Genomic DNA, 57,407 nt, shown 5'->3' on the forward strand with positions numbered 1-57,407 from the left:
TGTCGGCTCTGGCGCGAATGTGCCGGGCCCACTCTTCGTCACTCATGCCATCGTGAAGGCCAAACAATTCCGATTGACGATAGCTCGCCAGCGCAGGTGCCTGCAGAATACTGCGGGTTATTTTCGCACCCTTGATGGTCAATTCCAGGTCGCCTTGATCAGATAGGTAATTCGGGTCGATAACTGGTTCAGCCATGGGGTCGGCGCTGCCAAGAAAAACACGCCCGCGGGATTTTGGCCGCAGGTTGCAAACGTGACAGCTGAAGCCGTGTCCCCAGTGCAACTTGCGAGCATGATCTTCAACAATAGATACCACGAAATGAAGTTGCAGGTCCGGCGTATCCAAACCCGGATCAGACTTCAGAAACGCCGCGCCCTCGGCAAAAGGTGACGACACCATGCCGGTACCATCCTTTCGCCATTGCAGGGAGTGGCCAAGCATATTCTTCATGCCTTTGAGGCTGAAACCAAAATTATCCGTATCATCGGTTCTGTAGGCCAGAATGAAATCCAGATGATCCTGCAGATTCTGCCCCACGCCGGGCAATTCGTGAATCATCGGGATTCCGTGAGGCGCAATATCCTCAGGACGGCCAACCCCTGACAGCTGGAGTAGCTGGGGCGATCCAAAAGCACCGCAGGCAACAATCACCTCACGATGAGCGAAAACATTCTGCGTTTGTCCCTTCAGGCGGTATTCAACACCCACGGCACGTTTACCATTGAAAACAACGCGGGTAGCCCGTGCGCCAGTCACAACTTTCAGATTGTTCCGCTGCTCCATGACTGGATGCAAATACGCCGCGGCTGTCGAGCAGCGCTGACCATTGCGCTCTTTGTCATGGAACTGGGTGACCTCATAAAGGCCGGCGCCCTCATTATCACCGGTATTAAAATCGTCAGTTAACGGATAGCCCCGCTCTTGAGCGGCTTCGACGAACGCTTCCGAAATAGGCCTAGGAGATCTCTGTTTGGCGACATGCAGAGGCCCCTCAGCGCCGTGACTCTCATTTGCGCCGTTTTCATGACACTCCGCCTTGCGGAAATAGGGCAACACCTCGTCCCAGCTCCAACCGCGACAGCCAAGCTCAGCCCAACCATCATAATCCGCCCTGTGACCACGAACATAAAGCATCGCGTTGATCAGGCTGGAACCGCCCAACCCGCGGCCTCGCGGCTGAAAGCCCCGACGACCATCAAGTTCAGGCTGTTGTTCGGTCTTCAATGCCCAGTTATTGATCTTTCCGTGACCCGGCATCAGCGCCACTACTCCGGCAGGGGCGCGGACCAGGAGGTGATCACCCTTACCGCCCGCCTCGAGCAGGCAGACGCTCACCTCAGGGTCCTCGCTCAGTCGTGCGGCCAACACCGCACCAGCCGATCCACCACCGACAATGACGTAATCAAAAATCATAAATTCCTCTTCTCTGGTTATTATTTGACGGAACGAGGTTTAACACCCGGGCGATTAATCGGTCGGCAAAAATTCCGGCTCGCCAACTCGCTCAAGATTCTTGACCCCCTTCACCGGCTCGCAGGCCAGGGGTGCGGGAATGTGGGTTTTTATGACGCCCTGGAATGACTCAACCTGATGAAAATCCGGATCCAGCCACCTATTAAAGTCATCAGGGCGCAGCATCAACGGTATGCTTTTAGGATGAATAGGCTGAACCCTGGGGGAGGCGTGAAAACCATACCACAGAGGCCGAAGCCGGGAGAGAACCATAAATCTTTTCGCTCGTAACATCTCATTACAGAGCAACGAGCACGGGAAAATGCCGGCTTGATGAGATTCATCTTCGCGATGACGCGAAACAGAGGCGGTCATCAGAGCCGAACACCGCCCTACGGTTGTGGGCAGGCTTTTTTCACCCGCCGGGCCCGGCTCAATTCATCCTTCATGTAGGCCCCGAGGGCCTTGAGGATACCCAGATCCGTATCAACCTCTTCGCCGTCTGCCAGCCGGAAGATCTGCTGGTAGAACCAGGCCTGGCCGCCAAGCACGTTAAGCACCTTTAGCGGCACCAGCGGACTTGCCGGAGAGAAAAAGCCTCGCTGGGCAAGCCTGATGTGATCCTCGTGGCAGGCAGTCTTGTCGATACGCCCTTCGAGCAGATCCTTGGGCGTATCCGGATCCGTACAGAGCGGCCGGCCCAGACCAATTACATCGGTTTCGCCACTGCCAACCACTTCTTCCATAAAAGTCCGTGTGCGGAAGCCGCCAGTAACCATCAGCGGACAATCGCAGACTTCGCGAATCTTCTGGGCATAATCCAGGAAATAGGCCTCCCGTTTGCGAGTGCTTTCCCGCAAGGCCGGCCCCTCGCTCGCGGTGTCCGAATCACCGCTGTAACCAAGCAGCCGGGGCTGCTCGTAGGTGCCTCCGGATACCTCCAGCAAATCAACTCCCTCATCATTGAGCCAGCGCACAACGCTCACACACTCATCCAGAGTAAACCCTCCTTTACGGAAATCGTCGGAATTGAGCTTTACCGCTACCGGAAACTCCCGGCCCACGGCCGCCCGAGTTGCCCTAACGGCCTCCAGCAGGAAACGGGCGCGATTCTCCAGAGACCCGCCCCAGCGATCAGTCCTCTGGTTGGTTACCGGAGACAGAAAAGAAGACAACAGATAGCCATGAGCCCCGTGCACCTGAACGCCGGTAAAACCCGCATCCTTGGCAACCCGGGCGACACTGGCAAAGCGCTGGATGAAGTCGAGGATTTCCCCATCCGTCAACGCCCGCGGGCGGGCATAATTACCCATCAGGGACAGTTGGACCGCCGAAGGGCCCAGTGGCTTAGTGGTGACGTATCGCGGCGACTGCCGGCCGGCATGGGAGATCTGCATCCACAGATGATTACCATTCCGGGTACCGGCATCGGCCCAGGCGCGCAGTTGAGCCATGCCCTCGGGCTCACCCTCCGCCGGCGCCGGGTCGATAGCCACATTGCCGGGCCGCTCCAGTACCCGGCGGTCAATCATCACGTTGCCGGTAATCAGCAATCCCGCTCCACCATCAGACCAGCGTCCGTACAGCGTTTCGTGGCGGTTGGTCGCATACAAATAATCGTCTGACAGACCTTCGGTCATCGCGGCCTTGGCGATACGGTTGGGCAGGACAGCGCCGCAGGGAAGTTTGAGGGGTTGGGACAGGGGCGATTGGGGCATGACATCATCCTGATAGTTGTTGATTCGTCGGCTTTCGAATCATGGCCTGCGTGTAGAATGCGTGCAATGGCGGTCGGGAACCTATTCCAGAAACTTGCCGATGGACCCAAATCCATCGCTTCAGCATTTGCTGCTGGCCACCTGCCCTGCGACGAGTATTCCCGTGCTCGAGCGCACCATCGGCTGGCGAGGCTACCCCCCTAAATTCCGTATGAATAACGATACCGAGCTCATCTCTGTTACGTTGGCGGATTGGGCTGAGCACCATGGCATTGCAATGGAGTTCATCAAACCAGGCACGCCTACCCAGGACTGTTATGTAGAGCGTTTCAATCGGGCTTACCGGGACAAGATTCTGAACATGTATGTCTTCCGGAATCTCACAGAAGCCCGGCAACGGACTGAATCCTGAATGACTGAATACAACGATGAACGTCCCCACGATTCACTCGAAGACCTGACGCCATCGGAATGCTTGGCGAAACACGGAGCCCACCATCATGACTCCATGGGTATGGGGTAGCAGCGCCCAAAAAGCCGGCAGTGGCCGAATGGAGCCCCTTTTCGTATGCTCTAACTTGTCGAGCTCAGCTTAAATATCACGCTCATTGGCGCGCTTCCCTCATGGCTTTGATACTCGACAGGGCCATGGTAGGTGAACGGAGCAGCCTTGCCGTTGCGCAACCTGTTTTCGCGGACAAACAGGTGTATTGAGAGCCCCAGTTTTTTGTGATCGATCAGCTCCTTTCCCCGCTTATTTTGCGGTGTGGTGGAGTTCTGGCTCTGCCAGTGAAATGTCGAATCATCAATCCAGTGATCAACGTAACGATGATCCGCACCTTTCCCCTGCTTGTTCAGTGTCACCAGCAGAATGTTGGCATTGGCGTCTTTCAAGAATACGTGACCGCTCTGCCAGTTACCGGGATTGAAGGTTTCACCGAATAATTCGGGAATTTCTTCTCTCGGTATCTCCTGCCCCAATACCATTTCCAGAGGGTCCACAACCCCATCCAGCCGGGCAAAAGTTCGAAACTGGTCGCTTAGTTCGGGAGTAACGACGATATCTTTGTAATCTGGGTTAGCAGCCTCAAGAATGTATTCGCCATCTGACGATTTCCGCACCGTCCTCAAGAGATACTGGGTGTCACCGGCCTCATCAAGCCGTTCAATAGCGAGCGTATTACCGGTAATAGATCCGGCCTGGTCCGGATTTATTTGCTCAAGCAATAAATAGTCGCCATCTTGAACTGGGTGTTTCCCTCCATTCATGGAATCGCCCGAAGCCCGGGCAATAAAATGGCGGTTTGGCTCTATTCGACCATGCCCCATTCCGATAGACCTGTATTCGGGCTCCTCCGCCTGACTATTTTTGAAGTGACCACATGCAATTCTAAGTGATGGAAAATACGGCAGCTCAGTTCCCATAGGCGTCATTGGCACTACATTTTCTGGAGGAGACTGGATTTCTTTGGCTGAGTGGCGCGCCTCATAGGAAGCCAGGCGATAATCAATCAGCTCCTGCACCATTTCCTCAAAGGTTTTAACCTGACCCGTGCCCAGTGAAATAACCGGTTTAAATTTATCACCTTCGATCCGGAAAATGGGGGGCGACTTGTTTATCCAATGATCGACGGGGTTTTTCTTCCAGTACCGCTGCCATTGCTGCGATGAACCATCAACGCCTTTTACCGAATCGGCGAGCTCCTGATACAACCTCGGTCTGCGTTTTAGTATTTGCCAAGATTCTTTCGCCAATTCCGGAAGCTTGGGCGCACTCCGCCAGCCACCCGACTGCTGGAACGCATCCAGCAAAATCATCTTGAATGACTTGGTCATGGAAGTGGTCTCAACTTCCATCAGGAAGCTTTCCTGGCTCGCCAGAAGTTCCGCCTCAATATCAGTGAGGTCATCCATGTCCCGCACGAGTCCGAACCAGCCACCATGCTGCTTTCGGGTTTTCGTGATACTAGCCCCAAAGTGGTAATACTCGGTGAGCGTTGGACGGCGACCAAGCGTGTCTTTTAAAGCTTGATAGTCTTTTTCAGCGCCGTTCTGGTCCAGCCCCTTCAGGAATTCGATGACTTCCAAGTCGTAATTGATAAAACAGCCATCCGGCAAGTTCAGCTGGTGCTTCTCAGCTTTACGGCCGAATTCCGCCAGTTGCCGGTGGTTCATCGCCTGGCCAATCAAAGCCTGGGGTTTATGCAGAAAGCTTTGGTGGTTGCCCACAAAATCCAGAATCACCAGCCTGTCTTTGCCCGTTGCCGTACTTTTCCGAAGACCCCGGCCGATTTGTTGGAGAAACAAAATCTTTGATTCTGTCGGGCGCAGCAGCAATACGGTATCGATGGCGGGTATATCGACACCCTCGTTGAACAGATCTACGGAGAAAACCACATCTAGCTGACCATCCTGCAAGCGTTCCAGCGCTTCACCGCGAGACATCTCAGATTCACCGTGGACAGCGGCAGCCCTGACTCCGTGTTTCGCAAACTGACTTGCCATGAAATCGGCATGTGCCCGTGACACACAAAATGCCAAGGTTCGGCTCTGCTTATGTTGTCGCCATATTCTCAATGCGTGCCGTGCACGCGCCAGCGTCGCCAGCTTATTGGCCAGCAGGTTGGGATCGAACTTTCCGTTACGCCAGGGAATCTCATAGTAATCGACGGTATCGTCATAAATTCCGTAGTAGTGAAACGGCACCAGAAAATTGCCCTTCACGCCGTCAAACAACGGATATTCAAACACCAGGTTGTCATCACATAACGAGAAGATATCGGAGCGGTCGGTACGATCAGGGGTCGCCGTTAACCCGAGCAGAAATTGCGGTGCGAAATAACTCAAAAGCTGGTGATAAACAGGCGCTGCGGCGTGATGAAATTCATCAACCACGACGTAATCGAAGTGCTGCGGGCTGAAGCGTCCCAGATGCATTTCTTTGCCAAGCGTTTGAACCGAAGCACAGAGGATATCTACCGTTCGGTCTCGCTGCTTACCCATGTAAAATCCGACACGGCTATCTGGCTTAATTCGCAAATAAGTCTCAGCCGCCTGATAGAGAATCTCCTCCCGATGCGCAACGAAAAGAATCCGCCTTGCGCCCATTTGCACGGCGTCAAAGGCGGACAGCCAGGTCTTACCCAGACCTGTTGCCAGTACAACCAAACCTCTGCAATAGCCGTCTTGGCGAGTCTGATCCAGGGCTTCCAACGCCTCCTTCTGAACATCATTCGGAGTCGGTACTTCCTGTTTCTCGTCGCTGCCTGGTTCCATTGACTGAGCCGGCGGTTTTCTGCGTTGCTCGTATTCATCAATCCATTGGTCAGTAAGTTGAGCAACATTTGAATGCCGAAAAAGTTCTTCAAACCGGCTGGCAGCCTCGAGGTATCCTGAGTCCGGAGGAAAATCGACCTGGTAATTCCACTCCAACCCGTCCTGAAGCGCCTGCCGACTGATATTACTGGAACCAATAAACGCCCTGCCCCACATTTGCCGATGTTCTGCATAACCGGCAAAAAGATAGGCTTTTAGATGAAAGCTACTGCCTTTGCTTTGATAGATACGCACCTGCGCACCATGGTCGCGCAACAGAAGAAGCTTTCGAAGCGCTTCGGTGTCGGTAATATCCAGATAATCACTGGTAAGGATGCGGAGGCGGGCTGGATCAGGTTTTCGCTGCAGAGCGCTCACCAAATCAGGAAAGAGAAGATTCAGACCAGTGGTTTTTACAAAGGCTACCGCCATATCAACCTGATCAGCAGCTTTAATCGACTGGCACAATTTGGGCAAAAAATGATGTTCTTTGCCGCCCGTGGTGAGCTTCTCGTGGGTCGCAGGTGCCTTGGTCAACAGAATGTTTAACCACTGCTCATTTCTATTCGGGCGCTGGTCATCAGTGCGCCACATACGACAAGCTTCCAACTCTGTGAGGCCCTGGATCCACTGCTGAGCAATCGATTCATCTGCATCTGTGAAATGCCGCCCTTTATCATTGCGCTCACCCTTTCCAACCTTAAAGCTCATGTAGAGGGCACCGTCCGGTTTTAAAGCACCCCACAACAGGGCAATAGCTTCCGGCACCTGATCAACAGGCAGGTGCAACAGGCTGGCACATGCCCATATTGCGTCGTAGGTATTGGTTTCGTTGATCTCTGCGAAAGATCGGTGCTGAATAGACAAACCAGTCTTTTGACGGGCAAGATCGACAACCGCGTTGGACCCATCAAATGCGGAAACACGATATCCTTTCTCTTTGAAGAACAACGCATCCCGGCCAGAGCCACAGCCGGCATCCAGAATATGGCCACCCTCGACAATTTGCGGAAGAAATTCTTGGTAAAGCTTGTCCATGCTGACCTCAAACGTCGATTCTACAAACGCATCGGCATTGCTGTTGTAATAGGCCAGCGTGTCCTTCATCAGGTAATTTCCCTACAACTTATTCTTGTTAGATAAGATTTTAGCCAGGCTACCAGGCGGGCGAGTCGACGCCAAGCAAGTACACTTTGAGTTGTCTCCGAAGGACTATGATTTAATGACGGATTCCGCATCCGATGCTGAAGAGTGTATTACTGGTGACCTGCCAAACCGCCATTTTCGACCTGAGCCCGGTGCTGCGTTACCCCATCAAGCTTTCTGTGAGCCGATGGGGTTTTGAGCGTCTGACCATTTAAGTGGTGGTTTGGTCAAACCCAGGCGGCGATTAATCAGCCGGCAAAAGTTCTGCCTCGCCAACTCGCTCAAGATTCTGGACCCCCTTCACAGGCTCGCAGACCAGGGGGGCGGGAATGTGAGTTTTCATGAGGCCCTGAAATGCCTCAACCTGGTGAAAATCCGGATCCAGCCACATATCAAAGTCACCGGAGCGCAGCATCAACGGGATGCTTTTAGGATGAATGTGGCTGAATCTTGGATGCGGCGGCAGTGTGATCACCGTGAAAGAATTGACGGTCTCATCTTCAAAATGCCAGGTCTGCCACAAACCGGCCAGCGCCGTAGCTTCGTTCTGCGGGTGAATATTGTAGACCTGTTTGCCCTTCCACTCATGGAAAGCACTGACCGGGATGATGCAGCGTTTGCCGGGATAGACTTTCTTCCAGAGCGGGCTGCTGGTAAGACGATCACTTCGGGCGTTGAAGGTCTGAAATTTGGGGTTGGGCCGGACTCCGTAGCCTTGAGGGCGAGGTTCTATCAGCAACGACCAGATACCCGGGAGCAGGTACCGATCACCGGCGGCTTCCATCACGAACTCACCGATGCCGCCAGGCGGAACATTATGCTGAGGCCGGGGTGTGACGCCAGGCAGACCGAGCTGCTCCATCAGCGTTTGGACTTCGGGTGAGTCTGTTACGTTGTAGCGACCGCACATAAACCTGCACCTCCTTCAAACATCTCGATAAACGCTGCGCTTCCAGATTACTCTCGGTACCCAAAGGTTACGAGTTTCAACGAACTTCGGGCAACTGGGACCAATTCGTGGTGTACGCCGGCGACAGGTGTTCCCTGCGCATGACATAGGCCGCTGGGCCAGCCTCCCGGGCCATACAGATCGTGGCCCGCGATTTGCGGTTGATCTCATCCATCACCGCCATCAGGCGTGCAGACCGTTCACCTTTACCGTCGTTAGCCGAAGACAGGTCAAACATATCTCGCTGAAGCCCGGTTTCGTCCACCAACTCACTGAGCATAATGCCCGCTTTGGCATAGTCGTAACCTGCACGATACATTGACCGAAGCTGGGTCAGCGCCTGCTGCACAATTACCCGGGAGTCCTGAGTAGCACTCACCAGCCGCACCGAGGCGCTTTTGGAATATTGGGGAACGTCCGCCCGAAACGGGTTGGTCCGGACGAACACCATCAGCTCACCTGCATACTGCCGGCCGCCCCGAAGTTTTCCAGTGGCTCTGTTAGCAAAGTGAGAAACAGCCTCTTCCAGATCCGATAAGGCTTGAAGAGGCTGACCAAACGACCGGGAGCACATGATTTGCTTCTTGGGTGGTGGCGCGTCATCCCAGGGAAGACATGGAACACCATTAAGCTCCCGAGCGGTTCGTTCCAATACCACAGAAAACCGCTTTCGCAGCGTAGCCAAATCCGTGTCGGCCAGTTGTAGTGCGGTGACAATGCCCAGAGCCTGGAGCTTGGCGGAGAGTTTGCGCCCCACGCCCCAGACTTCCTCGACCGGCACCCGTGCCAACAGTCTTCGCTGCCTGGCCGCGTCCGTCAGGTCAACTACACCGCCTGTCGCCCGGTATTTCTTGGCTGCGTAATTGGCGAGTTTGGCCAGTGTTCGGGTGGGCGCAATACCAACGCACACCGGCAAGCCTACGTTTTGGTAAACGATGTCCTTAATCTGCCGCCCGAAGTCTTCAAAGGCCACCACCCGGTCAATGCCGGTAAGATCTAGAAAGGCTTCATCAATGGAATAAATATCCACTCTGGGGGCCAGGGATTCCAGTGTGACCATCACCCGTCGGCTCATATCGCCATACAGCGTGTAGTTCGAAGAAAATACTTCGATGCCGTATTGGTGGATTTCCGTTGTTATATGATGCACGGGTACACCCATTTTAATGCCCAGCGCTTTGGCTTCCTTCGAGCGTGCGACCACGCAACCGTCGTTGTTGGAGAGCACAACGACCGGCGTTTCCCGCAGATCCGGACGAAATAACTTCTCGCAGGAAGCGTAGAAATTATTGCAGTCAACGAGCGCATAAACCTGCTTCACCCGGCTTGATCCTGTTCCCGATAACTGTCGGTTGCCGACAGTTTTCCTGTCATGAGCTCACTCCCCGCTTGAGCGAACGCACGACATTGGTCACGACACCAAACACTTCCAGCACCATATCAGCGTCAATGATCATCGGCTGATAGGCCGGGTTTCTGGGTAAAAGCCGGACTGGTGGTGGCGTCAGGTGAAGCTGCTTCACTGTCATTTCCGATTCCAGGCTGGCGATGATGATATCCCCGTGTTTGGCCCTGAGAGACCGATCCACCACCAGCACATCCTCCGGCAGGATGCCGGCCTCCACCATCGACTCGCCCTGCACTCGCACGAAAAACGTCGAGGCGGGGTGTTGAATACACAGCTCGTTCAGATCGAGGGTTTTTTCGACGTAATCCTCCGCCGGCGAAGGAAAGCCAGCCGAAACCCGCTCCAGAAACAGCGGTATGTTCAGTCGTGAGAAGGACGCGTAGTCACCAAGAAGAATGCAGGGCATGCTTTACACCGAATACTGGTTGAATATACAGTATTTTGGAGAGCAAACTCCGTCGGGTCAACCCGGGGACGAGAACCATCATCTATACTCAGCGTAATGCAGACTGCCAGGATTGGCAGAAGGGGGCTGTATGAAAAGTGTGTTACTCATGTTTATCGGTGGACTGATGGGCGGCATGATCGGACCAGTGGCAGCGTTGGTCGGTGCCACTGGAGGGTTTCTGATTGGGAGCTTAAGTTGCGCCTCAATCGACACGCCTGGTCAGCAACATGATCCCGAATAAGCTCCAAAGCCTCATCCATAAGTGGCATGGTCACACAGTTGCGCGGCTGCGGTTGGCTTGACCTTGACCCCGTTTCAGTACCGCTCATTATCAGAAAAATCCGGCGTGTCTGGTGGGCTTGAGCGTCCGCCTCTCAAGCAATCATTTTCTTGTTCGAAATTTGGGCTGGGCCTACTATTGAATTAATGGCGATCAATCGACATCCCTCGGGCAGACATGCACCGGGCGGGCGGTCCTGTTGATTAACAGGGATACGTAAAAACCTAAATTCATGCCAGGACACAAAACCCATGAACACAACAACTTCATCCTACGCATCAGTATTTGAAGCGCCCGGCCCAGGATCATGGACCGTTGACGCGGCCCACTTCCCGCGACCTGTCTCTCGTTTTCAGGCCGAGATCCACCCGCAAGGCATCACCAAGGGTTTTCTACACTGCGCGCGCCGCTACGGGTTGCTGATCGATACTCTCGACTACCGGTTTGTAAATGGTTTTGCCTACTCAACCGTCGTACCGGCGCCCGAGGCAGAAATTCCGGCGCGCTTCAAAGCCGCCGAAGATGTGTTTCCCAAAAAAATCTGGAGAGAGGATCTGGAGCGCTGGGACCGCGATGTGAAACCCGCCTCGATCAGAACGCATAAAGAGCTGCTTGCCGTGGACCCGCTGGCTTTGTCCGAGGATGAGTTGATCGCTTATATCGAACAATGCCGGGATAACCTGGAACGGATGATTCATCAACATCACAGTTTCAATCTGGCAGCGATTCTTCCAGTCGGTGATTTCATGGCCCATGTCGGCGCATGGACGAACGCTCCCATCGGCGAGTTTCTGGCCCTGACGCGGGGATCGGCACCGGAATCCGCCGGGACCTTCCCAGAGCTGGATCGACTGGCCGAGGAGATACGCAACAGCCCGGATGCCCGTCAAACCCTGGCATCCGGAAAGGCGAGTGCGGATATCCTTGCCCAGCTTCGCAGTGCCTCGGGGCCTCTGGGTGACGCAACCAGGGATTATCTCGGCGTGGTCGGTGACCGACTGCTTAACAGTCTTGATACCGGCGAGCCCTCGGCTATCGAAGTGCCCGACGCGCTCGTCGCCCGGATCAGGATGGCTGTCGAACAGAGCGCGCCTCAGGCTGAGGCTGTTGCCGAAGCAGACGTGTCCAGATTGCGGGAAAAGATTCCAACAGAACACCGTGCCGATTTCGATGATCTTCTTGACGAGGTGCGTTTGGTGTCGCGGCTGCGTGACGAGCGCGGATTTTACAGCGACGTCTGGGCGGGAGGTGTCATGCGCCGTGCGCTGCTTTCCGCCGGAGCGAGGCTTGCCGCAGAGGGCCTGATCGAGGAGGCAGCACATCTTATCGAGGCAAGTTACGAAGAGATCCAGGCCCTTCTCGGCCGACAGGGTGGCCCGAGCGGGGCCGAGCTTGCCGCGCGCGCCTCCTATCGCAAAGGACATCGCGTCGACACTGCGCCTGCGGAACTTGGCGATCCCGCTTCGCCACCCCCTCCGATGGACGGCTTGCCATCCCACGTAAGAAGGGTGATGACCGCCCTGGTGACGGCCATTCAATCCCTCGGGGCCGACGTTCAAAGTCATCGCGACAGCGCCGTCATCAGGGGAATTGGCGCAAGCCCCGGAACCTACAGCGGCATCGCGCGGGTCATCGACGGGCCGGATGACCTGGGCCGTCTGGAACGTGGTGACGTGCTGGTCACGGCAGCGACCACAGATTCCTTCAACATAGTGCTTCCTCTGCTGGGGGCCATCGTAACGAATGCGGGTGGCTTGCTGTCACACGCCGCCATCGTGGGACGCGAATACGGCATTCCCTCCGTCGTCGGGACTCGTAACGCCACAGCGCAGATCGCAGACGGAACCCGTGTGACAGTGGACGGAACGAGAGGCGAAGTCCGGATCGACTCACCGTGAAACCGGGTCCGTTGGCCTCGCTCTGCGATGAGTCTTTGTATGGCGGAAAAGCCACGCAACTCGGTGCAGCGCTCCGCGCCGGACTGCCTGTGCCCGGGGGTTTCGCGCTCGATACCGCGTTCGTCGATGCAATCGCGGCAGGCGACGCCAGTGCGCGGACGGAGCTCGCCAGAATATGTGCGCAGATGCCCGGACCGGTGGCTGTCAGATCGTCGGCCATCGGCGAAGACTCGGTGGGTGCGAGCTTCGCCGGACAACATGCAACTGTTCTCAACCTCATGGGTTTCGGGGCGGTTTTGGACGCGATTCTGGTCGTCTGGGAATCCGCGCGGACGGAGTCTGCACGGGCGTATCGAGACCGCGTGGGGGCGGACACGGCCATACGCATGGGCGTGGTCATCCAGAGTCTTGTGGCCGCTGATGTGGCCGGCGTGTTATTCACCTGCAACCCCGTGACCGGTCAAGACGAACTTGTCGTCGAGGCATCGTGGGGCCTGGGTGAGGCCGTTGTGCAGGGCTTGGTCATCCCCGACAGCTATCGCATGGATCGCGCAGGACGTCTCCTGGAAAGCCGCGCGGGTTTCAAGGACGTCAGCGTGCAGCGTGTGCCCGGAGGCCTGACCCGCACCGAAACTGTCGCCGCGCATCTTGTCGAGCAACTCTGCCTTGATGCGAAAAAACTGGCTGCGCTACAAACGCTTGTGACGCAGTGCGAGGAAGTTTTCGGTACCGGACCCCATGACATCGAATGGGCATTCGAAGGCGAGACCCTTTACCTGCTGCAATTACGCCCAGTGACGAAATCGACTGTGGCCTGACGATAACATCGGGACAACACTTTGAGCGCCAACAACGCTGCCATCCGAATGAGTACCGCGAGTACGGCGGGCCTGCTGATGGCGTCGGCCCAGGCGCCGCTGGGTTCGACACTGATCGCCGTGGCGCTGCCGTCCATCAGCCTCGGAATCAGTGCGGATCTCGTTTTGATCACGAGCCTGCTGGTCACCGGTTATCTGGTCGTTAACGTGATTTGCCTGGGGCCGGCGGGAAAGATCAGCGATGTCGTCGGGCATTCGCGCATCCTGTGGACAGGTATTGGCCTTTATTTGATCGGCGCGGCTTTCGGGGTTCTGGCGCAGGGTGTCAGCTTCCTGTTTCTGTCGCGCTGCCTGATGGCCGTAGCCGGTGCCCTGGTGGTTCCGGCAACCCTCGCCCTGTTGCGTCTGCATGTGCCTCCAGGGCGACGTGGCCGTATCTTTGGCCTGTTTGGTGCTACGATGGCAATCGCGGCAGCCTGCGGGCCCGTCCTGGGCGGTGAGATCGTGAGCCTTTTTGGCTGGCGTGCTGTTTTTGTTGCCAATGTGCCATTTCTGGCCGTCTCGGCGCTTCTGCTGCATCGCTATCCCCTGCCTGCAGAAAACACAGCGACACAGCGCCCGCTGAGAAAGCTGACAAGATCGCTGGATTTTATGGGCATCGGGCTGCTGGCGCTGTCACTGACGTTGCTGATCGTGGCCAGCAAACTTGAAGGCGCGATGTTCATGGCCGTGGTTCTGGCGGCGGCCATCGCCGGAGTCGCCTTCGTCAAATGGGAGGCGAAAACCCCGGCACCAGTCTTTGATCCGCACCTGTTTTCCCTGCCCCCCTTTGCCGCAGGAACATTTATAATCGCTCTGCAGAACTTTGCGATGTATGGATTGCTTTTTCAGTTGCCGCAATTCTTTTCCGTATTCCGCGTGACGGAGCCACGCGACATTGGCTACATGCTCTTCGTCATGATGATCGGCATGGTGTTTGCGGCGCCATTGGGTGGACAACTGACCGACCGGATCGGCGCACGAAGTGCGGCGCTTTTGGGCAGTGTGTTGCTGTTGTCAGGCGTTGGTCAGCTATGGGGCATAGATTCGTTTGAGTCCCCGCAGGGCGCGATGCCAGCCCTGCTGATGTCAGGGTTGGGCCTTGGCTTGTGCAACGCGCCTGCACAGTCAGCCTCGATGAGCGCCGCAGAGCCCGGACAGGCTGGAATGGCCGCCGGCGTCAGTTCCACGATGCGTTATCTGGGCGGCATCCTGAGTATTCTGGTGCTCGGTATGGTTCTGGGAGACGACCAAATCGTCAGCGTGGCGCGCCACACCGTCATGATCCAGCTGTTTACAATTGCCATTGGGCTATCCGCACTCATGAGCCTGTGGCTCCCCGGCGCGTCTGTTGCCACCGCAAAATCCCCCTGAAGGCGGTATCCGGGCTAGATATCAGCTAAACACCGCACCGAGGGCCATCCTGAAGAAGATTTAACCGCGAGTAACGAGACCAAATAAATAGCGCAAAATTGAAAGATACGAATGTTCGCTTTGTTTAAAAAGCTTGGATTTATACTGGTGCCCTTGCCACTCCTAGCCTATGAGTGAACCTACCTCGGTTCAGATTCCCCTCACTGGCTCATCTCGTCGCGGTAAAAAGTCCGCTTTCCAATGAAAGCGTGGCCAGAACCCCGACGTATGTCGCCATAATGTGGCAACTGAGCTAGACTAGAACGTCAAGAACACACTCAGACTTGCAGCGTAGACGACGACTCTCACCGGAAGAACAAAAACTGACTGACGGTCATTTTCCACCTGGCCGCAGATCGAACCGTCACAAGCCTTGGCACATATTTGTCACATATACGTCACAGGGGATTTTGGCCGGCCCAAACGCAAAAAAGGCAGACCAGTAAGTAACTGATCTGCCTTTCTTAAATATGGTAGCGGGGGCAGGATTCGAACCTACGACCTTCGGGTTATGAGCCCGACGAGCTACCAGACTGCTCCACCCCGCATCAACGCTTTTGACTTCTAAACTGGTTGTTTACCGGGCCAGGCCCGATCAACGTGCGCGTATACTAATGATTCGATCGCGGCCTGTCAATCGATATTTTCAAAGAGGTCAGAAGGGTATGGAAGCTCATCCACTGCACCGGCGCTGAACATGCCGACGCCCTCAATCGCTTCCTGTACCGGCCGGAATGAGCGCCGGTGATGGGTTGTGGCGCCCAGCCTGCCGAGCGCTTCCAGGTGCATGGGCGTGGGGTAGCCTTTATGGCTGGCGAATCCATAGTCAGGATAGGCTTCGTGGAGCACCGCCATCTCGCGGTCGCGGGTTACCTTCGCAAGTATGGAAGCGGCACTGATGGCTTCTACCCGGCTATCGCCCTTCACGACCGGCTCCGATGGCCAGTGCCAGTCAGGACAGCGGTTGCCATCCACCAGCACATATTCGGGCCGCGTAGGCAGCCCGGCTACCGCCCGCTCCATGGCCACCATCGTGGCGCGGTAGATATTCAGGCGATCAATCTCGTCGGCCTCGCAGCGGCCCAGGCTCCAGGCAACGGCACGCTCTATAATCTGTTCGTACAGTGCCTCGCGGCGCTTCTCAGTCAGCTTTTTCGAATCCGTCAGGCCGGGTATCGGTTTCTCCGGGTCCAGAATTACTGCCGCCGTCACCACGGCGCCCACCAGTGGTCCACGACCGACCTCATCAACGCCGGCCAGTAGCCGGCCCTGATAGCAACACTCGAAAGCTGGTAGCGGGCTTTTGTTCACGACAGCCTACCTTCAATGAGTTCAGACAGCGCAGCCGCAGCCTGCTCGTCCGCATTCTGCCGTAACTGTTCGTGTAAACGGGAGAAAGCTTCGGTCAGCCGGGCGCGCTCCGTTTCGTTTTCAAGGCGCTCGAGAACGGCTTCGCCCAAGGTCTCTGGCGTGGCGTCATCCTGCAGCAGCTCCGGCACCAGTAACTCACGGGCAAGCAGGTTGGGTAGCGCAACGTGGGGCACCTTTACCAGCCTCGAAACCAGCGCATAACTGAAACCGCTCAGGCGATACCCAACCACCATCGGCTTTTTCAGCAGCATGGCTTCCAGGGTCGCGGTTCCGGACGCCAACAGGACTACATCCGACGAGGCCATCACTTCCCGCGAGCGCCCGCGCACAATGGTTACCTCAAGCTTCACATCCAACGCCTCCACCAGCGCACGAACCTGCAGCTCCCGTTCGCGATTGACGCATGGTATCACCAGCTGCAGATCCGGACGCCTGCCCTGGATCCAGCGCGCAGCCTCGAGAAACAGTGTGCCAAGGCGCTCCACTTCTCCGCCCCGGCTTCCCGGCAGTATGGCCAGCACCGGTGCATCTTCGCGCAGACCGAATGCTTTGCGGGCTCCGGCGGTGTCCGGAACCATCGGAATACGGTCTGCCAGGGGGTGGCCAACAAAGGCAACGGGAATATTATGCTCTTCGTAAAACCGCGCTTCAAAGGGAAACAGGGTCAGCATGAGGTTGACGGATTTGGCAATCTTGAAGATACGCTTCTGGCGCCAGGCCCAGACCGACGGGCTGACATAATGAGCGGTAAGCATGCCGGCGTCACGGCAGCGCCGCTCAATGCCCAGGGTAAAATCCGGGGAATCGATACCGATTACCACGTCCGGCGGGGTTGCCAACAGGTAGTCCATCAACCGGGCACGAATGCTGAACAGCTCGCCGAGGCGACCAAGTACTTCCACCAGTCCCATAACGGAAAGCCGCTCCATGGGCACCAGCGAATGAAAGCCTTCAGCGACCATTTCCTCGCCGCCAATGCCTACAAAACGGGCGTTGGGATATCGGCTGCGTAGCGAGCGGATCAGGCCCGCGCCGAGGATATCGCCAGAGGCTTCTCCGGCCACGATGGCAAAGGTTACTTTGCGGGTACTGATAACAGGATGATCGGTAGGGTCCGTCACCGGGATGGCTGCCCCCTGGCTAGCGGATAATGCCGCGGTCTGCACCGCGAAGGGAGTCAATCAGCGGCTGCACTTCGGGAATATCCGGATAGGCTTTTTCCAGCTCCACAACCGCCTGTTCGGTTGTCAGACCCTGGCGGTAGATAATCTTGTAGGCACGGCGAAGCACCAGCAGAACTTCCTTGCTGAACCCACGGCGCCGCAGGCCCTCCACGTTCATGCCAAATGGCTGGGCCGATTGCCCGCTGGCCATTACGTAGGCGGGAATGTCTTTGAGCACGATACTGCCGCCGGCACTCATACTGTGGGTACCGATGTGGCAGAACTGATGGACCATGGTTCCGCCACCCAGAATGGCAAAGTCACCCACGGCTACGTGCCCCGCCAGCGTGGCACAATTGGCCAGTATGGTGTTGTCACCGATGACGCAGTCATGGGCGACGTGGACATAGGCCATCAGCAGGTTGCCATTACCAATGCTGGTTTCGCCGCGGTCCTGTACCGTGCCCCGGTGGATGGTGCAGTTTTCGCGGATAGTGTTGTCGTTGCCAATAACGAGCCTGGTGGGCTCACCCGCGTACTTCTTGTCCTGACATTCCTCACCCACACTGGAGAACTGGAAGATGCGGTTATTGCGGCCAATGGTGGTGGGGCCCTTGATCACCACATGGGACATGACTTCGGTGCCTTCACCGATCTCCACATCCGGGCCAATGTAGCTCCAGGGACCGACAATGACGTTATCAGCCAGCCTGGCAGACGGATCCACGATCGCCTGAGGATGGACTCCCGACCATTCTTTTGTCGCCATCAGCTTTCTCTCTCAGCGGTCAGTATTTCTGCCACACAGACGACTTCGTCATCAACCAGTGCGCGGCATTCGAACTTGTAGATTCCACGCTTGCCGGAGATCATTCGGGACTCCAGGCACAGCCGGTCACCCGGAACAACCGGGCGCTTGAAGCGGGCCTTGCTGGACCCGGCGAGATATTGTACCACGCCATCAGACGGCTTACGGCCAACGGTCAGGAAACCGAGAATCCCCGAAATCTGGGCCATGGCTTCGATAATCAGAACGCCCGGCATAATGGGATTGTTGGGAAAGTGGCCGTTAAAAAACGGCTCATTCAGGGAAATGTTCTTGTAGCCCTTGATGAACTCACCCTTTTCCGACTCAGTCACCCGATCAACCAGCAAGAACGGGTAGCGGTGTGGCAGGTATTCCATGATTTCTTTGATGTTCATTATCATCAGTAACGGCCTCAGCCTTCTATTTTCTTTTCCAGTTCTTTTAGCCGACGCGCCATGGCATCAAGCTGGCGAAAACGCACGGCATTCTTGCGCCATTGCCGGTTAGTGTCGGCGCTGGTTCCCGATGAATACACGCCAGCCTCCCGAATATCACCAGTAACAAGGGTCATGCCGGTCAGATGCACCTGATCGGCAATAGTCAGGTGGCCCGCCACGCCTGAAGCACCCCCAAAAACGCAATGGCTGCCAATGCGGGTACTGCCGGCAATACCCACCATTGCCGCCATGGCGCTGTGATCACCGATGCTGACGTTGTGGGCTATCTGAATGAGATTGTCGAGCTTTACACCGTTGCCAATCATCGTGTCATCAAGCGCACCGCGATCGATGGTGGTGTTCGCACCCACTTCCACGTCATCGCCCAGGACTACACGGCCCAATTGTGCAATCCGGTGCCAGGCGCCTTTCTCGTTGGCAAAGCCGAAGCCGTCCGAGCCGATAACCGCGCCGCTCAGAATATGGCAGCGCCTGCCCAGAACAATGTCGTGAGCCAGGGTCACCCGGGGGCGCAGCACTGACTGCTCACCAATATTGCACCGGGCACCAATGATACAGCCGGCACCTATCACCACGTTGTCACCAATAACCGCCTCAGCCTCGACAACCGCCTGAGGTCCGATGCTGGCACTGGGTGAGACCTGCGCCGATGGGTCCACTATCGCAGAGGCATGAACGCCCGGCTGAGATACGGGCGCAGGATCAAACCAGTGGCTCAGGCGAGCGTAACCGAGATAGGGGTTGTCCAGTAACAGGACGTCGGCAGGGCACTGATCCGCAATGGAGGCAGAGATGATGACCGCAGACGCCCGGGTATCTGCAAGATAGCGGGCGTAGGAGGGGTTGGCCAGAAATGCTACCTGGCCGGGCACGGCCGCCTGAAGAGTCGCCAACCCATCGATTTCGGTATCGGGATTGCCCCGTAGCTCCGCCCCAAGCTCTGAGGCAATATCGCCCAGCCGGTATGAACGCTTTGTCATTATCAGCTCCACAAGATGTTTCCCGGGCTGGCCTTTATCCGGCCCGCCATTATCAGCGGTCCAACTTCTCCAGGAGCTCGTCCGTCAGGTTCATCTCGGGCTTGACGTAGACAACAGCCTCGCTTGGCAGAATCAGGTCAAGGTCATGTTCGTCCAGTAACTCTTTAACGGCTGCATCCACTTCCGGGCGGGCACTTTCCAGAAACTGCTGCTTGCGGTTTGCCACCGCAGAATCCAGGCGCTGCTTGAGAAAGTTGAACTCCTTGACCTTCTCCTGGAATTCAGCAGTCATTTTATTGCGCTCGGACTCATTCATCATCGCGCCGTCTTTCTCGAGACGCTCTTTCAGATTGCGAGCGGCTTCCTGGGCTTCCCGGACCTTTGCTTCTTCACCGGCGAATTCCTGCTGCATATTCTCACTGAACACCCTCGCATCATTTGACGAGAATAGCGCCTGACGCAAATCAACCACGCCGACCCGGGTTTCAGCCAAAACCGAAGTGGAGGCCATCAGCGCCGCCAAAAATACTGCCATGGACAATCGGAACATCTTGTTTCTCCTGTGTTTCAATTTTTACGGCGTTTCCGCCCGATCTCTGATCAGAAGGTCTGACCCAGGGAGAACTGGAATACCTGGGTATCGTCGCCACTCTTGTCGTTGAGAGGCCTGGCAAGGCTGAATGCCAGCGGGCCAACCGCGGTGATCCACTGAAAGCCGATACCCGCTGACAGCCGGACTTCATCCAGTGCCGGATCAAAATTCCGATCGGCGTCAAACACCTGGCCCGCATCCAAAAAGAACGCCGTTCTCATCGAACGGGTATCGCCGGCGAATGGTGTGGGGAAGATCAGCTCAAGGCTGCCCTCTGTCAACAGGCTGCCGCCAAAGGGGTCTTCATCTGAAAAGTCGCCCTCCGCAAGTTCGGCTCGTGGCCCCAGAGAGTTTGCCTCATACCCGCGCACCGAACCATAACCGCCCGCGTAGAAGTGCTCATAAAACGGCATCACGCTGCGCCCACTATACCCGTCACCGTAGCCGATTTCCGAACGCGCCCGGAACACCCAGGTGTGGTTCTCATTGAACGGCTGGTAGAAATCCGTTTTCTGGCTCACCTTATAGAACGTCAGATCACTGCCGGGCACAGCAATATCACTGGACAGGGATACACTGTAACCGTCGGTAGGCAGAATGCCCCGGTTCAACGTGCTGCGGCGCCAGGAACCGAACAGGAAGTAATTATTGAAACTATCACCCTCCTCAGTAATAAAATCGGTAACGTCGGGAGAAGTAAATCTGCCGGTTTTTATTTTCGACAGCGTATAGCCAAGACCAAAATTCAGCCGGGTTATGTTGTCCGTCGGATACCCGAAGGTCATCCGACCGCCGTATTCGTCAAGCAGGTAGGATGAAATATCCTGCTCCTCAAAATCCGTCTCGCGGGCGAACACGCTGAAGCCGCGGCTTACGCCATCCACCGTGTAATAAGGGTCCTGGTAGGAGAAGTTGGCGCTCTTGATGGAATCACTGACGTTGACGCCGAAGGACACCCGCTTTCCGGTGCCAAAGAAGTTATTCTCAGACACGTTGGCACCCAGAATAACGCCAGATGCCTGGGAGAAACCGACAGAGGCAGAGAGGCTGCCGGTCGCCTGCTCTCTCACCGCGTAGTTTACGTCGACCAGATCATCGGTGCCGGGAACCGGGACGGTCTCCACGTCCACGGTTTCGAAGAAGCCGAGCCGCTCCAGGCGGGTTTTCGAGAACTCGATCCGGTCCGTTGAGGCAACGCCACCTTCCATCTGGGTCATTTCCTGGCGCAGCACGTCGTCTCGTGTGGAAACGTTGCCGTCGAAATTGATGCGCCTGACATAGGCCCGCTTGCCAGGCTCCACGAAGAAGGTCACCGATGCGGTATCGCCTTCACCCGGCTCAGGTACGGCGTTGACGTTGGCAAAGGCATAACCCTCCCGCCCAAGACGCCGGGACAGGGATTCGGAAATGGCCGTCATGCGAGAGCGGGAGAACACGTCGCCTTCTTCGATGGGGATAAGCTCTCGCAGCTCCTCTTCGTCAACGATGAGCTCGCCACGCAGATTGACATCGGAAACCGTGTACTGGGCGCCCTCGTTCAGCGAGATGGCAATGAATACCTGTTTCTTGTCTGGCGAAATCGACACCTGGCTGGATTCGACATTGAAGTCGATATAGCCCCGGTCAAGGTAGAAGGAGCGCAGGGATTCCAGATCGCCACTCAGGCGTTCACGGGCATACTTGTCGGAATTGGTGATGGAGTTCCACCAGCTGGAGGTTCTCAGCTCGAACAGGTCCAGCAGGGTTTCATCGTCAAAAGCTTCATTGCCGACAATATTGAGGTGCTGGATGGCTGCCACCGTGCCTTCATTGATATCCAGGCGGATAGCAACCCGGTTCCGCGGAAGATCCTCGGCGGTTGCCTTTACCCGGGCGTTGTAACGTCCCTGGCTGATGTAAGACCGGAGAATTTCCAGCTCAAGCCGCTCCAGGGTGGCGCGACGGAACACCTGTCCTTCCTGCAGGCCGGCACTTGCAAGCGCATCCATCAGCATGTCGGTTTCAATATTCTTGTTACCCTCAATGTCGATGGAGGTAATCGATGGCCGTTCCTTGACGGTCAGAATCAACACGCCGGCGTCCCGACTGGCCTCAATATCGGTGAACAGGCCAGTGCGAAACAGATCCTTGATGGCCGAGGCCAGCTCGACTTCATCAACCGGTTCGCCGATTGACACCGGGAAAGCGGAAAATACGGTTCCTGCGGATACCCGCTGAAGGCCCTCTACCTCAATATCGGATACGGTGAATTCGTCAGCCAGAGCCGGTCTCATGGCGGAAGAGGCTAATGCCAAACCTACAGCTAAACCCAGAAAAGAACGTCTCATTCAATAATTTCGCCTGTTGATGCGCGTAAGGGGTTCGCAATTCTCACAACCGCATCAGGTCGTTGTAAAGTGCAAACACCATTAATGTGAGGATCATTGCCATACCAATACGTAATCCAAAAGCCTGCGCCTGCTCGGAAAGCGGCTTTTTGCGAATGGCTTCGATGGTGTAATAGACAATGTGCCCACCATCCAGAACCGGTACCGGCAACAGATTCAGCACCCCGAGGCTGACACTGAGGTAGGCAAGAAAACGTACAAAATCTTCAAAGCCGGAACTTACACTGGCTTCGGCTATCCTTGCAATGGTAATCGGACCACTAAGGTTAGTGGGAGAAAGCAGCCCCGTCACCATTTTCTTGATGGCCACCAGGGTCAGCCTGGTGTCGCCCCAGGTTTCAGACATGGCATTGGGAATCGCTGCCAGGGGCCCGTAACTGACATCCCGCAGTACCTCGTCCGGCCAGGTCACTTCACTGACACCGGCCCCTACAAGGCCGGTGACTGTGCCGTCATCCGCCCTGTTTTCCGCGGGCGTCACTTCGATACGCTGGGTGCTGCCGTCACGCTCCACCGTGAGCTCAAGGGGTTTTCCGGGGGCGTCACGAATAAACGAGACCAGCTCGAACCAGTCAGACACCGGTTCGCCATCAACGGCAACCACGCGGTCTCCGGACTCCAGGCCTGCGGCCTCAGCCCTTCCCCCGGCCACAATCTCGCCCAGTACCGGGGGCACATCCGGCCTCCAGGGAGTGACACCGAATTCACTCAAAGGATTGGGATTCTCATCATTGATGCGCCAACCCTCGAGGGACCCGGCCAGGGTGCCGCGACTGCCATCCCGGGAGACATCGATGGTTATTTCACCCACCTCACCGGTGCGCTCGAGAAGGCGCATATTCACATCACGCCAGGAGGTTACCCGACGACCGTCAACTTCGTGGATTTCCATGCCCGAAGCGAGACCGACACGATCAGCAACACTGCCTTCGCTGACCTCCCCAACAATGGGCGCTACCGTAGTGAATCCGACAACGCTGAGCAACCAGTAGGCGAAAATGGCAAACAGAAAGTTGGCTGCCGGCCCGGCTGCGGCAATGGCGATACGCTTTGAGGGCGGCTTGGAATTGAAGGCCAGGTGCTTCTGGTCCTCAGGGACCGGCCCTTCCCGCTCGTCCAGCATCTTTACATAGCCACCAAGCGGGATCGCCGCCACCGCAAACTCCGTGCCCTGGCGGTCATACCAGGAATACAGGGGCTTGCCAAAACCCACCGAAAAGCGCAGCACCTTCACGCCACAACGACGGGCGACCCAGAAGTGACCGAATTCATGGAGGGTTACCAGAATGCCCAGCGTCAATATCAGCGCCAGGATGGTTTCAACTATCTGCATAGTGTTCTCTGTTTGTGTTGATCAGCCCGCCGATCGAGCCCGCCCGTATCAGACAACCAGCCCGAGGATCTGTTCCCGGGCCCGGGAGCGCGCTTCTGCATCTTTCGCGAAAATAGTATCGAAACTGTCTGCTGGCACAACCTCCGTCGCAGCCAGAGTCTGCTCAATGATAGAGGGAATATCAGCAAAACCCAGCCTGCCGGCAAGAAATGCTGCTACCGCTTCCTCGTTGGCGGCATTCAGCACCGCCGGCGCGGTTCCACCCTGTTTGAAGGCGTCCGCGGCCAGCCGGAGACAGGGAAAGCGGTCGAGATCTGGCCGCTCGAAATTAAACTGCCCGACACGAAAAAGGTCCAGCGGCGCAACTCCGGCGTCTATCCGCTCGGGCCAGGCCAGGCCATTGGCAATCGGGGTGCGCATGTCGGGGCTGCCAAGCTGCGCCAGCACAGAGCCATCGGCATACTCCACCATGGAATGAATGATACTCTCCGGGTGTACATGCACTTCGATCATTTCCGGCGTGGTATTGAACAGCCAGCAGGCCTCAATCAGCTCCAGCCCCTTGTTCATCAACGTTGCAGAGTCAACCGAGATTTTCTGGCCCATGGACCAGTTGGGGTGAGCGCATGCCTCTGCCGGCAATACATGGCGGAGCGCTTCGGCAGAATGGGTGCGAAAAGGACCACCCGAGGCCGTCAGCAGAATGCGTGTGATGCCCGCACCGACGGTATTCCGGATCTTGTCGGGGGGCATGCACTGGAAAATGGCATTGTGCTCGCTGTCGATCGGCAACACTTCCGCACCGGACTCGGCAACGGCATCCATGAACAGCTTGCCGGACATCACCAGCGCTTCTTTGTTAGCCAGCAACACACGCTTGCCGGCCCGCACAGCTGCCAGGGTGGGCGGCAAGCCCGCAGCGCCAACAATGGCAGCCATTACCGTGTCGGCTTCGGCATCCGCAGCCACCTGGCCGAGCGCCTCAGCGCCACTGAGAACGGTTACTGATGGCAGATTGGCAAGGGCCAGGGTCAGCGCCTGGGCGGCCTTGGCATCCGCCATTACCGCATAGCGTGGCCGGAATTCGTGGCACAATTCTGCCATGCTTTCAACGCTGGAACTGGCGGTGAGCGCATGTACTGAAAAACGATCCGGGTGCCTGCGGACGACGTCGAGCGTACTCAGGCCTATTGAGCCGGTTGCCCCCAATATCGTTATGCAGCGCTTCAAAGAGGTCACCATTGCCCTGCAGTCAGCCAGCCCAGGAGGGTAACGACCAGCGCAAACACCGGAATCGCCGCCGTCAGGCTATCTATTCTGTCCATGATGCCACCATGACCAGGCAACAGTTGACTGCTGTCCTTGATGCCGCGAAAGCGCTTGAGCATGCTTTCCAGCAAGTCACCCAGCACTGACACGGCGCCGGTGATCAGGCTGGCAATGACCAACAGCAGGGACTGTATCATCGTAGCCGAGGCCAGGGTGCTGATAATAAGCGCGAACACGGCCACCGCCACCAGGCCGCCCCATACCCCTGCCCAGGATTTGCCGGGGCTGACCCGTGGCGCAAGCTTGGCTTTGCCGAATGCGCGGCCCGCGAAGTAGGCACCAATATCGGCGACCCACACCACGCAGAAGACGTAGAGAATAAGCAGGAGGTTATTGTCACTGTCCCCAAACTCGAAGCCGCCGGTACGGATATGGTTCAGCCCGACCCAGGCGGGAACCAGCACCAGCAACCCCATTATCGCACGAGCCGGCATACTGCCCCAGCGTTCAGCGCCGGCCGGATAGCTTCGCACCATCAGAAAACAGAGAATCCACCAGACAAGGGCCAGCCATAGCACCGCCAAAGCCGGAACATTCAGCAGGCCGTAGAGTATGCCTGCAACGACCAGAGCGTAGGCCAGCCGGGCCGCCGCGGCAGTCATGCCTGACATGTTGGCCCACTCCCAGGCACCAATGGTAATAACGGCACCGGTAAAAAGGGCAAAGCCAAGCGGCGGCAGGAAGAATATGCCGCCAAGGGCAATCGGTGCCAATATAAGCGCGGTAATAATACGGGTTTTAAGCACGGTATCGTTCGCTATTTTGTCGTTATTGTTCCGACGAAACACCGGCGATCTGATCATCCGTCTGACCAAACCGGCGTTTGCGGCCCGCATACGCCTGTAACGCCTGGCTCATTTCCTGATCCCGAAAATCCGGCCAGTAAACAGGAGAAAAGTACAATTCGGTGTAAGCCAGGTGCCAGAGCATGAAGTTACTGATGCGTTGTTCACCCGCCGTCCGGATCATCAGGTCCGGCATGGGCAGGTCGCCGATGGAAAGGTGCTGCTGTATCAGGTCATCGGTGATGTCCGAAGGCGCCAGCTCGCCGCTACGCACCTTCTCGGCCACTTTACGGGTGGCCTGAGTGATATCCCAGTGACCGCCGTAATTTGCAGCTATAACAAGGGTCATGCGGGTGTTGTCGCGGGTCAGCTCTTCAGCGCGGCCCATGTGCTCCTGAAGGTTCGCACTGAACGCTGAGCGATCACCGATAATGCGCAGGCAGATATCATTGCGATGAAGCTTTTTTACTTCCCGCTCCAGGGCAAACAGGAACAGCCGCATCAGCGCCGACACTTCATCTTCCGGCCGCCGCCAGTTCTCACTGGAGAACGCAAAGAGTGTCAGCACCTCTACCCCTTCCCGGGCACAGGTTTCCACCACTGATCTGACCGCCTTCACACCCGCCTTGTGGCCGGCCACACCTTTCAACCGCCTGGCCTTGGCCCAGCGATTGTTCCCATCCATGATAATGGCCACATGCCGGGGCCGGCTGCCAGCCGACACCGGAATCTCTGCGGATACACTTTCCGTCATGCAATCCCCTGTTCAGCCAATAGCCGGAAAACTCGCCGGCATTGGCTGATCGCGTTGCTGAAGTTGACCGGCTGTTCAGACAGCCATCAGGTCCTCTTCCTTGGCCTTTAGCTGCTTCTCGATCTCGGCAATATAACGGTCGGTCAACTTCTGGATCTCTTCCTCGCCGAAACGCTCTTCGTCTTCGTTGATGTCCTTATCTTTCAGCAGCTCTTTGAGTGTGCTATTGGCATCACGCCGGGCGTTGCGGATGGAAACCTTGGCGTGTTCCGCGTCGGCTCTGGCCTGCTTGACCATTTCCTTACGGGTTTCTTCAGTCAACATCGGCATGGGAATACGGATGACTTCGCCGTTGTTGGAAGGGTTCAGCCCCAGATCCGCCATCATGATCGCTTTTTCGATCTTGGTTAATAACGGCTTCTCCCAGGGCGAAACCGCCAGGGTACGGTTGTCTTCCACGTTAACACTGGCCACCTGCTTCAGTGGTGTCTCCTGCCCGTAATAATCTACGGTTACGCTATCCAGAATGGAGGGATGCGCGCGCCCGGTACGGATCTTGTTGAAAGCCCAGTTCAGTGACTCCAGGCTTTTCTTCATCTTCTTTTCAGTATCGGCTTTAATATCGTCAATCACTGCAGCGTCCTCGGATTCGTTGTTCAAAATGTCTCGATCAGATTACTCGATTAATGTGCCTTCCGATTCCCCGGTCACGATCCGGGTCAGTGCACCAGGCCGGTTCATGTCAAAGACCCGCAGGGGCATGCCATGGTCCCGGGCCAGACAGATCGCAGTCAGGTCCATCACTCCCAGTTTCTTGTCCAGCACCTCATCATAGGTCAGATGCTCGTACTTCTCCGCCGTCGGATCCTTGTAGGGATCGGCTGAGTAAACACCATCCACCTTCGTGGCTTTCAGCACGGCATCGGCCTCAATCTCGATACCCCGAAGACAGGCAGCGGAATCGGTGGTGAAAAACGGATTTCCCGTACCCGCGCAGAAGATCACCACATCGCCGTCTTTCAGATCTCGCACCGCACGGCGGCGGTCGTAATGTTCAACAATACCACTCATAGGGATTGCAGACATAACGCGGGTACGGATATTGGAGCGTTCAAGGGCATCACGCATAGCCAGTCCGTTCATCACCGTCGCCAGCATTCCCATATGGTCGCCAGTCACCCTGTCCATGCCAGCCGCGTTCAGAGCAGCGCCGCGAAACAGGTTTCCACCACCAATCACCAGCCCCACCTGGACACCAATGCCGATCAGGGAGCCAATATCCAACGCCATCCGGTCAAGCACCTTGGGATCAATACCAAAACCGTGGTCACCCACCAGGGCTTCGCCGCTGAGTTTGAGAAGAACACGCTTGTATCTGGGCTGGGTATTGGACGATTTCGGCATGGGGATCTCCTTCTTTAGGTCTGGCTTGGTGTCTGGCAGGACAAGCTTGTCAGGCTTGTATTTGACATACTCCTCAAAAAAGGGGTATCTCAGATACAAGCCCGCCACGAGAGCCGGACTACTCCAGCCAACGTGGCAGACTCGAACGATGCGTCAGCGCATGCTTCAGCACCTGTCAGAAGGATCAGGACTTACCGGTGCCCGCTGCAGCAGCGACCTCGGCGGCGAAGTCCACTTCTTCCCTCTCGATACCTTCGCCAACTTCCAGACGAACAAAGCTGGCCAGATCGGCACCGTTTTCCTTGATCAGCTGACCGACGGTCTGGTCAGGATTCTTGACGAACGGTTGCTCGACCAGGCTGTTTTCCGCCAGGAACTTCTTGATGCGGCCGCCCATCATCTTCTCGACGATTTCGGCAGGCTTGCCTTCCATGTCAGGCTGGGCCTTGATAACGGCCTTTTCTTTCTCGAGCTCGTCGGCCGGCATGTCTTCCGGCTTGCCAACCCGCGGGTTGACAGCGGCAACGTGCATGGCAACGTCCCGTGCAACTTCCGGATCACCGGCGCTCAGGGCGACAACCGCAGCAATCTTGTTGGTGCTGTGAACGTAGGCACCGACAACCGGTCCTTCAACACGAACGATGCGACGAACGGTAATGTTCTCACCAATCTTCTGCACCAGTGCTTCACGCTTGGCTTCGAGCTCACCTTCCATCAGCCTGGCAACGTCGGTTTCGCCTTTCTCAAAAGCAACGTTCAGAACGTCGTTGGCGAAATTCATGAAGTTGTCATCACGGGCAACGAAGTCGGTCTCGGAGTTCACTTCCAGGATGTAGGCGACAGTATTGTCGTCAGACACCTTGATCAGGGAAACACCTTCAGCGGCAGTACGACCCGCTTTCTTGGCAGCCTTCAGGCCTGAAGACTTGCGCAGTTCTTCAATAGCCGCATCAACGCTTCCCTCAGCCTCTACCAGTGCCTTCTTGCACTCCATCATGCCAAGGCCGGTGCGCTCGCGGAGCTCTTTGACCATTGCGGCAGTAATTGCAGCCATGTTCATTCCTCTTAACTTTTCCAATCCGAATTCTGTACCGGTGTGCCCGGCGCTTGATTAATCACGGGCACACCCTACAAACCATTTACGAAGAAACCATTACTCCGCAGCGGGAGCAGCACCTTCCGCGCTTTCGCTGACTTCAACAAATTCGTCAGCACCGCCGGCACCAGCCTGGGACGCTTCAATGCAGGTATCAGCAATGGCCTGCACGTAGATCTGGATCGCGCGGATGGCATCGTCGTTGCCCGGGATCACGTAATCAACGCCGTCAGGGTCGCTGTTGGTATCGACTACACCAATCACAGGAATACCCAGCTTGTTGGCTTCCTTGATCGCGATACGCTCGTGGTCCACGTCGATCACGAACATGGCATCCGGGAGGCCGCCCATGTCCTTGATACCGCCGATGGAACGCTCAAGACGATCCATTTCGCGGGTGCGATCCAGTGCTTCTTTCTTGGTCAGCTTGTCGAAGGTACCGTCCTGGCTCTGGGCTTCCAGGTCACGGTAGCGACGGATCGACTGACGGATGGTCTTGTAGTTGGTCAGCATGCCGCCGAGCCAGCGATGGTTTACATAGGGCTGGTTGGAGCGGAGTGCTTCTTCCTTGATGATCTTGGCCGCCGCACGCTTGGTGCCAACGAACAGGATCTTGTTCTTGTTGCCTGCGAGGTTGTGAACGAAGTTCAACGCCTCGTTCATGGCAGGAACAGTCTGTTCAAGGTTGATGATATGAATCTTGTTACGGGCGCCGAAGATGAACTTCGACATTTTCGGGTTCCAGTAACGGGTCTGGTGACCGAAGTGGGCGCCTGCTTTGAGCAGGTCACGCATATTTACCTGAGCCATGATAATTACCTTTTTAGCTTCGGGTTAGTCCTCCACACGTCCGATTGACCCAACCTGGCTTCGTTACTTTCTATAAGAACAACGGAAGCAGGCACCCTGGGACAACGTGCCGACGTGTGTGCGAATTTGCCGGATTTGTTTCCAGCGGGCGCGTTTATACCATAAATCGGCCGTCGAATTCCATTAATTTGTCGCCCAGATGCCGGGCCGGCAACTGCCTCTTCCTTGTACCGGGCCACACTCCCCCTTAAAATGCTTGTTTGATCCAAATCAACGGGAAACCCAATGCAGGTATCGATCAAGACTCCGGAAGAAATCGAAAAGATGCGTGTCGCCGGCCGCCTCGCCGCTGACGTTCTCGAGATGATTGGCGAACACATCAAACCCGGCGTAACCACCGAGGAACTGGATAACATCTGCCACGACTATATGGTGAACGAGCAGCAGACTATTCCGGCACCGCTGAACTACAAGGGTTTCCCGAAGTCGGTCTGCACCTCGGTGAACCATGTGGTCTGCCACGGTATCCCGTCCGAAAAGAAGGTGTTAAAGGATGGTGACATCCTCAACATTGATGTCACCGTCATCAAGGATGGCTGGCACGGCGACACCAGCAAGATGTTTATTGTTGGCAAACCCAAACCCGGTACCGAGCGCCTGATCCAGATTACCCAGGAATGCCTATATAAAGGTATTGAGCTGGTAAAACCGGGCGCGCGCCTCGGTGACATCGGGCATGTCATCCAGCAGCACGCGGAAAAGCACCGCTACTCGGTGGTCCGGGATTACTGCGGCCACGGTATCGGCCAGGTATTCCATGAAGACCCGCAGGTGATGCATTACGGCAAACCGGGAACGGGTATGGAGCTGCAGGAAGGCATGACTTTTACCATTGAACCGATGATCAACCAGGGCAAGTACCACACCAAGCTGCTACCCGACGGCTGGACGGTTGTCACCAAGGACCACAAGCTCTCGGCTCAGTGGGAGCACACCATCCTGGTGACTGCCGATGGTCACGAGGTACTGACCAGGCGCACGGAAGAGTCATTCTAGGTGGATTTCAGCGACCTTGAAGCCAGGATCAGTGGCGATGCATCCCCCATCAGGGCAGCACGGCAATTATTAAAAGACCGTTATGAGGCTGATGCAGAGGCGTTTCGCCAGGGTGCCGATGTCCGCGCCCTGGTTCATTCCCGCTCGGGGACACTGGACACGGTTCTGGCGCTTATCTGGAACCGTTATGCTTTTTCCGCCTCTGAGGATATCTCTCTGGTTGCGGTGGGTGGCTATGGTCGGGGGGAGCTGCACCCCCACTCGGACATCGACCTGCTGATTCTCACCCGCAACGGCATCGAGGAAAGCTGGCAGGACGATCTGGGCGCTTTCGTTACTCTGCTATGGGATCTGAAGCTGGACATTGGCCACAGTGTCCGCAGCATAGACGAAAGCCTGAACGCGGCCCGGCAAGACGTCACCATACTGACCAATCTGCTGGAAACCCGCACCATTGCAGGCCCTGACGAGCTGCGCGATAAGCTCAGCCACCAGGTGTATTCCGACGCCATCAGCTCTGACCGCGACTACTTCATCGCCAAGCGCGAGGAGCAGAAGCGCCGGCACGCAAAATACGGGGACACCGAGTACAACCTGGAACCCAATGTCAAAGGCTCTCCAGGCGCACTGCGGGACATACAGACCATTGGCTGGATTACCAAGCGGCACTTTGGCCTGCAGAACATTGCTGACCTGACGCGCTTCAGCATCCTGACCGAGGAAGAGCACCAGATTCTGCTGCAGGGTGAAACCTTTCTCTGGCGGCTGAGGTACGGCCTGCAACTGATTGCCGACCGCAACGAAAACCGTCTGCTGTTCGATCATCAGCGAGCTCTGGCCGAGATGCTGGGATACCGGGATGAAGGCAAACGCCTAGGTGTCGAGCTGATGATGCAGTCCTATTACCGCACCGTGCTGGCCCTGGCCGAGCTGACCGATGTCATCCTGCAGTACTACGACGAGGCGATCCTGGGTTCGGGCACCGAAGATGCCATTCTGCCCCTGAACAAGCGCTTCCAGATCCGCAACTACTACATCGAGGCGGTCAACAACCAGGTCTTTGCCTACGCCCCCTACGCCATCATGGAAATCTTCGTGCTGATGGCCCAGCATCCGGAGATCAAGGGCATACGGGCCACCACTATCCGTTCCCTCCGCGCCCACCGGCACCTGATCGATGACGCCTTCCGCGCGGACCTGGCTGTTACCTCCCTGTTCATGGAGTTGCTGCGCACCCCGCACGCCCTTGACCAGACACTGTCGGCGATGAAGAAGTACAACGTACTTGGCCGCTACCTGCCGGAATTTGGCCAGATCATCGGCCAGATGCAGCACGACCTCTTCCACATCTACACGGTGGACGCCCACACCATGCGGGTGATTCGCAACATGGTGCGCCTGGACAGCGCCGAGGCACGTAATGACTACCCTCTGGCCTCAAGGCTGATCCATCGATTGCCAAAACTGGAAACACTGTACATTGCCGGGCTGTATCACGATGTGGCCAAGGGCCGCGGGGGTGATCACTCCGAGCTGGGCGCCATTGATGTGGAAAATTTCTGCCAGCGTCACCATCTGAGCGAACGGGACACTCAGCTGGCCTCCTGGCTGGTGGAGAATCACCTGCTGATGTCAATGACGGCCCAGCGCAAAGACATCTCGGACCCGGACATCATTCATGGCTTTGCCCAGTCGGTCCCCAGCCAGATTCACCTGGATTATCTTTACGTGCTGACAGTGTGCGACATCAGCGCCACCAACCCGAAGCTCTGGAATACTTGGCGGGCGTCGCTGCTGCGCCAGCTTTACATTGAAACCAAGCGGGCACTCAGGCGCGGCTCGGAAACGCCGGTCGACCGCCAGGAATGGGTACGAGCCACGCAATCCGAGGCGCGGGAAATTCTTCACGCCCAGAACATGACCGACGAGCAGATCGACGGCATCTGGGACACCCTGGATGAAGACTATTTCCTGCAGGATTCCACGGTGGACATCGCCTGGCAGACCGCTGCCATCATCCGCCATGGCAACGACCCGGACCCACTGGTGCTGATCCGCGACACCCGCGGCGGGCCCACGGACGGCTACTCCCAGATCATCATTTACATGAGCGACCGCGTTGACCTGTTCGCCGCCACCACGGCGGTGCTGGAACAGCTCAACCTCAATATCGTGGATGCCCGCATCAGCTCCAGCGAGGGCCCATTCTCGATCAGTTCCTACATTGTACTGGACGAGAGAGGCAAGCCTCTGGGTACCGATCCTGCCCGCAAGGACCGGGTTCGCAGCCGCCTGATCGAGGAGCTGGATGACCCGGAGGATTACCCGGACATTATCCATCGCCGCACCCCCAGGCAGCTTAAGCACTTCGCATTCCCCACCGAGGTGACGTTCTCCAACGATACCGTCAACCAGCGCACGGTCATAGAAGTCGTTACCCCTGACCGCCCGGGGTTGCTGGCGCGGGTCGGACAGGTGCTGCTGGAGCACCGCGTGCGCCTGACCAACGCCAAGATTGCCACCCTCGGAGAGCGCGTGGAAGACGTATTTTTTGTAACCGATGAGCATGGCGAGCAGATCCGCGATCCTGCTGTCTGCCAGGCTCTGCAGCGCGACCTTCGCCAAATGCTGGACGACACCCAATGAACCCGGACCTGGACAGACTCCACCCCTATCCGTTTGAAAAGCTGACCAAACTGAAAGCCGGCATCAGTGTTCCACAAAACCTGAGCCCGATTTCCCTGGGCATTGGCGAGCCCAAGCACCCGTCCCCCGGCTTCGTCAAACAGGTAATTGCCGATAACCTGGACAAACTTGCCAACTATCCCACCACCAAAGGCACCGATGAATTGCGTCAGGCCATCGCACACTGGGCCACGCGGCGCTTTGGGCTGGCACCCGGGTCGCTGACGCCGGAACATCACATCGTTCCGGTAAACGGTACCAGGGAAGGCATCTTCTCGCTGGTTCAGTCCGTGGTGGATGCCAGCCGGCCGGCAACAGTTGTGAGTCCTAACCCGTTTTACCAGGTCTACGAGGGTGCCGCCTTCCTCGCCGGCGCAACACCGCACTACCTCGCCTGCGACGGCGGCAATAATTTCATCCCGGATTTCGAGCGGGTGCCCGATTCGGTGTGGAAAGACTGCCAGATTCTGTTCCTGTGCTCCCCCGGCAACCCCAGCGGCTCGGTGATGCCCAGAGAAACCCTTACCCGGGTCATCGAACTGGCGGACCAACACGATTTCATCGTTGCATCCGACGAGTGCTATTCCGAACTCTACCCTGATGAAACCCGGCCACCGGAGGGGCTGCTGCAGACCTGCGCCGCCATCGGCCGCGACGATTTTGCCCGCTGCATTGTGTTTCACAGCCTGTCCAAGCGCAGCAACCTTCCCGGCCTGCGCTCCGGGTTCGTGGCCGGCGATGCGGAGATCCTCAGGGGCTACCTCAAGTACCGCACCTATCACGGCTGCGCCATGCCGATCCACAACCAGCTGGCCAGCATCGCCGCCTGGGGCGACGAAGACCATGTGCGTGAAAACCGGGCCGCTTACCGGGCCAAGTTCGAAGCCGTGGTGCCCATCCTGCGGGAAGTGATGGAGGTGGACTTTCCCGACGCCGGTTTCTATTTATGGCCGAAAACCCCAATGGACGATGAAACTTTCGCACGGGAGTTGTCGGCCCAGCAGAACGTGCACGTACTCCCCGGCCGTTACCTGTCGCGCACGGTGGATGGCCATAATCCGGGGGAGAACCGGGTACGCATGGCACTTGTGGCCCCGGTGGAGGAATGCGTTGAGGCTGCAAAACGCATCGTTACTTTTGTGAAAGAGAACAAAGCATGAAACTGTACGGCATCAGGAATTGTGACACCGTCAAGAAAGCCCGGAAATGGCTGGACGACGCCGGGATCGACTACGAATTCCACGACTTCAAGAAGGACGGTCTGGATGCCGACCGGCTCAGCCAATGGGAACAGGCTACCGGCTGGGAAGTGTTGCTGAACCGTCGGGGCACCACCTGGCGCAAACTTCCGGACCAGGTTCGTGATAATATTAGCGCCCAATCCGCCCATCGCCTGATGCTCGACAACCCGTCCATCATCAAGCGGCCCGTCGTTGAGCATGACAACACCGTCAGCGTCGGCTTTAATGCCGGCGAATGGGCCGAACGATTCAAACACTGAGAACCAGGAGCACATCAATGAGTTTTGCATTCGGAATTGGTATCGGCACCCAGAACAACCAGGGCGAGTGGCTGGAAGTGTTTTACCAGCAGCCGGTCATCACCCCCGATAACGGCCTCATCGAAGTGGCTCGTAACGTGCTGGACTACCAGGGTGGCAACCAGGCGGTATCGGTAACACCGGAGCAGTTGAAGTCACTTTCCGACGGCCTGCGCCAGCTTGGCCAGATGGAACAGGCAGCATTGGCCGGCAAGGCAGCTGACAGCCGTCGCCCGGTTGTGGTTACCTTGCTGGAGACCGACGACACTGCCTCCAGCACCCCGGAGGTCTATCTCAAGCTGCACCTGATCTCCAGCCGCCAGGCCCGACCCCATGAACTGAAACTGGACGGCATCTTCGGATTGCTACCCAACCTGGCCTGGACCAGCGAAGGCGCCGTTGACCTCAGCGAACTGCCGGACCGCCAGCTCCAGGCACGCCTTGAGGGCCGCACCCTGGAAGTGAAGTCCGTCGACAAGTTCCCGCAGATGACCGACTACGTGGTGCCCAAGGGCGTGCGCATCGCTGACACTGCCCGCGTTCGACTGGGAGCCTACGTTGGCGAAGGCACCACCGTGATGCACGAGGGCTTTATCAACTTCAATGCCGGCACCGAAGGCACCAGCATGATCGAGGGCCGCATCTCCGCCGGCGTAATGATCGGCAAGGGCTCTGACCTGGGCGGTGGCTGCTCCACCATGGGCACCCTCTCCGGAGGTGGCAATATCATTATTTCGGTGGGCGAGAACTGCCTGATTGGTGCCAACGCCGGCATTGGTATCCCTCTGGGAGACCGCTGCAAGGTGGAAGCCGGTCTGTACATCACGGCTGGCACCAAGGTGGCCCTGCTGGACGACAACAACAAGCTCGTTGAGATCATCAAGGCCCGGGACCTGGCCGCCAAACCGGACCTGCTGTTCCGCCGTAACAGCCAGTCTGGCGCCGTTGAGTGCAAAACCAACAAGACTGCCATCGAGCTGAACGAAGAGCTGCATGCAAACAACTAATTCCTCCACGCTCTCGCCGACCCTTGCTTTGGCCATTGACCTGATCCGGCGGCCGTCCGTCACCCCTGACGACGCCGGATGCCAGGACCTGATGATGTCGCGGCTTTCAGCCCTTGGCTTCAAGGGCGAAGCCCTCCGCTTCGGTGAGACCGACAATCTCTGGGCCCGCAAGGGCTCGGAGGGTCCTCTGCTGGCGTTTGCCGGCCACACGGACGTTGTCCCGACGGGCCCGGAGAAAAACTGGCGCCATCCGCCCTTCGATGCGGTGATTGACGATGGCTACCTCCACGGCCGGGGCGCCGCCGACATGAAAGGCAGCCTGGCGGCATTCATAACCGCCTGCGAGCGTTTTGTGGGCAGGTATCCGGACCACCGGGGCTCCATTGCATTGTTGATTACCAGCGACGAGGAGGGCCCTGCTCAGGACGGCACGGTCAAAGTGGTCCAGACCCTGGAAGCCAGGAACGAGAAGATCGACTGGTGCCTGATTGGTGAGCCGTCCAGCACCCATGAGGTAGGCGATGTCATCAAGAACGGTCGCCGGGGCTCGCTCCACGGCTACCTGACGGTGCACGGCACCCAGGGCCATGTGGCCTACCCTCATCTGGCGGAGAATCCGGTGCACACTGTTGCCCCGGCGCTGGATGCCCTAGCAAAGGAATTCTGGGATAACGGCAATGATTTCTTTCCGCCCACCACTTTCCAGATCACCAGAATCGAGGCCGGCACCGGCAGCAACGTCATTCCCGGTGAATGCCTGGTGCACTTCAACTTCCGCTACTGCACCGAGAACACGGCAGAAAGCCTCGAAGAACGGGTGGTTGCCGTTCTGGACCGCCACGGACTGAAGTACGATCTGCAATGGCACCTCAGCGGCCGCCCGTTCCTGACTGATCGGGGCGCACTGGTCTCTGCTGCGCAGAGCGCCATCCGCACCGTCACTGGCCGCGAAGCCGAGCTGTCCACTTCAGGCGGCACATCGGACGGCCGATTTATCGCCCCGACGGGCGCCCAGGTTCTGGAGCTTGGTCCCCTTAACGCCACCATCCACAAGGTGAACGAGTGCGTCAAAGCGGCGGACCTGGATACCCTGTCAGACATTTATGAGCAGGTTCTGATCGAACTGCTGGCCTGATCAGTAGTGGGGAGGCGGTGCTTCGTCTTCCTCCTTTCTGATGTTTGATGACGACACCTCCTTGAGCTGCGTGTTCAGGTGTTTCTTCGCTTCCCAGAGCTCCCGTATATCCAGCTCCTGTCGCGCCACCTGCTCGCTCAGGGTCTGGATGACATCGTCCTGGAACGCCAGTCTTGTTTCCAGCTCATCCAGCCTGGTCTGTAGATCTTTATTGCTCATGTGCTCATGCCGCTTGGTCAGCGCTCCCTGTTATCTGGTATCATGCCGCTTTTGCCCGCCAGCGGATTTCCAGGGCATTTTGTGTCCTGGGGAATCCTGGCGGTTTTCACCGACCGGAGACCCGATTTTACCCGATATCCGGTTCTTTATCGTTAGCGTTTGATTATTAATGGAGAAACCTAAGTCCATGCAAAACCCAGCAAAAGCGATCGTTCTTGCTCTCCTGGTCGCCATTCCGTCACCCTTTATCCTCGGCTTTCTGTTGGTGACTTTCACCCCGGAGCTCTTCCAGATTCTGTCGCAGTCCCGCACCAGTGAGCTGGCAACCAATACAACCTTTGTATTGGGCAGTGCACAGGGCATTGCCGCTTATATCATCGCGGTTGTTCTTTTCGGCCTGGCAGGCTTCGTGACCGTGGCCCTGGCCGCCAAGAAGCCATCAGAACTGAAGCAACAAGCCCCCCGCGCCAGCACAGCACCGCGCCAGGCTGCTCCGCGTCAGCAGTCCCAGCCGGATGATGGCGAGGATGATGACTACGATGACACCACCCCTGAGGGTAATGAAGAGGGCACCGTCAAGTGGTTCAACGTCAAGAAAGGCTTCGGCTTTATTGTTCGTGACAGCGGCGATGAAGTCTTCGTTCACTTCCGTGCCATTCGTGGCCGGGGCCGCCGCGTTCTGCGCCAGGGTCAACTGGTCCGGTTCAGTGTGGTGGAGGCCGATAAGGGCCTGCAGGCAGACAACGTGTCTATCCTGAGCGACGACTGAACCGCAAGGCAACATGGTTCGGAAAAGGGGTGGCCGATGGCTACCCCTTTTTTGTCCGATCAGTTCCAGACCGCCAGCTGCTCTCCCCGATGATCCAGACGCCACCAGCGCTCGTCCTCCACCGGCTCCCCTTCTTTCCAGTCGCCGGGGCTGCAGCGAATCTCGGTGTTCATGGCACGCCAGGCACTGCGGGCACAGTCCAGGTCCGAGGCCCAGGGCAGATCATCCCCTTCCAGGATGACCGAAGTGAAGCGTTTGCCACCGGCACCCGGATACAGAGTAACCCGCACACCGTGTCCCCGGTACCAGGCAGTGCCTTTCACTGCGCGCTCCGCCAACGCCTCGTCCCGCAGTTCAACCTCATCAAGATGGCTGGCCAGCCAATCTGATACGGCTGACGACTCAAGGTCACGAATATAGATTTCGAGATCCTGCACCCTCTGTTTCTCCTGCCGGTTGATCACAATGGACAACATAGTGAACCGGCCCGGGGCGCGCTGCAACCCAGCGCTCCAGTTCATCGCGGAGGTCTTCCACCTTTAATGTGCGAAGGGTGCCTTCAGCCTTACGCTCATGCCATGCGACTTCTGCCGCAGTCCGCTCCAGGGCGACATTTTCCAGGGACTGTTCCAGCTCTTTCAGCGGCTGCTGGCGCGCTATCGCCACCAGGGCCTGACGCCGGAGGGTGTCCGTCATCCCCGCCAGCGCCAGACCTTCAACGGAGCCGTATTCGGCAAACAGGTTAAGCCGGGCGGCCGCACGCCTCACCCACTGCAGCATACCGCCCGGAGATCCCACCAGCCGGCATCTGCTTGACGCCGCGTAGTGGACAAGCATTGGGGAAAACTCTACGTTCCAGTGGCGCTCTATGGCGGGCTGATGGGCCGCAAGAATGGCGGATTTTTGCCCGCCACTGGTGCCCGGCATATCAAAAATATCGAAGTCCCTGCCAAGGCAGCACTCCAGCTTGTCAATGGCTTCACCGGCGCCAGGCGAATCGGGGCCGAGCATGAGCACCGGTCCCGGATACCCGGTTACCAGCTCCCTGGCCAGACTTTTTTCGGCCGCCATCATGGAGGCCAGGTCCGCCGGGGAAATGTTGTCAAGGACCAGAGTCGGACAGCCTCTTCGGGCACTGCCATGGGTCGCGATCGCCGGGCTGTCACTGGCCATCACTTCCGCCTCGTTGCGAAGGTCGAGCCCGACAAACCCGGATTCCAGAAACGGCAACACTGCCTGCAACCAACTGGTTTTTCCGCTGCCTCTTGCTCCCCTGACCCATATCAGGGCACCCGGAACCGAGGCCAGGGTTACGGCCACATCCTCAGCCAGAGCCAACCAACCGGGATCCGTAATGACAACCGGCGCATCTGCGGGCCCGGCCAGGCCGGCAATCTGGTGCAGGCTTTCATCGGCCGCAGGCCAGCGGCTCACCAGTTCCAGCACTGCGACGTAGGCTTTTTCCCGCAGCCGCTCGGTGTTGTGTGTCAGCACCGATAACAGCACCGGCCAGTCCAGCCAGGGGGCATCGCTCAGTTCACGGGCTGATGAAAACCAGTACATCAGCTGCGACGACATCAGGCCTTCACAGCCGACGTCGGTAATGATGGGCTGTTCACACTGGATGGTGCGGGTCAGTTCATCAAGGTCGACGCCACGGCTGCGCAGGAACTCGCAAATGGCAGGCTCGCCATCCAGCAGTGCCAGTAGAAAATCCTCGACGGTAATGGCGTGGCCGCCACGCTGGGCGACGCTGTCGCGGGCGCGTTGCAGTGCCGTTTGACAGAGGGGGCTCAGGCATCCTTGCCAGTCTTCCATTCACTTCTCCTTGTGGTAGTGTCGACATCCTCCTGATGTCGCGTTGTGAAAACCGGTCAGACCCGGTTATAGGTATCCTGAAAGCGTACAATGTCATCTTCGCCCAGGTAACTGCCGGTCTGGACTTCAATCAGCTCCAGCGGAATCACTCCGGGATTGGTCAGCCGATGGGTAACGCCCAGCGGGATGTAGGTGGACTGATCTTCGGTCAGCAGCAGCACATCGTCGCCCCGATTGACCGTTGCCGTTCCCTTCACCACAACCCAGTGCTCGGCGCGATGGTGGTGTTTCTGCAGTGACAGGGAGGCGCCGGGCTTGACGGTAATGCGCTTGACCTGGAAGCGCTCGCCCATGGCGATGCCTTCGTAGGTGCCCCAGGGGCGGTGAACCTTCTTGTGAAACCGGTGCTCGTCGCGGCCCTGAGCCTTGACCTGAGCCACCAGCTTCTTCACGTCCTGGACCCGGTTACGGTCCGCCACCAGTACCACATCATCGGTTTCGACAATGACATGATCGGTAATGCCCAGTGCCGCGATCAGGCGGCCCTCGGAATGAATGTAGGAGCCGGATACATCTTCTGTAATCACATCCCCGCGGCACACGTTGTCGTTCTCATCGTGGGGTTGGATATCCCACAGCGCAGACCAGGAGCCAACGTCCGACCAGCCGGCATCCAGGGGCACCACCACCGCGTCCCGGGTTTTCTCCATGACCGCGTAGTCAATGGAATCGTCCGGGCAGGCCTTGAAGGCATCGCTGCCCACGCGGGTGAAATCCATGTCGGCATTGCGCTCTTCCCAGGCAGTCCGACAGGCCCTGATCATCTCGGGTTGCTGGCTTTCCAGCTCCGCCAGGTATCGGTCGGCCCGGAACAGGAACATGCCACTGTTCCAGAAGTAATCGCCTTCCTCCAGGTAGCGGCGTGCAGTTTTCTCATCCGGCTTTTCCACAAAAGCCGCCACATCGTTATACCCCTCATGGGATTCGCCCGCCCTGATATAGCCGTAACCGGTGTGCGGGGCGTTGGGCACAATGCCGAAAGTGACCAGTTTCCCGGCCCGGGCCGCTTCCGCACCCTGCCTGACCGCCTGACCGAAGGCATCAGGATTTTTCAGAACGTGGTCCGAAGGCATGACCAGCAATAGTTCTTCCGGATTTTCCTCGGCCGCCGCCAGGGCTGCCAGGGCAATCGCCGGAGCGGTGTTCCGGCCTACCGGCTCCAGGATGATACCGGCGGTGCGCTCCGGTGCCTGAGCCTGAAGATGAGCCGCCACCACGAATCGATGCTCCTCGTTGGTGATTGCCATGACCCTGGCCTTGCCGTCCAGGGCCAGCCCGCGGTCAATGGTCTCTGCCAGCAGGGTATCGTCGGACACTACCGGCAGAAACTGCTTGGGGTAGGCTTCGCGGGATAGCGGCCAGAGACGGGTGCCAGAACCACCAGAAAGAATCACTGCGAGCATGGGTCGTCCTTGTCTTGAATTTTCGCGAAGTTTACCCCAATCGCCGCCGGATTGTCCCGCCGGCGGCGATTAAACCAATTTCACCATACGACTGACCAGGCACCGGCTTACCAGGTACCGGTATTCTCCATGCTGGCCCAGGGCTCTCTGGCGGGCAGCGATTCGCCTTTCTGGAGCAGCTCAATGGAAATGCCATCTGGTGACCTTACAAAAGCCATATGGCCGTCACGGGGTGGACGATTGATGGTAACTCCATTGGCCTTCAGGTGACTACACAGGCCATAGATATCATCCACCCGGTACGCCAGATGCCCGAAATTGCGTCCCCCCGTGTACTCCTCGGGGTCCCAGTTGTAGGTAAGCTCAATCATCGGGGCTTTGTCCTCTCTCGCCCGCGCCTCGTCGTCCGGGGCTGCGAGGAAAACCAGGGTAAAGCGGCCCTTTTCACTGCTCTTGCGGCTGATCTCAACCATGCCGAGCAAGTCGCAGAAAAAGTGCAGGGTCTGTTCCAGATTGCTGACCCGGATCATTGTGTGCAGATACTGCATGTTATGCCTCCTGTTGGGTTATCCTGCCACCATGCGCCATCCAGACCCCACAGCTTATCTTCAGTACCGCGTTCCAGCCGTGCGCCATCTGGCGTGGATGTGTCGTGCTCCTCAGCTTATCAGCTCTGTGATGGACTTTGCGCCGGAAAAATACCTGCCGGCGGACACCGGAGAGCGGCTGCAGGCCTGGGACAACGCTCCTCAGTGCGGTCCAGCCGTGCTGACGGAACAGCCGGCCCGGCGCCTCGGGCACTATTTCGAGCGCCTTTACGAATGCCTGATAGGTGATCTTCTCGGCTGGGAGATCCTGCTCAAGAACCAGCCGATCAGAGACAACGGCATGACACTCGGCGAACTGGATTTTGTGGTGCGCAATCCCGCCGACAACATTGTCGAGCACCATGAAATTGCCGTGAAGTTCTATCTCGGTCACCGCGCCTCGGAACAGGATATCGCCCTGTGGTACGGACCCAATTCAAGGGATCGACTGGACATCAAGACACAGCGACTGATTGGCCACCAGAGCCGGATGTCGGAGCGGCCGGAAGCTCGCAGCCTCCTGGCGTCAATGGGCATAGAGGCGCCCTCGCGGCCAAGGATATTCATGCCCGGCTATCTGTTTTATCCCCTGGTCGAAACACTTACACCGCCCGCCGGCGTTCCGCCAGACCATCTGCGGGGCAACTGGCTTTACATTGACACGGTGGATCAGGTGACGGAGGACACGAAACGGTGGATTCCACTGGTCAAACCTCACTGGCTGGGCCCCTGGCGCCAGAAAGCGGCCCCTGACTGCCGGGAAACCGAATCAGCGCTGGAAATGGTCCGGTCTGCTGGCATTCCCCGGTTGTTCGCTGTCCTGGAACAGTCTGCGGTGGATGGCTACTGGCAGGAAACATCGCGCCTGTTTGTGGTTCCGACTGTCTGGCCGACCCCATCCGGTCAGAGCTGAAAGGCAGCCTGCGGGATGTTGACCTCAAAACCATTCTGCTGCACTCTAATCTGGTTTCATTACGCAACTGGAGATACCTTGTGAGCAGTCATACCAATCGAGCGGTTATTCTTAACCAGCGCCCCCAGGGCGAAATTCAGGACGGCGACCTGGTGCTGGAAGAACGCCCGGTCCGTGAACTGAAGGAAGGCGAGGTTCTGGCCAAAGTGCTGTGGCTGTCCCTGGACCCCTACATGCGCCCACGAATGAACGATGCCAAGGGTTACATGGAGCCCATCGGCATTGGCGAGGTAATTGTTGGCGAAAGCGTGGCGCGAATCGTTGAGTCCCGCTCGGATAATCTGAAGGTGGGCGACCTGGTGACCTGTTATTCCGGTTGGCAGGAGTATGTTGTCTTTCCCGGCGATGCCGAGATGGTCTACCGGATTGACCAGAAAGACAACGTGCCCCTGCAGGCCTATCTGGGTGTGGCGGGTATGCCCGGTCGAACCGGCTACTGCGGCCTGATCTACGTGGGCAAACCGAAAGCCGGTGAAACTGTGGTGGTTTCCGCAGCGTCTGGCCCGGTCGGAACCGTGGTTGGTCAGACCGCCAAAAAAGAAGGTTGCCGCGCCGTCGGCGTGGCCGGCGGGCCTGAGAAATGCCGCTATGTGGTGGAAGAGCTGGGCTTCGATGCCTGCGTGGATTACAAGGCCGGCAACCTGGAAGCGGACCTTAAAGCAGCCTGCCCGGACGGCATCGACATCTACTTCGAGAACGTCGGCGGCGCCGTAACGCGGGCCGTCGCGCCTCTGCTCAACCCCGGTGCCCGGGTACCGATTTGCGGTTTTGTGTCAGCCTATAACGCGGAAGACATGAGCTCGGTGGAAACCCCCTTCCACGTGCTGAAGGCACTGGACCCGGTGCCGGAACATCGCTTCTTCCTGGTGACAGAATGGCAGGACAAGCACCAGGAAATCACCAATATCCTTGCCGACCGGGTGGCCTCCGGTGAACTGAAATACCGGGAGACCATTGCCGAAGGTCTGGAGAACGCGCCGGAAGCCTTCAAGGGCATGCTGAAAGGCAGGAACTTCGGCAAGCAGCTGGTGCACATCGCCGACTGACCCGTCAGACCTCCATGGATGGAGGTCTAGCCGACTACCTGCAGCAACACCTTGCCGGTATTCCGGTTCTGGGCGACATATTCCATGGCTTCGCCGGCCTTCTCGATGGGCCAGGCACTGTCGATCACCGGATCAATCTGCCGCGCACTGAGCAGCGGCCAGACATGCTGGTATAAAGCGCTCATCACGTCGCCCTTGTCGGCGACGGGTCGCGAGCGCAGCGTGGAGCCGATCAGGCGATGCCGCTTCATCAGCATCAGCCCCAGGTCAACTTCCGCCATGCGACCACCCATCAGACCGATCAGGATGATCCGGCCATCCATGTTCAGCACTTTCTGGTCGTCGGCGATGTAGTTGCCGCCAACCGGATCCAGCACCATATCCACACCACCCCAGGATTTGATGGCATCCACAAACGAGCCGTCGTTGCGATTCCAGACGCCGCTGGCGCCCAGTTTTTTGCAGGCTTCCAGTTTGTTGTCGTCACCGGCGGTAGCAAACACCGGGTTACCCAGTGCCGTTGCCAGCTGAATGACCGTCGTACCGAGACCACTGGCAGCAGCGTGAACCAGCACTTTTTCGCCGGGCTTGAGTGCGGCTTCGTGATACAGGTTCAGCCAGGCCGTGGCGAAAACTTCGGGAATCGCCGCAGCCTCTTTCAGGGTGAACCCCTTGGGAACAGGCAGGACCTGAACAGCCGGCACCACCACGTGGGTGGCATAGCCGCCGCCGGTCAACAGGGCGCAGACTTCATCCCCGGGCTTGAGGTGGTTCACGCCCTCCCCCACTTCGGAGATGGTTCCACTGACTTCCAGGCCCAGGATTTCCGAGGCACCCGGCGGCGGCGGATAAACGCCGGCCCGCTGCATCAGGTCCGCGCGGTTGATGGCGGTCCACGCAATATCAATAGCCACATGATTTTCAGGCACTTCGGAAGGAATGTCATACGCCTCCCAGCTTAACGTGTCGCCACTGACCTTGATGGCTCTCATCATCTGCGCTTGCTCCGTTTTTAAAGACAGGCTCAGGATACCGTCAGCCGGTCCAGAGTTGCACTGATCACTTTGTAATATTTCTTTTGCAGTTCACTGAGCCGCCAGGCGTGCGGTGGGCAGGGCTCGGGAGACTGCTGTAATAACTGGCACAACAGCCGCGCGGCTGCTTCGGCTTCGGCCGCCGGGTTATCAGCATGACTGGCGTATCGTTGCGCCTGCGGCACGTACTCCGGATACGCCAGGCGGTCGGGAGCCAGCGCCATGCAACCGGACGCCATGGCTTCCAGCATGGAAAGCCCCTGGAAATCGTGAAGAGCGGTGGATATGGCCACATCTGCCTCAGCCAGCAGGCGGTCGTAATCCGCCCGGCTCTGCAGGTATCCCCAGTTCACGATACGTTGCCGGTGCCGTTGGTGTATCAGGTTAAAGGCCTCGGGCTGATTACGAAACTGTTCGCCCACCACGCTTATGCGGAAATCCTGGCCTGCCGCCGCCAGGGCATCCAGCATCAGCAACAGCCGGTCCGGCGCCTTGTCGTATTCCCAGCGGTGGTTCCAGAGCAGATAGGGGCACCGTGTGTTAACGGCGCTGCCTGTGCGAATGAAGAGCCGGTCCTCGATGGGCACCGGAATGACACGGGATTTTTCACGGATGCTGCTGATCAGGCCATCAGGCAGGCCGTCCGGCATTTTGTCCAGAAATTGATAGGCTCCATCCAGAAAACTGTTCCGGTTCCAGGCACTGTTGAACAGCACCAGATCAGCGCTAACGGCACTGTAAAGATTAACAATCCGGGGCTCGGCGCTGGAGTGCTGCCGGCCGGAGTCCGGATAGGCAAACTGGTTCTCATGCATGTAGAGAATGGCGGGGGTGTGCGCCAGATGGGGATGAAAGCCCCTCAGGGACGCCAGATCCACCATGGAGGTGACGACCAGCAGGTCATAACTGGCTTTCAGTGCCGGCTCCTGCAGCCAGGTCAGCGCATTTCCACGAATCCGCCAGCGAAAAAACCGCGGAGGCAGTGCCAGTACTTGCCACTGGAAATCCGGCTGGCTGGCGACGAGCTGTTCCCGCCAGCGCCGGTGACTGCCGGCGTCATAGGCGGATAAAAGCAGGATGCGGGGCGGACGGTTCGAAGGCATCCGCGCATTCTGACATCATTCCCGGTTGGACAGCCACACACTTTGATAGGGTTTGAGAGTCAGGCTTCCGGACAGGTCCTCGATCTTCAGCCCGGAAATCAGATCCTGCCACTGGTCGGTGCCGATCAGGTTGATATCCCCCAGAGACACCTGCTGTACCTCGTCGCTAATGTTGTGGATACAGAAGATCGACTGGTGCCGTGCCATGCTCTGGCGCCAGAAGCCGAACAGCTGAAGCCCCAGGTGCAGGGTGAACTGGGTGGCGTTGGGGTGAAACGCGGGCTGCCGGCGACGGATAGCAATAAGCCGCCTGAGTTCGGTGAACACTTTGTGGTGATGGCTCAGAGGGTCCGCCAGCTCGGCCTCCAACCGGTCCAGGTTCCACTGCCCTCGATTGATGGAGCGCAGACGACCGGTATTCTCGACCCGTTCGCGATCGTTTTCGGTGCCAAGCAGGCTGTGGATATAGAACGCGGGAATGCCCTCCAGGGCCAGCATGATGGTATGGGCACACAGAAAGCGGTGCAACTGCCAGTGATCTGCGCCCCGCTCTGCGGTTCCCTTCAGCGCGTCAAACAGCGCCACGTTCATTTCGTAGGGCTGGTCCTTGCCGTCCGGCGTGCGCCGGTACGACACCTTGCCCCCGAAGGATTCCATGGTGTTGATCAGCCGCTGCTTTTCTTCCTCGGCAAGCAACCCGTCGGTTGGTCGCAGGCCAACCCCGTCGTGGGAGGCAATAAAGTTCAGGTAAGTGGTACCCATCTGCGCCGGTGGCATGCTCATCAGCCAGGTTTTCAGGTGCCTGCAGTTACCGGTGACCAGGGTATTGATCAGCAGCGGCGGCAATGAAAAGTTGTAGATCACATGGGCTTCGTTGGCATTGCCGAAGTAAGTGAGGTTTTCCCGGTTGGGGACGTTGGTTTCGGTAATCACCACGGCATAAGGCGTGTGATGTTCGATGAGCAGTCGCAGGATCTTGATCAGCTCATGGGTCTGCTGCAGGTGGATCGAGGGCGTGCCCACTTCTTTCCAAAGGAAAGCCACGGCGTCCAGCCTGAAAATGGTGATACCCCGTTCCAGGTAATAACGGATGATGCCTACAAACTCATTCAGCACCCGGGGGTTGGCGAAATTCAGGTCCACCTGGTCCTCGCTGAACGTACACCACACGTAGCGTTCGCCATCGTCCGTCTGTACCGCGTTGAGCAATGGCGATGTCCGGGGCCGCACCACGGCACTCAGATCATCCGTTGGCCTGGCCTCGAAAAAATAGTCCTTGCCGGGGTCAATGCGTTTCTTGAAATTCTCGAACCAGCGGCTGCGGGCCGACATATGGTTGATCACCAGGTCCGCCATCAGTTTGTATTTGCCGGCAATGCGCTCAATGTCATCCCAGTCGCCATGGGATTCGTTCACCGCCAGGTAGTCCATTACCGAGAAGCCATCGTCCGAACTGTAGGGGAAGAATGGCAGGATGTGCACTGCCGATACCGTATCCTGCAGACAATCCTCAAGGAACTGGAACAGGATTCGAAGGGGTTTCTCATCTCTGCGCTGAACCGTGTCTGCGTAGGTAATCAGCATGACGTCGGATTCGTCCCAGTTATTCTGGTGAGCCAGGGGTGACGGAGCGTCTGACCCCAGGCCCATGGTTTCGAGGAGCCTTTGTGCCAGGACATCGGTATCAACGGTGGGATAGACCACATCCAGCATGGTGACGAGCTTGTGATGCAGGGTGTTGCTCATGGTTGGTACTCCGGCTCGGGCCGCACTAGTGGTAGTCCTCGTTGTCCAGTTCCACGGCTTCAAGCAGTTGTTCCTTGATATCCGGAATGGCGCTGGTAACGCGATTCCAGCTCGGAATGAAGGGTGTGTCCATAGGGTTGTCCAGGAAATAGGCCCCTGCCCTCATGACGTTCTGGGCAAACAGCTCAACAGCTTTTTCCTCCTTGTGGCGATCAAAGCTCAGGCCATTGATCACCGCGTCGCTCTGATAGGTTTCAACAAAATCCAGGGCAATTCGGAAATACGTGGCCTTGATGGTGCGGAACTTTTCGTTGGAGAAGATTTCGCCATTAGTCGCCAATTTGCGGAACAGGGCCTTGCTGATGTCGGTGCTCATCTTGGAGAGGCCCTGGCTGGCGTCTTCCGGGGACAGCTCCTGATGTTTGTGATCATAGGTGTCGGCAATGTCCACCTGGCACAGGCGATTGGTGGCGTAGTTGCGCTTCATCTCCGACAGCACGCCCACCTCCAGCCCCCAGTCGCTGGGTATGCGCAGGTCGTCAATCACATCGGTACGGAAGGAGAACTCGCCGGCGAGCGGGTAACGATAGCTGTCCAGATAATCCAGGAAGTCGTTGGGGCCGCAGACTTTCTTGAGCGCACGGATCAGCGGCGTGACCAGCAGGCGGCTGACCCGGCCGTTCATTTTTCCATCTGCCACTCGGGAATAATAACCTTTACAGAACATGTAGTTGAAGTTGGGATTGGCTACCGGGTAGATCAGCCTGGCTACCAGGTCACGGGAATAGGTCAGTATGTCGCAGTCGTGCAGGGCCACCGATTTGCTCATTCCGGACGCAAGCACATACCCGAAGCAGTACCAGACATTCCTGCCCTTGCCCATTTCCGTGGGCGCGAGGTTCTGCTCCTGAAGCTGACGATCCAGCGCCTTCAGCCTCGGGCCATCATTCCACAGCACCCGCACGTGCTGGGGGAGTTCCGAGAAATACTCCAGGGCATGGCGATACTCCTGTTCGTTGGCGCGGTCCAGGCCGATAACGATCTGCTCCAGATAGGGCACCTTTGCCAGTTCCGTCACGATGTTCTTCAGGGCGGGACCCTCCAGCTCCGAATACAATGATGGCAGCACCAATGACATGGGCCGGGCTTTACGAAAGCTCATCAGCTCCCGCTCAAGCTCTTCCACGGGCCGGCTGCACAGGTTGTGAAGGGTCGTGATGATGCCGTTCTGATAAAAGTCGCCCATGGCGGCTCTCCTGTTGTTTTAAAACCGGATCTCCAGACCCGGTTTCAGTAGCCGTACTCGATCAGCAGATTGAGTACGCATTCGTTCCAGCCGGCCGGCCCGGTTTTGATGGACCTTATGGCCCGGCTCTGTGACGGCAGGGACACGCTGTCGGACTGCGCACCCCGAACGATTACCGCAATATCCGCCGCTTCCAGCATGTGCTGGTCGTTGGGACTGTCACCCAACGCAACGGCAATAACGTTCTCGAGGGGATAATGCTCTTTATACTTGCCCAGCAAAAACCGGACCCCATCGGCTTTATCGAAGCTGCCCATGGCATGGAGAAAGCGCCCGCCCTGAACCAGGCGACAGTTGTGCTCTTCCAGTTTCTGGCGGAATTTTGCCTGTGAATTCTCGTCCCCCAGCCACAGCAGCGGCTCTGTGCCGGCGCGATCCTTCGCCAGTTCTGCCTCTGCTTCCGAGAGGCTGGCGTGTCCGGCCAGTTCCGCCGGGCTCATGTCCGTGAAACTGCGGAACTGGAAACCCTCTGCCCGACATTGCGCCAGTAACGCCAGCACATCAGCCCGCGATGCCCCAAAACTCTGCATCTGCTCCTGGCCCGGTCCAAAATAGTTCGCAGGGATCACCACTGCGGCCCCGTTTTCCACGATAAACGGGGCGGTGTTGCCAAGTTTCCCCCGGATGGCACGGAGTTCAGCGGCGGTTTTGCTGGAGTTGAGTATCACCGGGATCCCACCCGCTTCAAGCCGCGCCAGGGCCGGTTTCGCAGGAGACCAATCGTAGCTATCGTGGTCCAACAGGGTGCCATCCAGATCAGAAAACAGGATCAGGCGGGTTTTGGGCATGACGGCTCCTCTACTGTCGCTGACGGATCAACGGTTCACCGAAACTGTGGTCTTCTCCCACGTTGATCACGCAATCCGCGCGGGCCGGCATTTCCGCGAGACTGGCACGGGTGATCCGTTCGTAATGCATGATGAAACGGACGACCTCCCGGTCACTCATGATGCGCGATGGCTGTGCGGGCCCAGTGTCGACACTGCGATCTTTTGGTGCACCATCCGTTCGCTTACGGAGTTTGTGCTCCTGGAGAGTGCGCCACTGCAGAACACATTCCATGGACGGCGCCCGCAGCATGATCAGGTTGTCCAAATGGCTGAAAAAACGACTGTACTCGCCCCTCAGGCAACGATCGACGTACTGTCGCCAGGTGCCTTCCGGGTCCTCTGACCGTTCCAGTTCGTTGACCGGCTCCATCAACTCCTCCTCACTGGTGGCCGGTACCGCCCCCATGCACCAGCCCTCTACCAGGATCGCTTCCGCCCTGCCCCGGAATACCGGCCACTGCTGCCGTGGCTTGCGGTCGTCACGGGATTTGTCAAAGGCGGGAATGGGGGTTTCCGTATCCCGGCCGGCGGCTTCAAGCTGGTCAATGACCTGCTGGCCCAGGGCAATATCGTGGGTGCCGGGCACGCCGCGGGTGATGAATAACGGATGGACATCCTCTGCCAGTTTTTCCCGCTCGACGCGGGTAAGGTAGAGGTCGTCCAGGGAGAAGCTGGCGGTAGGGGTGTGATAGTGGGTGGTCAGCAATTCTCTGAGGAATTCGGTCAGGGTGGATTTGCCGGTGCCCTGGGCGCCGTGGATGCCGATAACGACGGGCCTCTCTTGGGCCTGTCTGAGGCTGTGGATGTGTTGGGCCAGGGGGAGAATAGTCTTTTCCACGGTGTCAGCGTAGGAATTCGGGAGGGATTCCTGGTTGATCAGGTTTTGGATGGTAGCGGTCAGATCAGGTGCGGACACTATGCTGGTTCCCTGTTGGTTTGTTTTGGTTTTGCAGATTTTGTACCAATTGAAGTATAGGTGTTGGAAGCGGCTGTGTTTGTCGCGGGCTTTGGTTATCTGGGAGACTGTACGATATAGCCCTCGGAATCACATGCTGGCGGCAATGGGAGATACCCTTTGCAGACACGCCGTGAACCCATCCCTGGGGGCTCGGCATTGCCATCCATGGCAATGCACGGTCTGCAAAGGGTATCTCCCATTACCGCTCTCTGGCTTCGGAGTCGGATTTTCATCGTTTAAAGAGTTATAAAACACCTATGAGCAGCAACGGTTTTAAAATCGAACATCGTTATCTTGAACTACCGGACAGTTTCTATACCCGGGTGCAGCCAACGCCATTGAAGGACGCGCGGATGGTGTGTTTCAACCATGATCTGGCGCGGGAGATGGGTTTTCATTCCGGAAATCCGGAGGAGTGGACCGGTGTGGGTGCCGGCACGGAGTTGCTGGAGGGAATGGATCCGGTGGCAATGAAGTACACCGGGCATCAGTTCGGGATGTATAACCCGGAGCTGGGAGATGGTCGTGGCTTGTTGTTGTGGGAGACGCTTGGTCCGGACGGGCGGCGTTGGGACTGGCACTTGAAGGGGGCGGGGATGACGCCCTATTCCCGGTTCGGGGATGGCAAGGCGGTGCTTCGGTCGACCATTCGGGAGTATCTGTGCAGTGAAGCAATGGCTGCGCTGGGGATTCGCACCACGCGGGCGCTGTTCATGGTGAGCGCGAAGGATCCGGTGCGGCGGGAGTCGATTGAGACGGCGGCGGCGCTGATGCGGGTGGCCCAGAGCCATATCCGTTTCGGGCATTTCGAGTTTGCCGCGAATCATGAAGGCGAGGAGGCGCTGAGAGCCCTTGTTGAACACGTGATTGCACTGCACTTCCCTCATCTGATCGACCTGCCCCGGGACGAGCGTTATCAACGCTGGTTCGTGGAAGTAGTCGAGCGCACAGGGCGGCTGGTCGCTGATTGGCAAGCGGTGGGGTTCTGTCACGGGGTGATGAACAGCGACAACATGTCGATCATCGGCGACACCTTCGATTACGGGCCCTACGCCTTCCTCGACGATTTTGACGCCGGTTACATCTGCAACCATACCGACCAGGGTGGCCGTTACGCCTACAACCGTCAGCCCAACGTCGGGTTCGTGAACTGCCAGTACCTTGCAAATGCACTGCTTCCGGTGATGAAGGAAGACGATGTGCGGCGCGGGCTGCGACGTTACGAGGTGGCCTACAACGAACGCTTCCTGCAGAACATGCGGGACAAGCTGGGGCTCGCCCTGGAAGATGCATCCGATCTCAGCCTGATCATGGATACTTTCAGCATGCTGCACGAGCACCACGTGGACTACACCCTGTTCTTCCGGGGGCTGTCCAACCTCACCTCCCGCGGCTCCTCGCCGATCCGCGACCTGTTCGTGGACCGCAGCGTCGCGGATGAGTGGCTGGAGCGTTACGAGCAACGCCTGCAATCGGAAACCCGCGCCCATGACGAGCGGGAATACCAGATGCGCAAGGTGAACCCGAAGTATATCCTGAGGAACTATCTGGCACAGCAGGTGATTCTGGAAGCACAAGGCGGCGACTACAAGCCGATGAGGGAATTGCTGGAGGTTCTGAAGAAGCCGTTCGATGAACAGCCGGATTTCGAGGCGTTCGCGGCGCCTCCCCCGGACTGGGGGAAGCACCTGAACATCAGTTGTTCATCGTAGGCTCGACCAGCGGCTTCAGACCGCTTTAGCGGCGATGATTTTGTCGTGCCACTCCACCGGACCGGTCTGGTGGACGGAGGAGCCTTTGGAATCCACCGCCACCGTGACCGGCATGTCTTCCACGTCAAACTCGTAGATGGCTTCCATCCCCAGCTCCGGGAAGGCAACCACTTCCGCGTGCTTGATCGCCTTGGAAACCAGGTAGGCAGAACCGCCCACAGCCATCAGGTAGACAGCGCCGAACTCGCGAATGGCATCGATAGCCACCTGGCCACGCTCGGCCTTGCCGATCATGCCGGTGAGGCCGGTTTTCTCGAGCATGGTGCGGGTAAACTTGTCCATGCGGGTGGCAGTGGTGGGGCCAGCCGGGCCAACCACTTCCTCGCGTACCGGGTCCACCGGACCTACGTAATAGATAAAGCGACCTTTCAGGTCCACCGGCAGCTCTTCACCGCGCTCGATCATGTCCACCATCTTCTTGTGGGCAGCGTCACGGCCGGTCAGCATCTTGCCGGACAGCAACACGGTTTCACCCGGCTTCCAGTCTTTTACATCTTCCGGCTTCACCGTATCCAGGTTCACGCGGCGAACGCTGTCGCCCACCTCCCAGGTGATTTCCGGCCAGTCATCCAGGCTCGGCGGAGTCTGCAGTGACGGGCCCGAGCCGTCCAGCACGAAGTGGGCGTGACGGGTGGCGGCACAGTTCGGAATGATCGCCACCGGCTTGTTGGCCGCGTGGGTGGGGTAATCCTTCACTTTCACATCCAGAACCGTGGTCAGGCCACCCAGGCCCTGGGCGCCGATGCCCAGATCGTTTACCTTCTCGAACAGCTCCAGGCGCAGCTCTTCCGCGCGATTGGACGCGCCACGGGCCTGCAGGTCGTGGATATCGATAGGGTCCAGCAGGGACTCCTTCGCCAGCTCCATTGCCTTCTCGGCGGTACCGCCAATGCCAATGCCCAGCATGCCCGGCGGGCACCAGCCAGCGCCCATCTGCGGCACCATCTTCAGCACCCAGTCCACCACCGAATCCGACGGATTCAGCATGGCGAATTTGGACTTGGCCTCGGAACCACCGCCTTTCGCGGCCACATGCACATCGACGGTATTACCCGGCACAATCTTGTAGTGGATAATCGCCGGGGTGTTGTCCTTGGTGTTGGTACGCTTGCCGTCCGGGTCGGCGAGGATGGAGGCGCGCAGCACGTTATCCGGGTGCATATAGGCCCTGCGGACGCCCTCATTGATAATATCGTCCAGCCCCATGTCGGCATCCCACTGCACGTCCATGCCGACACTGACAAACACGGTGACAATGCCGGTGTCCTGACACAGCGGCCGCTTGCCCTGGGCGCACATGCGGGAGTTGATCAGGATCTGTGCCATGGCGTCTTTTGCCGCCTGTGACTCCTCCTTCTGATAAGCCTCATAGACACCCTGGATAAAGTCTTTCGGGTGGTAGTAGGAAATGAACTGCAGCGCGTCCGCTACGCTCTCGATCAGGTCGTCCTGGCGGATTACGGTGGTCATAGGCGTCTCATCAGGTCAGGTTTATAGATTGGGACTTTCAAACAGAAGCGCGAAGTTTACCAGAAAATCTGAAAACGAGGGATCAGACAGACGGCGAAGGTTTTTAGCGCGAACCTTGGCTAAACCGCCACGAAAAAATGTAACATCGTCGACATCTTCGATTATTTCATCGCAGGAGCCACCGTGACCGACCTCGTCCTCACTGAAAAGAACGACCATATTTTAACGGTCCGCATTAACCGCCTGGATCGCAAAAACGCCCTCACCCACGATATGTACACCGCCCTTGGCGATGCCATCGAACAGGCCCGGCACGACAGCGACATTCGCTGCGTTCTTTATACCGGCAGCGAAGACTGCTTCACCGCCGGCAATGACCTAAGCGATTTCGCCGCCGGCCTGCCCGGCGAATTTGAAGACACCCCGGTAGGCCGGTTCCTGTTTCTGCTGGCCACCACCAACAAACCCGTCGTCGCAGCGGTAAACGGCCCGGCGGTGGGCATCGGCACCACCATGCTGCTGCATTGCGACATGGTGCTTGCAGGCAACAACACCCGCTTCCAGATGCCCTTCGCCACCCTCGGCCTGTGCCCGGAAGGCGGCTCCAGCCTGCTGCTACCCTCCTGGCTTGGCCGGGTTCGTGCCGCGGAACTGCTGATGCTGGGTGATGCCTTCACCGCCGACGATGCCCTGCGCATGGGCCTGATCAACCAGGTTTGCGAGCCCGCACAGACCGAAACCACGGCCCTGAAAGCCTGCGCCAGGCTCGCAGCCCAGCCACCCGCCGCGATCCGTGCCACCCGGGAACTGTTGAACCGGGCCTGCGGTGAAGAGCTGAAAACCACCATGCTCGCCGAGGGCAAACTGTTCGCCGAACGCCTCAAATCCCCGGAAAACGCCGAGGCAATCAAGGCCTTCACGGAAAAAAGGAAGCCGGATTTCTCGGACTTCTGGTAGCCGGATAAAAGTCGCCGGTGACCCAAAAAAAGCCCCGACAACTCCCGGGACTTTTTTGGTGCTGAAGATCGCAGGGTCAGAGAAGGGACCTGCAATTACGTGTAGTACACTCTCACTCCTGTGTAATCACTGTCTTGCCCTGCGGCAACAGGTTTGCCTGAATATCTTTTTCAGTAAATACCAACTGGCGGTATTGCTTGTTGGAATACTGCTCACTCTGATCGCTAAAGAACGGGGACATGGCATCGGTAGACTGGGAGTAGCTCACAAGGCCATAGGCTTCCGGGCCCTTTTGGGTGAACTCCAGGCCGAAGAGCCAGCTGGTGCCCTGGGCCACCAGCCATCCATCAACGCCGTCTGTGCCGTCGGAGAGCCCTGCAGTGTTCGGAATAATAGTCGGAGCAATCCTCGGGAAGCGGGTATCTTCAGCGAATTCATCTGGCGCCACACCGATCGCGTTGAAAGCCCCATCAACCCTCTCATCTCCGCCATGCCACGGGATCGGTTGAGTCTGGAAGTAGGGAGTTCCGTCACTACCGGGCACCACTCCGCCCGAAGGACGGAAGTACTGAAGGTCACCAAGAGCATCCGCTGGCCATATGTTCTGGGACTGCAGGACAGTAACACCAGCGGCGAGCGCCAGCAGCATGGTGTCGTCGGCGGTACCGGCGTTGTCCCGTGATGGGTCCGCAGGTGTTGCTACCGGGTCGGCGGGGTTGAAGGGTGTGGTCAGATCCGTGCTCAGATCGCCCAGATAGTTCGCCATGAACACCCGGAAGATGTGCGCGCCTACGCTGTCGCGATTATATAACCCATCCCATGAACCCAGGGAGGTGCACCATGAGGTCAGGTCGACTCCATTGACGGCGGTATTTCCAATCGCATCACAACGCTCCCGAAGTTCCGGCAGGAACTGTTCTGCATACCAGGCACGGTTGTTCCAGATTACACCGATCAGCTCTTCGGCACTGAATTTCCCATCCTGGCCAGCAGGTAGCGGTGCATCGGGGAAACCCGGATCCATGGGGTTCTGAAGCATCTTGATGCCCAGCCGGGTACGGGCGTTGATCGGTGTTTCCTCATCACCGAAAAGCGGCGAGAAACCTGTCAGAAATTCATCCGGATTCGTGGCCCAATGGCTGCTGTTGGAGTTCTGAACCCAGTCTGAACGCACCAGTTTTGGTTTCTGCTCATAGGGCACCAGCGGACCGCATTCAGTTTCAACCCAGTCTTCCTGCGACCAACTGCCATCCAGCAAAGTGACACCCTGATCGAAAAGACCGGCATAGGCGGGGCTGACTGCCCTTCTGAGGTTGATCAATTCCTGAGCGTCTTCCGAGAGGTTTGGTACCGAGCTGCTGTCGATATAGAAGGCATTACCCTGATCATCAGCGTAGACCGTGTTGGTCCACAAAGTTGAGCCGCAATTTCTGAAAATGCTCTGGAATTCATCAAGATTGCTGGCCCGACTCATCTGCAGCCAGGTGTCGAGCAGCCCACCTGTATCGGGATTGGCATCACGATAGGTAAGCGCAACAGGCACTGAAAAATTCAGTGCTCCATTGTCACCCCAGGCTGGCAACTGGTTGCTGAGGGCATTCGCCGCAATCATTGGCCCGTACTCGGAGAAGTAAAAGGTTCTTTCCAGAACCAGAGGTTCAACCATACCGTCCATACTTACTTCAATCTGGTAGGTCTCGGTGGTGATTGGTGTAGTGGCATAGTGAATCTGGCCACCTGATTTTGAGTGTATGATCACTCATAAAGAAAGTCAGGTG

The 57,407-nt window shown here is 57.7% G+C and carries 49 protein-coding genes, 1 tRNA gene and 1 pseudogene (1 of these 51 only partly in view); 15 read left to right on the forward strand and 36 right to left on the reverse strand.

Features of this window, described 5'->3' with window-relative positions:
• The 3 genes in view from DIT71_RS16235 to DIT71_RS16240 are tightly spaced (at most 54 nt apart) and all read right to left on the reverse strand, a layout consistent with a single transcriptional unit that may run on beyond the window.
• Nucleotides 1-1,414: the 5' portion of a GMC family oxidoreductase gene (locus DIT71_RS16235; RefSeq protein WP_114614284.1), read on the reverse strand. Its footprint begins 209 nt before the window's first position; 1,414 of the gene's 1,623 nt are visible here — the first part of the coding sequence; it begins with the start codon at nt 1,412-1,414; its stop codon lies beyond the left edge, outside the window.
• A gap of 54 nt (nt 1,415-1,468) precedes the next feature.
• Nucleotides 1,469-1,828, reverse strand: a complete 360-nt coding sequence (locus DIT71_RS17885) for an SOS response-associated peptidase (RefSeq protein ID WP_144114508.1) — start codon at nt 1,826-1,828, stop codon at nt 1,469-1,471.
• 17 nt (nt 1,829-1,845) lie between these two features.
• Nucleotides 1,846-3,171: an NADH:flavin oxidoreductase/NADH oxidase family protein gene (locus tag DIT71_RS16240; RefSeq protein ID WP_114614285.1), complete on the reverse strand. Its 1,326-nt coding sequence runs from the start codon at nt 3,169-3,171 to the stop codon at nt 1,846-1,848.
• A 157-nt stretch (nt 3,172-3,328) separates the two neighbouring features.
• Here DIT71_RS16240 and DIT71_RS16245 point away from each other — a divergent pair.
• Nucleotides 3,329-3,694, forward strand: a pseudogene (locus DIT71_RS16245) (integrase core domain-containing protein); the annotation flags it as partial.
• A gap of 50 nt (nt 3,695-3,744) precedes the next feature.
• Here DIT71_RS16245 and DIT71_RS16250 read toward each other — a convergent pair.
• The 4 genes from DIT71_RS16250 to DIT71_RS16265 form a co-directional block, all read right to left on the reverse strand.
• On the reverse strand, nt 3,745-7,593 hold the full coding sequence (locus DIT71_RS16250; protein WP_114614287.1) for a DUF3427 domain-containing protein: 3,849 nt from the start codon (nt 7,591-7,593) through the stop codon (nt 3,745-3,747).
• A 283-nt stretch (nt 7,594-7,876) separates the two neighbouring features.
• Complete coding sequence (locus tag DIT71_RS16255) at nt 7,877-8,542, reverse strand: SOS response-associated peptidase (RefSeq protein ID WP_114614288.1); 666 nt, start codon at nt 8,540-8,542, stop codon at nt 7,877-7,879.
• Nucleotides 8,543-8,618: 76 nt separating this feature from the next.
• Nucleotides 8,619-9,902 (reverse strand): translesion error-prone DNA polymerase V subunit UmuC, encoded by a 1,284-nt coding sequence (gene umuC / locus DIT71_RS16260; protein WP_114614289.1) that lies wholly within the window; start codon nt 9,900-9,902, stop codon nt 8,619-8,621.
• 49 nt (nt 9,903-9,951) lie between these two features.
• A complete protein-coding gene (locus DIT71_RS16265) occupies nt 9,952-10,395 on the reverse strand; it encodes a LexA family protein (protein ID WP_114614290.1) in 444 nt (147 codons plus the stop codon).
• A 573-nt stretch (nt 10,396-10,968) separates the two neighbouring features.
• Here DIT71_RS16265 and DIT71_RS16270 point away from each other — a divergent pair.
• From DIT71_RS16270 to DIT71_RS16280, 3 genes are read left to right on the forward strand one after another with little or no spacing between them, the layout of a single operon-like run.
• Entirely contained in the window at nt 10,969-12,615 is a 1,647-nt protein-coding gene (locus DIT71_RS16270) for a PEP-utilizing enzyme (protein ID WP_114614291.1), read from the forward strand.
• A complete protein-coding gene (locus DIT71_RS16275; RefSeq protein WP_114614292.1) occupies nt 12,612-13,433 on the forward strand; it encodes a PEP/pyruvate-binding domain-containing protein in 822 nt (273 codons plus the stop codon). The genes DIT71_RS16270 and DIT71_RS16275 overlap by 4 nt, the downstream gene beginning before the upstream one ends.
• A gap of 21 nt (nt 13,434-13,454) precedes the next feature.
• On the forward strand, nt 13,455-14,846 hold the full coding sequence (locus DIT71_RS16280; protein WP_114614293.1) for an MFS transporter: 1,392 nt from the start codon (nt 13,455-13,457) through the stop codon (nt 14,844-14,846).
• Nucleotides 14,847-15,356: 510 nt separating this feature from the next.
• Here DIT71_RS16280 and DIT71_RS16285 read toward each other — a convergent pair.
• From DIT71_RS16285 to rpsB, 16 genes are all read right to left on the reverse strand, one after another.
• A tRNA-Met gene (locus DIT71_RS16285) sits at nt 15,357-15,433 on the reverse strand.
• A gap of 85 nt (nt 15,434-15,518) precedes the next feature.
• Entirely contained in the window at nt 15,519-16,196 is a 678-nt protein-coding gene (gene rnhB, locus DIT71_RS16290) for a ribonuclease HII (RefSeq protein WP_114614294.1), read from the reverse strand.
• Nucleotides 16,193-17,377: a lipid-A-disaccharide synthase gene (gene lpxB / locus DIT71_RS16295; protein ID WP_114614295.1), complete on the reverse strand. Its 1,185-nt coding sequence runs from the start codon at nt 17,375-17,377 to the stop codon at nt 16,193-16,195. The genes rnhB and lpxB overlap by 4 nt, the downstream gene beginning before the upstream one ends.
• A gap of 19 nt (nt 17,378-17,396) precedes the next feature.
• Nucleotides 17,397-18,188: an acyl-ACP--UDP-N-acetylglucosamine O-acyltransferase gene (lpxA, locus tag DIT71_RS16300; RefSeq protein ID WP_114614296.1), complete on the reverse strand. Its 792-nt coding sequence runs from the start codon at nt 18,186-18,188 to the stop codon at nt 17,397-17,399.
• Nucleotides 18,188-18,625 (reverse strand): 3-hydroxyacyl-ACP dehydratase FabZ, encoded by a 438-nt coding sequence (gene fabZ, locus DIT71_RS16305; protein ID WP_114614329.1) that lies wholly within the window; start codon nt 18,623-18,625, stop codon nt 18,188-18,190. The genes lpxA and fabZ overlap by 1 nt, the downstream gene beginning before the upstream one ends.
• Before the next feature lie 14 nt (nt 18,626-18,639).
• Entirely contained in the window at nt 18,640-19,665 is a 1,026-nt protein-coding gene (gene lpxD, locus DIT71_RS16310) for a UDP-3-O-(3-hydroxymyristoyl)glucosamine N-acyltransferase (protein WP_114614330.1), read from the reverse strand.
• A 52-nt stretch (nt 19,666-19,717) separates the two neighbouring features.
• Nucleotides 19,718-20,215, reverse strand: coding sequence for an OmpH family outer membrane protein (locus tag DIT71_RS16315; RefSeq protein WP_114614297.1), 498 nt, complete (start codon nt 20,213-20,215; stop codon nt 19,718-19,720).
• Nucleotides 20,216-20,265: 50 nt separating this feature from the next.
• Complete coding sequence (gene bamA / locus DIT71_RS16320; protein WP_114614298.1) at nt 20,266-22,584, reverse strand: outer membrane protein assembly factor BamA; 2,319 nt, start codon at nt 22,582-22,584, stop codon at nt 20,266-20,268.
• Between the two features lie 43 nt (nt 22,585-22,627).
• A complete protein-coding gene (rseP, locus tag DIT71_RS16325; RefSeq protein WP_114614299.1) occupies nt 22,628-23,977 on the reverse strand; it encodes an RIP metalloprotease RseP in 1,350 nt (449 codons plus the stop codon).
• A 48-nt stretch (nt 23,978-24,025) separates the two neighbouring features.
• On the reverse strand, nt 24,026-25,219 hold the full coding sequence (ispC, locus tag DIT71_RS16330) for a 1-deoxy-D-xylulose-5-phosphate reductoisomerase (protein ID WP_114614300.1): 1,194 nt from the start codon (nt 25,217-25,219) through the stop codon (nt 24,026-24,028).
• Nucleotides 25,213-26,052, reverse strand: a complete 840-nt coding sequence (locus DIT71_RS16335) for a phosphatidate cytidylyltransferase (protein ID WP_114614331.1) — start codon at nt 26,050-26,052, stop codon at nt 25,213-25,215. The genes ispC and DIT71_RS16335 overlap by 7 nt, the downstream gene beginning before the upstream one ends.
• 22 nt (nt 26,053-26,074) lie before the next feature.
• Nucleotides 26,075-26,845 carry a polyprenyl diphosphate synthase gene (gene uppS, locus DIT71_RS16340; protein WP_114614301.1) on the reverse strand — a complete coding sequence of 257 codons (771 nt, stop codon included), beginning with the start codon at nt 26,843-26,845 and terminating at the stop codon, nt 26,075-26,077.
• Between the two features lie 75 nt (nt 26,846-26,920).
• Nucleotides 26,921-27,478, reverse strand: a complete 558-nt coding sequence (gene frr, locus DIT71_RS16345; protein WP_114614332.1) for a ribosome recycling factor — start codon at nt 27,476-27,478, stop codon at nt 26,921-26,923.
• Nucleotides 27,479-27,520: 42 nt separating this feature from the next.
• Nucleotides 27,521-28,249 (reverse strand): UMP kinase, encoded by a 729-nt coding sequence (gene pyrH / locus DIT71_RS16350; protein ID WP_114614302.1) that lies wholly within the window; start codon nt 28,247-28,249, stop codon nt 27,521-27,523.
• A gap of 184 nt (nt 28,250-28,433) precedes the next feature.
• Complete coding sequence (gene tsf / locus DIT71_RS16355; RefSeq protein ID WP_114614303.1) at nt 28,434-29,303, reverse strand: translation elongation factor Ts; 870 nt, start codon at nt 29,301-29,303, stop codon at nt 28,434-28,436.
• A 99-nt stretch (nt 29,304-29,402) separates the two neighbouring features.
• Nucleotides 29,403-30,155 (reverse strand): 30S ribosomal protein S2, encoded by a 753-nt coding sequence (gene rpsB / locus DIT71_RS16360; protein ID WP_114614304.1) that lies wholly within the window; start codon nt 30,153-30,155, stop codon nt 29,403-29,405.
• Between the two features lie 285 nt (nt 30,156-30,440).
• On the opposite strand from rpsB, the gene map reads away from it, so the two are divergent.
• Genes map through dapE form a run of 6 tightly spaced genes read left to right on the forward strand, consistent with a single transcriptional unit; the run spans nt 30,441 to nt 37,578 of the window.
• Entirely contained in the window at nt 30,441-31,211 is a 771-nt protein-coding gene (gene map / locus DIT71_RS16365; RefSeq protein ID WP_114614305.1) for a type I methionyl aminopeptidase, read from the forward strand.
• Nucleotides 31,212-33,857 carry a [protein-PII] uridylyltransferase gene (locus DIT71_RS16370; protein WP_114614306.1) on the forward strand — a complete coding sequence of 882 codons (2,646 nt, stop codon included), beginning with the start codon at nt 31,212-31,214 and terminating at the stop codon, nt 33,855-33,857.
• Nucleotides 33,854-35,056 carry a succinyldiaminopimelate transaminase gene (dapC, locus tag DIT71_RS16375; protein WP_114614307.1) on the forward strand — a complete coding sequence of 401 codons (1,203 nt, stop codon included), beginning with the start codon at nt 33,854-33,856 and terminating at the stop codon, nt 35,054-35,056. The genes DIT71_RS16370 and dapC overlap by 4 nt, the downstream gene beginning before the upstream one ends.
• Nucleotides 35,053-35,397, forward strand: a complete 345-nt coding sequence (locus DIT71_RS16380) for an ArsC family reductase (protein ID WP_114614308.1) — start codon at nt 35,053-35,055, stop codon at nt 35,395-35,397. Before dapC ends, DIT71_RS16380 begins: the two co-directional genes overlap by 4 nt.
• Nucleotides 35,398-35,414: 17 nt before the next feature.
• A complete protein-coding gene (dapD, locus tag DIT71_RS16385) occupies nt 35,415-36,443 on the forward strand; it encodes a 2,3,4,5-tetrahydropyridine-2,6-dicarboxylate N-succinyltransferase (protein WP_114614309.1) in 1,029 nt (342 codons plus the stop codon).
• A complete protein-coding gene (gene dapE, locus DIT71_RS16390) occupies nt 36,430-37,578 on the forward strand; it encodes a succinyl-diaminopimelate desuccinylase (protein WP_114614310.1) in 1,149 nt (382 codons plus the stop codon). The genes dapD and dapE overlap by 14 nt, the downstream gene beginning before the upstream one ends.
• Here the strand turns inward: dapE and DIT71_RS16395 are convergent, their stop codons facing one another.
• On the reverse strand, nt 37,579-37,797 hold the full coding sequence (locus DIT71_RS16395) for a SlyX family protein (RefSeq protein WP_114614311.1): 219 nt from the start codon (nt 37,795-37,797) through the stop codon (nt 37,579-37,581).
• 187 nt (nt 37,798-37,984) lie between these two features.
• On the opposite strand from DIT71_RS16395, the gene DIT71_RS18495 reads away from it, so the two are divergent.
• Nucleotides 37,985-38,566: a cold-shock protein gene (locus DIT71_RS18495; protein WP_114614312.1), complete on the forward strand. Its 582-nt coding sequence runs from the start codon at nt 37,985-37,987 to the stop codon at nt 38,564-38,566.
• A 59-nt stretch (nt 38,567-38,625) separates the two neighbouring features.
• Here the strand turns inward: DIT71_RS18495 and DIT71_RS16405 are convergent, their stop codons facing one another.
• The 4 genes from DIT71_RS16405 to DIT71_RS16420 all read right to left on the reverse strand — a co-directional run bounded on the left by DIT71_RS16405 (nt 38,626) and on the right by DIT71_RS16420 (nt 42,395).
• Nucleotides 38,626-39,003: a hypothetical protein gene (locus DIT71_RS16405; RefSeq protein WP_114614313.1), complete on the reverse strand. Its 378-nt coding sequence runs from the start codon at nt 39,001-39,003 to the stop codon at nt 38,626-38,628.
• Nucleotides 38,975-40,384, reverse strand: a complete 1,410-nt coding sequence (locus tag DIT71_RS16410; protein WP_114614314.1) for a hypothetical protein — start codon at nt 40,382-40,384, stop codon at nt 38,975-38,977. Before DIT71_RS16410 ends, DIT71_RS16405 begins: the two co-directional genes overlap by 29 nt.
• A gap of 56 nt (nt 40,385-40,440) precedes the next feature.
• Entirely contained in the window at nt 40,441-41,847 is a 1,407-nt protein-coding gene (locus DIT71_RS16415) for a mannose-1-phosphate guanylyltransferase/mannose-6-phosphate isomerase (RefSeq protein WP_114614315.1), read from the reverse strand.
• A 107-nt stretch (nt 41,848-41,954) separates the two neighbouring features.
• Nucleotides 41,955-42,395 (reverse strand): VOC family protein, encoded by a 441-nt coding sequence (locus DIT71_RS16420; RefSeq protein WP_114614316.1) that lies wholly within the window; start codon nt 42,393-42,395, stop codon nt 41,955-41,957.
• 31 nt (nt 42,396-42,426) lie between these two features.
• Here DIT71_RS16420 and DIT71_RS16425 point away from each other — a divergent pair, with 31 nt between their 5' ends.
• Together DIT71_RS16425 and DIT71_RS16430 are read left to right on the forward strand one after the other, a co-directional pair.
• Nucleotides 42,427-43,347 carry a DUF1853 family protein gene (locus tag DIT71_RS16425; RefSeq protein ID WP_167507473.1) on the forward strand — a complete coding sequence of 307 codons (921 nt, stop codon included), beginning with the start codon at nt 42,427-42,429 and terminating at the stop codon, nt 43,345-43,347.
• Between the two features lie 80 nt (nt 43,348-43,427).
• Entirely contained in the window at nt 43,428-44,453 is a 1,026-nt protein-coding gene (locus DIT71_RS16430; RefSeq protein WP_114614317.1) for an NADP-dependent oxidoreductase, read from the forward strand.
• Between the two features lie 26 nt (nt 44,454-44,479).
• Here DIT71_RS16430 and DIT71_RS16435 read toward each other — a convergent pair whose 3' ends face one another.
• The 6 genes from DIT71_RS16435 to DIT71_RS16460 are packed head-to-tail and all read right to left on the reverse strand — an operon-like array spanning nt 44,480 to nt 51,388.
• Nucleotides 44,480-45,445, reverse strand: a complete 966-nt coding sequence (locus DIT71_RS16435; RefSeq protein ID WP_406565114.1) for an NAD(P)H-quinone oxidoreductase — start codon at nt 45,443-45,445, stop codon at nt 44,480-44,482.
• Nucleotides 45,446-45,477: 32 nt separating this feature from the next.
• The gene (locus DIT71_RS16440; protein ID WP_114614319.1) at nt 45,478-46,590 is read right to left on the reverse strand and encodes a tRNA-queuosine alpha-mannosyltransferase domain-containing protein; all 1,113 of its coding nucleotides are present in this window, start codon (nt 46,588-46,590) and stop codon (nt 45,478-45,480) included.
• Nucleotides 46,591-46,605: 15 nt separating this feature from the next.
• Nucleotides 46,606-48,336, reverse strand: a complete 1,731-nt coding sequence (locus DIT71_RS16445; RefSeq protein WP_114614320.1) for a sugar phosphorylase — start codon at nt 48,334-48,336, stop codon at nt 46,606-46,608.
• A 25-nt stretch (nt 48,337-48,361) separates the two neighbouring features.
• Complete coding sequence (locus tag DIT71_RS16450) at nt 48,362-49,582, reverse strand: glycosyltransferase family protein (protein WP_114614321.1); 1,221 nt, start codon at nt 49,580-49,582, stop codon at nt 48,362-48,364.
• Nucleotides 49,583-49,626: 44 nt separating this feature from the next.
• Nucleotides 49,627-50,430 (reverse strand): HAD-IIB family hydrolase, encoded by an 804-nt coding sequence (locus tag DIT71_RS16455; protein ID WP_114614322.1) that lies wholly within the window; start codon nt 50,428-50,430, stop codon nt 49,627-49,629.
• A gap of 10 nt (nt 50,431-50,440) precedes the next feature.
• Complete coding sequence (locus DIT71_RS16460; protein ID WP_227538179.1) at nt 50,441-51,388, reverse strand: hypothetical protein; 948 nt, start codon at nt 51,386-51,388, stop codon at nt 50,441-50,443.
• 299 nt (nt 51,389-51,687) lie between these two features.
• On the opposite strand from DIT71_RS16460, the gene DIT71_RS16465 reads away from it, so the two are divergent.
• Nucleotides 51,688-53,142, forward strand: coding sequence for a protein adenylyltransferase SelO (locus DIT71_RS16465; protein WP_114614323.1), 1,455 nt, complete (start codon nt 51,688-51,690; stop codon nt 53,140-53,142).
• A 15-nt stretch (nt 53,143-53,157) separates the two neighbouring features.
• Here DIT71_RS16465 and DIT71_RS16470 read toward each other — a convergent pair whose 3' ends face one another.
• Nucleotides 53,158-54,672 carry a fumarate hydratase gene (locus DIT71_RS16470; protein ID WP_114614324.1) on the reverse strand — a complete coding sequence of 505 codons (1,515 nt, stop codon included), beginning with the start codon at nt 54,670-54,672 and terminating at the stop codon, nt 53,158-53,160.
• 183 nt (nt 54,673-54,855) lie between these two features.
• On the opposite strand from DIT71_RS16470, the gene DIT71_RS16480 reads away from it, so the two are divergent.
• Entirely contained in the window at nt 54,856-55,629 is a 774-nt protein-coding gene (locus DIT71_RS16480) for an enoyl-CoA hydratase (RefSeq protein ID WP_114614326.1), read from the forward strand.
• A 112-nt stretch (nt 55,630-55,741) separates the two neighbouring features.
• On the opposite strand, the gene DIT71_RS16485 is transcribed toward DIT71_RS16480, so the two are convergent.
• Nucleotides 55,742-57,388: a penicillin acylase family protein gene (locus tag DIT71_RS16485; RefSeq protein WP_227538180.1), complete on the reverse strand. Its 1,647-nt coding sequence runs from the start codon at nt 57,386-57,388 to the stop codon at nt 55,742-55,744.
• Nucleotides 57,389-57,407 lie beyond the last annotated feature (19 nt).

It is taken from the genome of Marinobacter vulgaris, assembly GCF_003344045.1.
Lineage (GTDB): Bacteria > Pseudomonadota > Gammaproteobacteria > Pseudomonadales > Oleiphilaceae > Marinobacter > Marinobacter vulgaris.

What these genes read in the sequence shown, in the direction of transcription:
- DIT71_RS17885 (WP_144114508.1), bottom strand. Translation starts at nt 1,828, where the DNA reads ATGACCGCCTCTGTTTCGCGTCATCGCGAAGATGAATCTCATCAAGCC.
- DIT71_RS16240 (WP_114614285.1), bottom strand. Translation starts at nt 3,171, where the DNA reads ATGCCCCAATCGCCCCTGTCCCAACCCCTCAAACTTCCCTGCGGCGCT.
- DIT71_RS16250 (WP_114614287.1), bottom strand. Translation starts at nt 7,593, where the DNA reads ATGAAGGACACGCTGGCCTATTACAACAGCAATGCCGATGCGTTTGTA.
- DIT71_RS16255 (WP_114614288.1), bottom strand. Translation starts at nt 8,542, where the DNA reads ATGTGCGGTCGCTACAACGTAACAGACTCACCCGAAGTCCAAACGCTG.
- DIT71_RS16265 (WP_114614290.1), bottom strand. Translation starts at nt 10,395, where the DNA reads ATGCCCTGCATTCTTCTTGGTGACTACGCGTCCTTCTCACGACTGAAC.
- DIT71_RS16270 (WP_114614291.1), top strand. Translation starts at nt 10,969, where the DNA reads ATGAACACAACAACTTCATCCTACGCATCAGTATTTGAAGCGCCCGGC.
- lpxA (WP_114614296.1), bottom strand. Translation starts at nt 18,188, where the DNA reads ATGGCGACAAAAGAATGGTCGGGAGTCCATCCTCAGGCGATCGTGGAT.
- lpxD (WP_114614330.1), bottom strand. Translation starts at nt 19,665, where the DNA reads ATGACAAAGCGTTCATACCGGCTGGGCGATATTGCCTCAGAGCTTGGG.
- DIT71_RS16315 (WP_114614297.1), bottom strand. Translation starts at nt 20,215, where the DNA reads ATGTTCCGATTGTCCATGGCAGTATTTTTGGCGGCGCTGATGGCCTCC.
- bamA (WP_114614298.1), bottom strand. Translation starts at nt 22,584, where the DNA reads ATGAGACGTTCTTTTCTGGGTTTAGCTGTAGGTTTGGCATTAGCCTCT.
- rseP (WP_114614299.1), bottom strand. Translation starts at nt 23,977, where the DNA reads ATGCAGATAGTTGAAACCATCCTGGCGCTGATATTGACGCTGGGCATT.
- ispC (WP_114614300.1), bottom strand. Translation starts at nt 25,219, where the DNA reads ATGGTGACCTCTTTGAAGCGCTGCATAACGATATTGGGGGCAACCGGC.
- uppS (WP_114614301.1), bottom strand. Translation starts at nt 26,845, where the DNA reads ATGACGGAAAGTGTATCCGCAGAGATTCCGGTGTCGGCTGGCAGCCGG.
- pyrH (WP_114614302.1), bottom strand. Translation starts at nt 28,249, where the DNA reads ATGCCGAAATCGTCCAATACCCAGCCCAGATACAAGCGTGTTCTTCTC.
- tsf (WP_114614303.1), bottom strand. Translation starts at nt 29,303, where the DNA reads ATGGCTGCAATTACTGCCGCAATGGTCAAAGAGCTCCGCGAGCGCACC.
- rpsB (WP_114614304.1), bottom strand. Translation starts at nt 30,155, where the DNA reads ATGGCTCAGGTAAATATGCGTGACCTGCTCAAAGCAGGCGCCCACTTC.
- map (WP_114614305.1), top strand. Translation starts at nt 30,441, where the DNA reads ATGCAGGTATCGATCAAGACTCCGGAAGAAATCGAAAAGATGCGTGTC.
- dapC (WP_114614307.1), top strand. Translation starts at nt 33,854, where the DNA reads ATGAACCCGGACCTGGACAGACTCCACCCCTATCCGTTTGAAAAGCTG.
- DIT71_RS16380 (WP_114614308.1), top strand. Translation starts at nt 35,053, where the DNA reads ATGAAACTGTACGGCATCAGGAATTGTGACACCGTCAAGAAAGCCCGG.
- dapD (WP_114614309.1), top strand. Translation starts at nt 35,415, where the DNA reads ATGAGTTTTGCATTCGGAATTGGTATCGGCACCCAGAACAACCAGGGC.
- dapE (WP_114614310.1), top strand. Translation starts at nt 36,430, where the DNA reads ATGCAAACAACTAATTCCTCCACGCTCTCGCCGACCCTTGCTTTGGCC.
- DIT71_RS16395 (WP_114614311.1), bottom strand. Translation starts at nt 37,797, where the DNA reads ATGAGCAATAAAGATCTACAGACCAGGCTGGATGAGCTGGAAACAAGA.
- DIT71_RS18495 (WP_114614312.1), top strand. Translation starts at nt 37,985, where the DNA reads ATGCAAAACCCAGCAAAAGCGATCGTTCTTGCTCTCCTGGTCGCCATT.
- DIT71_RS16410 (WP_114614314.1), bottom strand. Translation starts at nt 40,384, where the DNA reads ATGGAAGACTGGCAAGGATGCCTGAGCCCCCTCTGTCAAACGGCACTG.
- DIT71_RS16415 (WP_114614315.1), bottom strand. Translation starts at nt 41,847, where the DNA reads ATGCTCGCAGTGATTCTTTCTGGTGGTTCTGGCACCCGTCTCTGGCCG.
- DIT71_RS16420 (WP_114614316.1), bottom strand. Translation starts at nt 42,395, where the DNA reads ATGCAGTATCTGCACACAATGATCCGGGTCAGCAATCTGGAACAGACC.
- DIT71_RS16425 (WP_167507473.1), top strand. Translation starts at nt 42,427, where the DNA reads ATGCGCCATCCAGACCCCACAGCTTATCTTCAGTACCGCGTTCCAGCC.
- DIT71_RS16435 (WP_406565114.1), bottom strand. Translation starts at nt 45,445, where the DNA reads ATGAGAGCCATCAAGGTCAGTGGCGACACGTTAAGCTGGGAGGCGTAT.
- DIT71_RS16440 (WP_114614319.1), bottom strand. Translation starts at nt 46,590, where the DNA reads ATGCCTTCGAACCGTCCGCCCCGCATCCTGCTTTTATCCGCCTATGAC.
- DIT71_RS16445 (WP_114614320.1), bottom strand. Translation starts at nt 48,336, where the DNA reads ATGAGCAACACCCTGCATCACAAGCTCGTCACCATGCTGGATGTGGTC.
- DIT71_RS16450 (WP_114614321.1), bottom strand. Translation starts at nt 49,582, where the DNA reads ATGGGCGACTTTTATCAGAACGGCATCATCACGACCCTTCACAACCTG.
- DIT71_RS16455 (WP_114614322.1), bottom strand. Translation starts at nt 50,430, where the DNA reads ATGCCCAAAACCCGCCTGATCCTGTTTTCTGATCTGGATGGCACCCTG.
- DIT71_RS16465 (WP_114614323.1), top strand. Translation starts at nt 51,688, where the DNA reads ATGAGCAGCAACGGTTTTAAAATCGAACATCGTTATCTTGAACTACCG.
- DIT71_RS16470 (WP_114614324.1), bottom strand. Translation starts at nt 54,672, where the DNA reads ATGACCACCGTAATCCGCCAGGACGACCTGATCGAGAGCGTAGCGGAC.